Source organism: Luteimonas suaedae (assembly GCF_008312895.1).
Taxonomy (GTDB): Bacteria; Pseudomonadota; Gammaproteobacteria; order Xanthomonadales; family Xanthomonadaceae; genus Luteimonas; species Luteimonas suaedae.
This window is the reverse complement of record NZ_VSSP01000006.1, coordinates 1-56514: the sequence shown is the minus strand read 5'-3', so window position 1 is coordinate 56514 and position 56514 is coordinate 1. Positions and strand designations below refer to the sequence as shown.

Here is a 56514-nt window from a genome sequence, read left to right as displayed (position 1 = left end):
GATCAACCGCTCATCTGTACTATTAGTAATAGTACAGTTGGTGCTCGACTTGTCAAGCGGCGCCGCCCTTTTCGCCGCGGCGGACGGCGCTGCAACGCCGGTGGGACCGCAAGTCCCGTGCTAGAGCTTTGATCTGCTCGCCGATCGCGGGCCTGGGCGCGTCGATTTCGTCGCCCCGGCAGCGCGGCGAGCGCGGGCCAGGAAGCGCAACGTCGCCTGCTCCCATTGCCGCGCGCCGCGTGCGTTCGCGGCGGCCTGCGCGAGCGAGCCGTCCTCCCAGCCGGCGAATACCCGCGGATCGATATAGGCCTTGCGGCACACTGCCGGGGTGTTGCCGAGGACTTCGGCGACCGCCTTGATCACTCGGTTGCGCACTTCGGCAAGCGCGCGTTCGCTGGAGACGTCGCCACGCACCGGTTCGGGCAGCGGCGTGGCGGCGAGTTCGCGGAACGCGTGCAGGGTGCCGCCCCAGGTGCGGATGTCCTTGGCGGTGAAATCGGCGCCGGCCGCGGCGCGCAGGTACTTGTTGACGTCGCCCGAGTCCACCGGCTGCACGCCGCCGTCGTCGTCGCGGTACTGGAACAGCGCCTGCCCCGGCAGCTCCTGGCAGGCGCGTACGAGTTTCACCAGGCGCGCATCGTCGATCTCCAGGTCATGCGCCTGCCCGCCCTTGCCGCGGAACTTCAGCCGGGCGCGGCCGCCGCGCAGGAACGCCACGTGGCGGTCACGCAGCGTGGTCAGGCCATAGGAGCGGTTCTCGCGCACGTAGCTATCGTTGCCCACGCGCGCCAGGGTGTCGAGCATCAGCGACACCACGATCGCCAGCACCTTTTCGCGCGGCAGGCCGGGACGCTTGAGGTCGGTGCGCAGGCGCCGGCGCAGCTTCGGCAATCTCCGCGCGAACGCGACCAGACGCTCGTACTTGCCGGCGTCGCGCACCTGCGCCCAATGCGGATGGTAGCGGTACTGCTTGCGGCGGCGCGCGTCGCGACCGGTCGCCTGCAGGTGGCCACGCGGGCTGGTGCAGATCCACACCTCGGTATAGGCCGGCGGGATCGCCAGCGCGCGGATCCGGGCCAGGGTCTTCGCATCGCGCACCAGGCTGCCGTCCGGCATCCGGTAACAGAAGCCGCGGCCGGCGCGTCGGCGCGAGATGCCGGGCTCGTCGTCGCAGACATAGACCAGGCCCGCGTCGGCGGCGTCGGCTTCAGGGGTTCCGGGCGGTCCGGCTGCGGCGCGGGCGGGCATGCGCCGACGATGCGGCATGACTGCGTCAACGCCGCGCAAACGCGATGTCCCTCGTCGCGGCTACGGTGCGCGCCGCAGCCGGCCGCTGCGTTCGCGATGGCGCTTGCCGGTCTGCAGCAACAACCCCCGCAGCCAGTCGTTGACCCGCCGCGCCGCGCCGCTGCGCCACACCCCGGCCGCGCCGTAGTAGCCGGGGCTGACCTCGACGGCGTCGATACGCTGCCGGCTGGCGAGCAGGCGCATGAACTCGGTGGCCAACCCCATGCGCCGCAGGTGGTCCTGTACCCGCAGCAGGCGCAGGGTGCCACCGGACAGCACGGCGATCGCCACGGTCGTATCGGGGAGACGGTTGCCGGTGCGCGCCAGCAGGTTGCTCCAGCGCAGCCGCAGCAGGTACAGCGCGGTCGGTGGGTACGCACCGGCCAGCAGCGTGGCGGAGGTGAGGATGCCGTGCTCGACATGGTTGATGCGGCCGTCGTCGAGCAGACGGTCGCAGGCCTCGCGCCAGGCGATGCCGGCGCCGGGGGTGACGTCCTCCGCCCGCAGCACCCGCTGGTAGCCGTCGTCGTTGACCAGCGCGGGCAGGTCCAGGCGCTGCTGGCAGAACGTGGCGAAGCGCACGCCGAAGGTGGGCAGCCCCACGGTCCAGGCGATACGAAAGATCGGCGACCAGCTCCAGTGCCGGAACGCGTTGACCCAGCCACGGTTGTCGGGGTGGTCCCAGTCGTGTTCGAAATCGAGATCGTGGTACACCGATTCCATCAGCCGGATCAGCTCCTGGCAGAAGTAGAAGCAGGCACGAAAATCCTTCTGCGCCGGCAGCCGCGTGCGCCGGCCCAGCGGACGCGCGGCATCGCCGCGGTCGCCATCGGGCGCCACCAGATCGGTCCAGGCCGGGTGGAACTGCGCATCCAGCACCGCCAGCGCCGGGTCGTTGCGCAGCTTGGCGAACAGGCGCGACAGCGCCTTGCCGTGCACGGCGAAGCAGTCGGCCAGGCTTGGCAGCGGCGTGACCCAGTGCTGGCGCAGGGCGATCAGCAGCCTGCGCTTGCGGCCGGAGTCATGCAGCCCGAGTTCGGCGTGGCCGGGCGCACCGACCTCGGCACCGATGCGTTCGAGCACCGGCGCCAGGGCGCGCTCGGCGATGTCCTCGCCGAGCCGGCGATAGCTCTCGAACTGCGCCTCGTCGAAGTACTGGTCGCGGGTGGCCTCGTGCGGGAATCGCGCATGCGTGCGCGCGTAGTGCAGGATGTCGGCGGGCTCCTCGCCGGTCAGCGTCGGCTTGAGGTACAGCAGCGTGCCGCGGCTGCCGTCGGCGTAGTGGATGCGGCCGACGGCGCAGCTGCGCGCGGCCGGTTCGTCGGCCTGCGGCTGCAGCCCGCGCACGTCGATGTCGATGCTGGCGCCGAAGTCGACACGACACTTCTGCACCGCGTTGCCGAGATCGGCGAACGTGCGTCCCGGATCGGTGCCGGCGTCGACGCACAGGATGAAACGGCAGCGCCGGCGCACCAGTTCGTAGAGGCCGAGGTTCTCGAAGTGGCCGCCGTCGGACAGGTGCACGAACTTGCCGCCGGCATGGGTGCGGCCGAGCAGTTCCGCCAACAGCCAGCGGCCGAAGAACGGCGTGGCGTCGGCGGGCGGGCGCCGCGGATGGCCGGGATTGGGCAGCCACCAACCCAGGCGGGCGTCGAACAGGGTCAGCAGGAACGTCACCGCCGGCGAACTGTGGAAGCCCATGTTGGGGCTGACCGCGGCACCGGAGATCGCGGTCGCGCTGCCCAGGGTCAGCGCCGAGGCCAGCGCCGGGCGCCCGGCGGTGACGTCCCCGACCGGCGTCGCACCCGGGCGCGAAGCCGGCGGCAGATGCCCGCAGAATCCCGGCGACAGGCAGAAAGAAGCGGCCTTGCGGTCCTGCCAGTCCAGCTGCTTGGCCGCCACCAGGTTCATCGCGGTGCCGATCAACGGATACAGCGGGCGCCCGCCGTGGTGTCGCTGCACTTCCACCAGGTCCGCCAGCACCAGGTCGTCCTGGACGTCGAAGTTGGTGGTGGGCTCGGGGTTGCGCGCCTCGTTGCTGGCGCCGAGATAACAGCGCACCAGGCGGTTGCGATAGAAGGCGTTGAGGCTGAACTCGTTGACGTTGACCGTCCACGCGAACAGCAGCCACACCGCGACCGCGGCGGCGATCACCAGCAGCAGATTGCCGGCATGCGCATCGATGCCGTCCTGCAGCCACAACAGGTGCTCGGCGAGCGTCGCGCCCGGCGCCGCCGACGGCCAGCCGACGAACCGGAGCAGCGCCTGTCCGACCAGGCTGAGCGCCACCAGCAGACCGAAGATGAATACCCACGGCGCGATGCGCGCCACCCGCTCCAGCAGCCACGCCCGCCGCGGCCCGCCGCCACCGCGCCGTCCATGCGCGAACAGCAGGCCGACCCCGGTGGTGGCCAGCCACGCCAGCGCACCGGCCCAGCCCAGGCTCGCCCAGCGCGCGCCGCCGAAGCGCGCCAGCGACGTCATCAGCCAGGGCCCGTACACCGCCAGCGCCAGGGCGAAGCTGACCCCGAGCACCACCGCGGCGGTGATCCTGCCGCCGGCACGTGCCCAGATCTCGCGCTGCAGATCGCTCAGCGCCGGCCCGGCCAGGCCCAGATGGACGATGCCGGTCAGCATCACCGCAACGACCACCAGCGACGGCCCCAGGATCATCGCGTGCCACAGGGTGCCGGCGGTGGCGAACCCGTCGCCCAGGATCCGCTGCGCGGCGACGATCGCGATCCCTGCGAACGCGGCCGCGCCCAGCGTCCCCAGCACGAAGCGCCGCGCGTGCCGCTGCAGCGGCGAAGGCGGTGCGTAGGCATCGGCGGAGAGCCGCGAGTACCAGCGGTCGAATGCCAGCCACAGCATCCAGGCGACGAAGTACAGCAGCGCGGTGGCCACCCCCAGGCGCGCGGCCGGCCGCAGCGGCGCATGCACCGCATCGATGGCGCGTTCCAATGCCCACGGCAGCTGGTCGTACCCGGCCAGTCCGGGCGCGCCGAGCAGTGCGGCACCGGCGGTGGCCACGACCATGGCGACGGCCGCCAGCGCGATCCGCGGCGGCGGCGGCGCGGCCTCGTCCTCCGGCACGCGCGGGCGGCGATTGCCGTACGTGGTCACGTACGCCAGCAGCGCCAGCGCCAGCATGCCCAGCAGCCCGGCAAGCGAGAGCAGCAGCGCCGGGCTGCTGCGGGCCAGTCCGGAGATCACGCCGTACACCGGCAGCGGCAGCAGCGCCAGCGCCAGGATCAGCGCGCACAGCTGCAGCTGGACCAGCAGCACGTTGCGCACATAGGTGCCGACCATGCCCAGGGTGTCGCCGGAGAACGGCGACTTGTGCGGGCTCAGATAGTTGCTGTACTCGCGCAGGTGCAGGATCGGCCGCTGCACATGCGCGGCGGCGCGCACCGCGGCTTGCGGCGATGCGCCCGCTTCGGCGACCGGCGCGCTCAGGCGCGTGCGCAGCACCGCAAACGCCGCGTCGAAACCGCGCCGACGGATCAGTGCCTGCAGGAACGCGCCGACATAGCCGCCGCCGGACACGCTGGACTGGTAGTGGAAGCACTTGAGCAGATCGTGGCGCGCCAGCGCCTGCAACACGCCCAGGCCGAAGGTGGCACTGCGGATGCCGCCGCCCGACAGCGCCAGCCCCCATGGCTCGACCGTATCGGCGACCGCATTCGCATCGACGTCGGCGCCCGCAGGCGTATCGGCGCGGGCGCCGAGAATCGTGGCCAGCTCCGCGGCCTGCACCGCATCGATGTCGACCGGTCCGGCCTGCGCCCGCCGGCGCAGGCGCGCGCGCAACGACGGAAGGACTTGCTGCAACCGCACGGGCTTCTCCTCCGGCAGACATCCGTGGCCACCGCCCGGCACCCGTTTGCGCCGGACGATGTTCGCGGCCGGCGACCGGCCGGCTGCGGCTGGCGTTACCCTGTCCGTGCAGCATAGGGAGACGCACCGGACATGCAACTGCAGCGCATCTACGCCGACTGGAACGCGATCCGCCACGCGACCGGCACCCCATCCAGCCGCCAGCGCCGCGCGTGGCGCGATGCCCTGCGCACGCGGCCGGCGATCGCCTACTGGGGCGACTCCTGGTTCAGCACGCCGCTGTACAAGAACCTGTACTGGAACAGCTTCGCGCGCATCGACGGCATCTCGCTGCGGCTCGGCGGCCCCGGGCTCACCGCCGCGAAAATGTGCACACCAGCACGTTGCCGCGACTACGCCGAGCGCCTGCGTTCGCGCGAGTTCGACCTACTGTGCCTGAGCATCGGCGGCAATGACGGGCTGGGGCCGCGCTTGGCGGCGGTGTTCGCGGGCGCCGGCCGCATGCGCGCCGAGGACGCCTTCGCCGAGGTCCTGGCCGCGCGCCTGTTCGACGGCATCCGCGAGCGCTACGCGATCCTGCTCGAGGCGATGGCGTCGGTCGGCGGCGGGTTCCGCGTCGTCGGCCACGGTTATGCACCGCCGCTGCGAATCGGCGATCCCGGCCGGACCAGCATCAAGAATCTCGGCCTGGCGGCGCCGCTGATCGGCAACGTCGGTCCGTGGCTGTGGCCGACGCTGCGGCCGGTGCTGGCGAGCAAGGCCGAGGTCGCGCGCTTCGCGCGGCTGTTGCTGGTCGACGGCTTTCGCGACCGGGTGCTGGCGCCGAGCAAGGCGGACTTTCCGTCGCTGTTCTCCTACGCCGATTTCTCGCAGATCGCCGACACCGCCGATCCGGCGTTCTGGTACGACGAGATCCACCCGACCGAGGCCGGCTTCGCCACGCTTGCCGTCGGCTACAACGCGATGCTTCGCGCCGCCCTGCCCGCGGCCAAGCGCGCGGCGGTCGCCTGAGCGCCGCTCGGCACGTCAGCCCGCTGTTGCCGCCGGCCTGCGCCAGACCACGCAGCGGTTGTTGGCCGGCATCGCCGCCTCCTCCGCCAACACCAGTCCGATGCCGGCGGCCAGTGCATCGACGGCCTCGAAGTCGCGGATGCCCGCATCCGGGTCGCGCGCCCTGAGCCAGGCGTCGAAGGCACGGTTGCTGTCGCTGTCGTAGCGGCCGCCGCGGTTGAACGGTCCGTAGATCGCGAGCATCGCGTCCGTCTCCAGCACCGCGTCGAGGCCGGCGAACAACGCCTCCACCTCGGGCCAGGCCATGATGTGCAGGGTATTCGCACTGAACGCCGCATCGAACCGCGTGCGCGGCCAGGGGCCGTGCGCGACGTCGAGTTCGCGCGCCGGCGGCGTGTTGGGCAACGCCGCCTCGTGCAGCCACTGCCCGATCCCATGCAGCCGATCGGCGCGATCGCTGCACTGCCACTGCAGCCGCGGCAGCGCGCGTGCAAAGTACACCGCGTGCTGGCCGGTACCGCTGCCGATCTCGAGGACGCGGCGGCGATCGGCGAAATGCCGGCGCAGCACGGCCAGGATCGGCTCGCGATTGCGTTCGCAGGCCGGGGCGTCGGGTTTGGCGGGCATGGCGTCGGAGGGTGACGGTCGGATGCAGCATGCCTCATCGCGGGCCTCGCGTCAGCGGCGCGGCAACCGGTGTTTAACGTCTTCCACACACCTGCGGCTGCAGGCTGTCGCCTCCATTCACCCACCGCTTTGGAGATCCCGATGTCACGTTCCGCCGCTTCGCTGCTACTGATGGTCCTGTCCGTCTCGCTGGCTGCCTGTACGCCGACGTCCACGGACGCTCCGGACGATGTCGTCGCCGACACGCCGCCGGCCGCCGCCGAGCCGGCGCCGGAGGCCCCCGGCGCGCTGGAAGAAGGCTGCGACGCCGACGCGGTGCAGTCGCTGGTCGGGCAGCAAGCCGACGACAGCCTGGTCGAGCAAGCCCGCACCGACGCCGGCGCCGAGATCGCGCGCGTGCTCAAACCCGGGCAGGTGGTGACCATGGAGTACCGCGCCGATCGCCTCAACATCGATGTCGACGAGTCCGGCACGATCACCGCACTGCGTTGCGGCTGAGCACTGAAGATCACACCTGCGCGCGCGCCGGTCAGCAATGGCCGGCGACGCGCACACGGACCATCGTCGTCGGTGAACCGGACAGAACGCGCGCGCGTGCCGACGGCGTGATTGCGATTCTTTAGCATCGCCGTGACGCAATTCATACGCGCCGGCGTGGAGACTGCGAGCATCATTCATCAGGAGATCGCGCATGTTCCGTTTCGCATTGCCCCTGGCCGCCGCGCTGACGTTGTCGCTGGCAGCCTGCACGCCGCCGGAGGAAACACCCCCGATGGACGAACCGGCAGGGCCGACCGAACCTGCGGGTGACGCCGGGTATGCGCCGCCTCCCACCGATGACACCCTGGATCCGACCACCGACCCGATGCAGGATCCGCCACCGGTCGATCCCATGGATCCGAACGCACCGCCGCCCACCAACCCACCGGAAATGATCGACGAAACGTCGCCGGAAGATCCCACCGACGAGCAGATGCCGCCCGAAGATCCGGAGGATGTCCCGCCGACCCAATGATCGCGCCCCGGCGCGACTCTCTCTCCAAGGTCGACGATTCCCGCCCCATCCCCAGGGGCGGGATTTTTATGTCAGCGAGCCGGCACGCGTGCGTGGTGCCAGGCGATGGCCACGCCGACCGGCAGCAGCAGCGCTGCCGGCAGCCAGGGCGCCCCGGGCAGGTGCATCGGCGCATGCGCGCCGCCGAATGCCGCACGTCGATCAGCACACGACGAAGATGAAGGCGAGCGCCGCCTAGGGGCTGCTGACGGGCGGCGTCGCGGAACGTGTCCGCGATGGCGGGGCGGCCTCGGATGGTCGTCCAGCCAACGGTCGCGGGCCATCTGTCGGACATGACGACAACGCCCCGGCATCGGGCGATGCCGGGGCGAATGCGATGTTCTGACTTGTGTGCTCGCTCAGCGGTTGGCGAGCAGCCGGGTGGTGTTCACCGCCAGCTGCTCCACGGCGTTGCCGTAGGCGCCGTGGCCGCCGTTGGCATAGACGTCGTGGCCCTGGGCGAAGGATGCGGTGACGTTCGCGGCGATGTCACGGGCCTGGCTGAACTGCCCCTGCAGCGCACCGTCCAGCGATGCCACCGCGTCGGCGGCGCTGGCGAAGTCGCCGCGGGTGACGGCATCCATCACGCCCTTTGCGGTGCTCTGCACGTCGCTCAGCGAGCGCGCGACCGCGCCGAGATCGCCGATGTCCGGCGTGCGGCCGTTGGTCAGCGCGCCGGCGGCCAACGAGCTCAGCGCCCCCTGCAGCGAAGTGTTGGCACCGGGGATCTGGCCGGCGAACTTGTCGATGGCGAAATTGGCGAACGGCTGCATCGCCGTCGGCAGGTTGTCGGCGACCGCGCTGCGCGCCGCCTCGCTGAGGCTGCCGCCGAGCAGGCCATTGACCACCCCCATCACCGCCCCCGGCAGGCCGCCGGTGATCGCGCCCATGACCGCGGCGCCGATGATGCCTTCGAGGTCCTTCGCGTCGAGGCCGAGCGCATCGGCGATCTGTCCGAGCGCCCCATCGATGCCCATCGCGTCGGTCATCGAACCGAGCGCGGTGCTGACCGCCGCGCTCAGCGAATCGACTGCCTGGCCCAGCGCCTCGGCGGCATTGCCGATCGCGTCGTTGGCCGAAGCGTCGTTGCCGGTGCCGCTTGTACCGTTGCCGTTGCCTCCGCCGCCGACGCCGCCGGCGCCATCGCTTCCATCGCTCATGATGGATCCTCCTGAGAGTGGTTCCGGGCTCGAGACTAGATCGGGCCGCCACGGGTCGAAAGCTGGGGCAGACCCGAGGTCCGCGCACGATGGGCGGATTGCCTCCGTAGGAGCGCGCCATGCGCGCGATGCCGCGGGTATTTCGCCGCCACGGGATTCCGGCCGCCAGCGCGCATTCCGGCTCGCAATGGGCCGCCGATGGCCGAGCTCGGGAACGCCCGCGGCATCGCGCGCATGGCGCGCTCCTACGGCGAGGTCAGCGCCTCGAGGATCCTGCGGCCGGCGCGACCATCGACCGGGCTCAACCCGAGGCGCCGCTGCTCGGCCTGGATCGCGCGCCGGGTATTGCTGCCGATCATGCCGTCGACCTCGCCGATGTCGTGGCCGCGATCGAGGAGCAATTGCTGCAACTGGCGGCGCTGCGCGCGCGACAAGCCGGGATCGTCGGTCGGCCAGGCGGCGGCCAGCCCGGCGCCGCCACGCAGGCGGTCGGCCAGCAGCGCGATCGCCAGCGCGTAGCTTTCGGCGGCGTTGTACGCATAGATCGCGTCGTAGTTGCGGAACACCAGGAACGCGGGACCGTCGCGCCCGGCCGGGATCAGCAGTGCCGCCTGGGTCGACGGCGGCAGCGACGACAGCGCGATCTCGCTGCCGTCGTGATGGCGCACGCCGCGCGCGGTCCAGTCGGACAGCGCCCGCCGCCGGGTACGTCCGGCCAGGGAGGTGTCGAAGTCCGGCGGCAGCCGCACCTCGAAGCCCCAGGGCTGCGCCGTGCGCCAGCCGGCGCGTTTGAGGTAGTTGGCGGTGGAGGCGAGCGCGTCGGGGATGCTGTCGACCAGGTCGCGGCGGCCGTCGCCGTCGAAGTCGACCGCGATCCGCGCGTAGGTGGACGGAATGAACTGGGTATGGCCGAAGGCGCCGGCCCAGGAACCGTTGAGTCCTTCGGCATCGATATCGCCGTCCTGCAGCAGCTTCAGCGTGGCGAAGAACTCGCCACGGAAGAAATCCCGGCGCCGGCCACTGCACGACAGCGTCGACAACGACACCAGCAGCGGCCGCTTGCCGAAGGTCTTGCCGTAATTGCTCTCCACGCCCCAGACCGCGACCACGGTTTCGGGATCCACGCCGTAGGCGCTCGCCACGCGCGCCAGGAGGTCGCGGTGCGTGTCCAGCATCGCGCGCCCGTCGGCGACGCGCTCGTCGTCGACCAGGCCGGCCAGGTAGTCCCAGATCGGGGTGGTGAACTCCGGCTGCGCATCGAGCAGTTCCAGCACCGACGGGTCCGGCTGCAGGCCGGCGGTGTGGCGATCGAAGGTGGCGGCCGACACGCCCTTGGCCGCGGCGGCGGGCTTCAGTCCGGCCAAGCAGCGCTCGAAGGCGGGATCGGCGTGCACGGCGAAGGCCGGCGCGAGCAGCAGCAGGCAGGCGAGGCGTTTCATCGGCATCGGCGCAGGATCGGGAGCGGTCATCATAGGCCGCGCTGGCGGTCAGGGCTGAATGGCCGCGGGTTTGCGCGCCGGTGTGAAACGACGGCAGTCTTCCGCGGGCTCTTCATTGGCGCGGCACCGCCCCGGGCATCAGCCGGCGTCCATCCGGCGCAGCAGGCGCAGCCCATACCAGTCGGCCGCGTCGTTCCAGGCGGCGGCCGGCGCCAGCCCGGCGCGCGCGGCGATCGCCGCGAAGCCGGCATCGGTGTACTTGTGGCTGTATTCGACCTGCATCGCCTCGCCGGCGGCGAAGTCGAACACGTGGCCGTCCACGCGCACGCGCTGCGCGCGACGGCTGACCAGCCAGGTTTCGATGCGGCCGCGCTCGCGCGAATAGTGCGCCCGGTGGCGAAACTGATCGAGATCGAAATCGCTGCCGATCTCGCGGTTGAGCCGTGCCAGCAGGTTGAGGGTGAAGGCGGCGGTGACGCCGGCGGCATCGTTGTAGGCGGCCTCGATCGTCGCCGGATCCTTGTCCAGGTCGATGCCGATCAGCGCCAGCCCGTCCTCGCCGATGGTGTCGCGCATCGCGCGCAGCAGCTGCACCGCCTCGTCCTCGACGAAATTGCCCAGGGTCGAGCCGGGAAAGAACGCCAGCGTGCGTCGCGGCGCCCGCCGTGGTGACGGCAACGCCACCGGATGGGTGAAATCGGCGCAGACCGGCAGCATCTCGATCCGCGGGAAACGCCCTTCCAGCCGCGCCACGCTGTCGAGCAGCGCCGCGCGCGAGATCTCGATCGGGGTGTAGGCGACCGCGTCGTCCAGCCCGGCCAGCAGGGTTTCGGTCTTGCGTCCGCTGCCGCTGCCGTACTCGACCACATGCACGCGCGCGCCGATCGCCGCGGCGATGTCGGGCATGCGCCGCTGCAGCAGCGCCGACTCGGTGCCGGTGAGGTAGTACTCCGGCTGGCGGGTGATCTGCTCGAACAGCATCGAGCCGCGCGCATCGTAGAAGTACTTCGACGGCAGCCGCTTGGGCGTGGCCGAGAGCCCTGCGACGGCGTCGTCGACGATCCGGTCGCGTCCCGGCTGCAGGTCGACCAGCTCGGCATCGGGGGCGGCGCGCATGTCCATCAGGCGTCCCGCGCCAGCCGCAGCCCGGCGAACTGCCAGCGCGCCTGCGGCGGGAAGAAGTTGCGATAGCTGGCGCGCATGTGGTCGCGCGAGGTGGCGCAACTGCCGCCGCGCAGGACCCATTGGCCGCACATGAACTTGCCGTTGTACTCGCCGAGGCTGCCGGGCAGCGCGCGGAAACCCGGATAGGCCGAGTACGCACTCGCGGTCCATTCCCAGACATCGCCGTAGAGTTGCGCGAAGCCCTCGCCCATCGCGTCGGCCGCGTCGCCGGGTGGCGCCTGCGGCTCCAGGTCGCCGTCGTCGACGAAGTGGCCGGCCACCGGGCGCGCCGCGGCCACCAGCTCCCACTCCGCCTCGGTCGGCAGGCGCGCACCGGCCCAGCGCGCATATGCATCGGCCTCGTAGTAGCTCAGATGGCAGGCTGGCGCATGCGGATCGAGTTCGCGCACGCCGCCAAGCGTGAACGCGTGCCGCAGGTCGTCCTGCCAATACAGCGGTCGCTGCCAGCCTTCCGCCTGCACCCGTGCCCAGCCGTCGCTCAGCCACAGGCCCGCCTCGCGATAGCCGCCGTCCTCGATGAAGGCGCGGTATTCGGCATTGCTGACCGGGCGGCTGGCCAGCGCGTGCGCGGGCACCAGTGTGCGATGGCGCGGCGACTCGTTGTCGTAGGCGAAGTCGCCGGCGTCGGGCCAGGCCGGCGCACCGATCGCGGCGATGCACTCGCCGGCCGCGATCCAGCGCAGCGGCGTGTCCGCGCCGCGTCGCTCGGGCAGATCGTCGCGATAGGCCGGCCGCAGCGGGTTGCACCACAGCGCGTGCTTGATGTCCGTCAGCAGCAGCTCCTGGTGCTGCTGTTCGTGTTGCAGGCCGAGCTCCAGCCGCTGCAGCGCTTCGCGGTCCAGACCGCCCTCGGCGAGACGGCGGTCGAGACGCGCGTCGACTTCGGTGCGGTAGTCGCGCACCTGTGCAAGGTCCGGCCGCGACAGCAGCCCGCGCCGCGGCCGCGCATGCATCGGCCCGATGCTCTGGTAGTAGCTGTTGAACAGGTAGTCCCAGTCCGGATGCAGCGGCCGGTAGCCGGGATCCGCGGCGAGCACGAAGCGCTCGAAGAACCAGGTGGTATGGGCGAGGTGCCACTTGGCCGGACTGGCATCGTCCATGCTCTGCACCATCGCGTCTTCCGGCGACAGCGGCGCGGCGAGTTGCGCGCTGCGTGCGCGCACGTGCCGGAAGCGCTGGGCCAGCAACTCCGGCGGAGGCACGGCGGCAGCCGGATCGTGGGGGTCTGCGGCCAGAGATGACATGTCGACAGAATACCGCGATCGTCCGGGCATGTCGGGCGCCCGCTCGCTCCCGCGTTTACGAAGCCGACGGGCTTCGGTGCGGGCGGCACCTCAGCGCCGATAGCCGTTGCCGACCTCGATGAAGCGCAGGAACTCGGCGCGGGTGCGCGCATCCTCGCGGAACGAGCCGAGCATGGTCGAGGTGATCATGCTCACCCCGCGCTTGTGCACGCCGCGCGTAGTCATGCATTCGTGCGCGCCCTCCACCACCACGCCGACGCCCAGCGGCTGCAGCGCGCGCTGGATGCAGCCGGCGATCTGCGCGGTCATCTTCTCCTGCACCTGCAGGCGCTTGGCGTAGGCCTCGACCACGCGCGCCAGCTTGCTGATGCCGACCACCTTGCCGTTCGGCAGGTAGCCGACGTGCACGCGGCCGATGATCGGCGCCATGTGGTGCTCGCAGTGGCTCTCGTACTCGATGTCGCGCAGCACGATCATCTCGTCGTAGCCCTCGACCTCCTTGAAGGTGCGGGCGAGATAGTCGTCCGGGTCCAGGGCATAGCCGCTGAACCATTCACGGTAGGCCTTGGCCACGCGCGCCGGCGTGTCCAGCAGGCCCTCGCGCGCCGGGTCGTCGCCGGCCCAGCGCAGCAGCGTGCGCACCGCATCTTCCGCCTGCGCGCGGCTGACGGCGGGGGATTCGTCGGAGGGATCGGCCATGGGCAACGGTCGGCGAAGAAGAGAAACGCCATGTTACCGCGCGCCTTGACCTTGCAGTCAGCCAGGCGCGGCGGCGCGCAACCGCACCTGACGGCCACTGCGGCGCAACGCGGTGCCCGGGAAGCATTGGCAGGCGCTAGTAGCGGCCCTTCTCGCGTACCGATTTGTCCATTTCGCGCCAGACATGCTCGACTGCGGGCCGTGCCTGGTCCCAGTTCAGCCGCGAATCGCCGCGCACCTTGAGCCAGCGCGCGCCGATCGCGGACTCGACGTCGGCGAACGGCTGGCCGCCATGGCTGCGGAAACTCTCGAGCCCGAGCCGGTACGCCGGCTCGTAGTCACGCCACTCGCAGCCCTCGACGTAGTAGTGGGTGTGGGTGTGGATCTGTTCGAAATGGCCGAGGTCGCCGCGGGAATCGGCCGATTCGGCGGTGCGGTGGCCGAACAGGGCGCCGGCGGCGGTGCCGATCACCACGCCAACCACCAGGCCAGGCGGACCGCCGGCGAGGAATCCGAGGCCACCGCCGGCCGCGCCGCCCAGCAACGCGCTGCCGCCGGCGCCGAGGATGTGCTCCTTCTGCAACAAGCTCATCGCTACCTCCTGGTCACGCGCGGCTGCGCCGCCGTCGTGGGTGCACGCGCTTCCACGGCTCCGAAGAAACACGCCGGCCAGAAGCCAGCCTACGCGTCAACCGGCAGTCGCAGCACCGGCCGCCAGCGCGTCGGCATCCAGCCACGCCGCCATCACCGCCGGGCGCGCCTCGATCCAGCTCAGGCGCGATGCGCCGCGTGCCGCGTTCCAGTCTCGTTCGAGCGCGGCCTCGGCCTGCTCGAAAGCGGCACGATCGTGCGCGGCCCATTGCTGATGGCCGTAGCGATAGGCCGGTGCGTAGTCCGACCATGTTCGGCCGGTCGAGTAATAAGAAGCATCGCGATAGTCACGCCGGTAGCGCGCCATCTCCGGAAAGCTGCCGTCGTCACCGGCACCCGGCACCGATCGCGCGCCGGTGTCGGCCCCGCCGTTGACCGGATCGCTGACTTTGTCCATCACTAATTCCATCGCGTCATCTGCGTGGCGCGGTTGCCTTGGAGATGCGCCGACGCTACGCCGCGGCAGGTCACCGGATGGTGAAAGGATGACGGCACGGCGGACGTCGGGAACACGGTTCACGTCGTTGCCTTGGCGGCTTGCGGCCCGGGCTCCGCTGTCCGCCGCGGTATTTCGCAAACGGCGCGTCCCTGAACAGCGCGCCGCGTTCAGTCGCGACCGGCCGGCCACGCATTCATTTGATCAGGTTCAAGTTCGCGCAGCACCATCGGCGCGGCGGTGATCGGGAGCGGCCGTGGATCGTTCTGCGATGGAACCGGCGCCATCGACGCCGGCTTCCGGATCCGCGAACCCGCTCAGCGCCAGCCGGCATCGCGCGCGGCGCGTTCTCCCTCGGCGTCGAGCGGTTCGCCGTCGAGCCGTACCTCCAGTTCGGCCAGCACGGCGGCCGGAAGCGAAGTGGACGCCTGCCGCAGTTCACCGCCTGGCGCAGTCGCGACTTCGCTCGCCACCGGCACCTGCCAGCCCGCGCCGTCGCGGCAAGCCAGGCCGGCCAGGACACGTTCGCCCTTCAGCGCGAAACTGCGGCAGTAGCTGCCATCGACGGCCCGGAAACTGATCCCGATCTCGACCGGGCCATCCTGCGGCGCGCTGGCCAGATGCGTGTCCAGCGCCGCGGCCAGGTGCGCGCGGGCGCGGAGCGCGCCGTCCGCACCCGCCACCAGTTCGCCGCCGCCCCTGTCGCGCGCATGGAACCACTGCACGACCAGCACGCCCAACAGCAACGACGCCGCCATCGCACTCCATTCCGGCCACGACCATCGCCGCGGCCCGCGCGCCTCGCGGCGGGCGGTCGCGTCGCGGATATCGGCCACGCCGCCGCTCGCATCCTCGCCACGCGCAGCGGCCAGCAAGCGCTCCGGCACCGGCTCCTCGAGCACGCCCGCGAAGCCCGCCGCCAATCGCGCACGCAGCGCGCGATGCCGCTCCAGCCTTGCCCCCAGCGCGGGGTCGGCGGCGATCGACGCCGCCACGCGCGCGGCATCGGCCGGCTCCAGCTCGCCGTCGGCATAGGCCATCAGCATTTCGTCGTCGATCTTCATCACCTGCCCCGGTCGTATCCTTCAAGCATGCCCTGCAAGGCTTCCCGCGCCCGTGCCAGACGACTGGTCACGGTCCCGATCGGCACGTCCAGCACCGCGGCGGCCTCGCGGTAGGCCAGGCCTTCGACCAACACCAGCGCGACCACCTCGCGCTGTTCCGGCGTCAGCCGCGACACCGCCGCCCGCACCGATATCGCCGCCGCCTGGCCGTCGACCGTCGCGGCGCCGACATGCTCGCCCGCCTCCTCCGGCGCGAACACCTGGTGCCGACGCCGGCGCGCACGCAATTCGTCGATCCAGGCGTTGCGGACGATACCGAACACCCACGCTTCCAGTGATTCGCCTGGACGCCATTGCGCCGACCGCACCAAGGCACGCTCGAGCGCGATCTGCACCAGATCGTCGGCATCTCCCGGATCGCCGGCAAGGGCACGCGCGAACCGCCGCAGGCGCGGCAACAACTCGCACAGGCGATCTTGCATGCGATGGGGGGAATCCATGTCTGTCATGCGGATATACGTCCGACGCGGGCGATTTCTTCCATGAACCGCAGTCGGCTTCCTGAACACTTCCTGCGTGGTCGATGGACGGGCGTGATGACGGGGGCGCGGATGCTAGCATCCCCCATACGGGCGCCTGCCGCGAATGGCCGCCCGGCCACACGTCCTGGTACGGGCTCCATGCGCAACCGGCGATCTCCGATCCTGCTCCTGGCCGCGCTGATCGTGGCCACGATCCCTGCGACATCCGCGCAGGTGGCGCCGCCGTCGCTGCCGGGGCAGACCCAGCTGCGCGGTCTGCCATCCGAACGCCTGGGCACGCTGCCGGTGCCCCGGAACGCGATCGACAATGCCGCTGCGAACGCACTGTCCACCGCCCGCCGGCTGGAACTCGAACGCGTCGTGCGCATGCACCGCGACGTGATCGACACCGACCGCTCCGGCGCACCGGTGGTACGCAGCGAAATCGTCGCCATCGATCCGAGCGCGGAAGCCCTGCAGCGCGCACGCGCCTCGGGCTTCACCGTCGCCAGCGAACGCGGCCCCGACGAACTCGGCCTGCGCATCGTGGTGCTGCGCGCACGCGAGGGCATGCGTACCCGCGCCGCGCTGCGCCGGCTGCAGCGCCTCGATCCCGATGGCGAGTACGACTACAACCATCTCTATCTCGGCTCCGCCACGCCGGCTGCGAACGCACCGGCTGCGAGCGCACCGGCTGCGGCCGCTTCCCCGGCCGCGGCCACGGCCGGGAACAGCAGCAACAGCAGCGCCCGGATCGGGCTGATCGACAGCGGCGTCGATGGTGCCCACCCGGCCCTGGCCGGCGTGCAGATTCAATCCTGGGGCTGCGACGGCGAACGCCATCCGGACCGCCACGGCACCGCCGTCGCCTCGCTGCTGGCCGGCGACACCGGTCTCGGATCACCCGCTCCCGCGACGCTGCTCGCGGCCGACATCTACTGCGAGCAACCGACCGGCGGCGCCGCGACCGGTCTGGCCGAGGCCATGGCCTGGCTGGCCCGGGAACGGGCCGGCGTGATCAACATCAGCCTGGTCGGCCCCCACAACCGCCTGCTCGAGCGCGTGGTGCAGGCGATGGCCGGACGCGGCCATGTCCTCGTCGCCGCGGTCGGCAACGACGGCCCCGCAGCGCCGCCGCTGTATCCGGCCGCGTATCCCGAAGTCATCGGCGTGACCGCGGTCGATGAGCGGCTGCGTGCGTTGCCCGAGGCCGGACGTGGACCGCAGGTCGATTTCGCCGCCCCCGGCATGGAGCTGCGCGTGGCGGTGCCGGACGGCGGCTGGGACCTGGCCCGCGGTACCTCGTTCGCCGCGCCGCTCGTCGCTCGCCTGGCCGCGCAGGTGGTGCCCGTGGCCGGCGCCGGTCGCGGCGACGCGGTCCGCATCGCGCTGGCCGCGCAGGCCAGCGACCTCGGCGCACGCGGGCGCGACAACACCTATGGCCATGGCCTGGTCGGTGCCGCGCCTGGTCTCGCCAGCGCCGACCCATCGCGATGAACGGCGGCTGACCCGTCCTGGAAGAAACCCGCACCCCTGGTCGTAGTTCTCCCTGAAAGCCGTGGATGGTCCGCGGCGTCAAGGAGTTCCGACATGACACACCGACAACTGTTGACGACGGCGCTGCTCGCCGCGCTGTTCACCACGCTCGCCACCCTGCCCGCGGCCTTCGCCCAGCAAGCGGGCACCGAGGCCACGGCCGACGCCCACGCGACCGTGCCGACCGAGCAGCTCGCCGAGCGCTACGCCGAGCTGGCCGGCTCGACCGGGGCCGCCGCCGATCTGGTCCGCTCGCTGCGCGAGGGCACCGAGTCCGCCGCGGCGATGGGCTATGGCGAGATCGATCTCACCCTGGCGATGGCCGAGTCGCTGATCGACAACGGCGCAGCGGCCGATGTCGACATCGCCCTCGACCAGGTGCTGGGGCTGCGCGCCGACGGCATGGGCATGGGTGAAATCGCCCAGGAACTGGGCTTCAACCCCGGCGAGCTGGTCAGCGCTTCCCATCGCGCAGACGTGGCCGCAGGCGGCGGCGCCGAAGCCGGCCTGGCGATCGCCGACGAGGCTTCCGGCGGCCTTGCGGGTACCGAGGCTGGCGCCGCCACCGCTGCAGACGCGCGGACGCGCGCCGCGATCGGCGCGGACATCTCCACCGACGTCCGCGCCAATGCACGGGTCGACGCCGGTGCGCGCGGCACCGTTTCGGGGCGCCCGGCGGGCGTCCGCGTGCCGGCGCTGCCCACGCGTCCGCTGCTCCCCGAGCGCCCGCAGCGCGGGAACCGTTGAACCGTCCCTGCGGATGATCTGATCCGGTGGGCGTCATCGGGCGCCCACCACTTCGCATCTGGAGTCGCGCGCATGGCTGCCATGCCTGCGCGAAGGCCTTCTCCGGAACGACCCTCCACAAGGAGAGCGCAATGCCCCGTTCCACCCTTTGCTGCATCGCCCTGCTGTCGCTCGCCGGCCCAGCCGCCGCCGCCGATGTCGGCCTCGGCATTGCCGTCGACTACAGCAGCGGCGACTACGGCAGCGACACCACCACCGACATCCTTTCGATCCCGCTCACCGCGCGCATGGACGCCGGCGACTGGACCCTCAAGGCCAGCCTGCCGTGGCTGCGCGTGAATGGCGACCCGGACGTGCTGCCGACGGTCGGCCTGGTCGACAACCTCAATCCGGCCGGCCGCGGACGCGGCGGCCTGCTCGGGGACCCGGCGGGCGACGGCGAAACCACCTCCGAGCGCGGCAGCGCGTCCGGCATCGGCGACCTCACCCTCGCAGCGACCTACTCGGTGCCGACCGGCAACGCGCTCGGCGTGGACCTGACCGCCAACGCCAAGATCGCCACCGCCGACGAGGACAAGGGCCTGGGCACCGGCGCCGACGACTACGGCGTCGCCGTCGACCTGTACCGCGACCTCGACGGCACGATGCTGTTCGGCGGCGCCGGCTACACCCGGCTCGGCGAGTCGCAGTACATCGAGGTCGACAGCGTGCTCAGCGGCAACATCGGCATCAGCCGGCGCACCGGCAAGGGCCGCATCGGCCTGATGTACGACTATCGGGAAGCGGCGGCGAACGGTTTCGACGACCGCAGCGACGCGATCGGATTTCTGTCCACACCGGCCGGCACCGGCAGCCGGTTGCAGCTCTACCTGAGCAAGGGCTTGTCCGATGGCAGCCCGGACTGGGGCGCCGGCACCCGCTTCATGCATTCGTTCTGACCTCGGCGCCGGGACCGTCCACGACGGCCGCGACCTGGGCGGGTTTCGTCAGCGCTTTCGATCCGCGTCGGCGAGCGCGCGGCAGAAGGCGGCCGTTGCCTCGTCATCCGGAAAACAGCACTCGATGCACAGTTCGTCGAGCGTGACGTCGCGCGGCGTGGCGAATGTCGTCATGGTGGAGAAGAAGCGCAGTTCCGTGTCATCGCGCCGGAACACGCTCGTCAGCAGCAGCGACGGCGCATGGTCGACCTCGCGCCGCCGCCAGCGCACGGGCACGCCAGGATGCGCCAGTACCTCGTCGAGCAGCGCGCGCGCGACCCCGTCCGAGGGTGTCGCCGCGATGCGGCCATGCAGATGCCGCAGCAGGTCACCGGCGATCTCCTCCCAGTTGACCACGCGGGAACGCAGGTCTGCGGGATCGAAGAACTGCCGCAGCATGTTGTCGTGCGCGCTGTCGCGCCCGAGCAGGAAGCGGTTGACGTTCATCGCGGCGCGGTTCGCCATCAGCACGTCCCAGTGCCGGTTGATCACGTAGGCCGGATACGGCTCCTGTTGTTCGAGAATGAAATCGATCGCGCGCTGCACCGGTTCGAGCGCGGGCGTGCCGAGGCCCGACTCGGGATGCATGGGCGCGTAGCCGGCGGCGACCAGTAGCGCGTTGCGTTCACGCAACGGCATGTCGAGCGCGTCTGCGAGCCGTGTGACGGCCTCACGGCTGGCGCGCGACTTGCCGCTTTCTATGCAGCTCAAGTGCCGCGCGGACATGCCGGCTTCCAGCGCGAGATCGAGCTGGCTCAGGTGTCGCGCCGCACGCCATTCGCGCAACAGGATGCCGATGGGCGCGACGACGGCGGCGGCGGCGGTGTTCATGGGCACCGAGTCTAGCCGCGCGTGACGACCGAAACCATGACCTTGGAGGTCATGCTTCCATGATCTGGCGCGTCATTGTCTTGCGGCGGCAAGGCGCCGAAGATCGCCATCGAACAACCACTGCGAAGAGACCAAGCCATGACACAGCCAGACCTCGCCCGGACCTTCCACGCACTGCACGTCGCCGGCCGCCCGCTCGTGCTTTTCAATGCATGGGATGCCGGCTCCGCCCGCGCCATTGCCGCCGGTGGCGCCAAGGCCATCGCCACCGGGAGCTGGTCGGTCGCCGCCGCCAACGGCTTCGGCGACGGCGAGCAGCTACCGCTCGATCTTGCACTCGGCAATCTCGCGCGCATCGTCGCCGCCGTCGAGCTGCCCGTCAGCATCGACCTTGAAAGCGGCTATGGCGCGAGCCCGGACGAGGTCGGCAGGACGGTGGCGCGCGCCATCGATGCCGGCGCCGTCGGCTGCAATCTCGAGGACAGCTTTCCGCACGACGGCAGCCTGCGCGCGATCGAGGAGAGTGCGCAGCGCATCGCGGCCGCGCGCCGGGCGGCCGAAGAACGAGGCGTGGCGTTCTTCATCAACGCGCGGACCGATGTCTATTTCCAGAAGGATGCGGCGAAGCACGAAGCCGCCAACATCGAGATGACGATCGAACGCGCCCAGTCCTACGCGAAAGCGGGCGCAAGTGGGCTGTTCGTGCCCGGTCTCGCCGCGCCCGATTCGATCCGCCGCGTGGTCGAAGCCTCACCGCTGCCCGTCAACATCATGGTGATGGACGACACCCCGTCGCTCGCAGAGCTCTCTGCGCTCGGCGTGGCGCGCGTCAGTCACGGGCCGGGGCCGTACTCCCGCGCCATGGCGCAGCTGACAGAAGCTGCGCGCGCGGCGCTGGAATGAACCAGGCCGAGATCACGGATGACAGCGATGCTGTCCTCCCCGGATGCCTGATCAACGGGCGAACTTGCGTCGGACCGGTCCTGGTCTGACGCGCCGCAAGGCTGCACTGCGCCGCTGCCCATCGCATGCCGGGCACTGCCGCCTGCCCGGGTGCACATCAGTCGACGGGCCTGGAGCGAACCGGCTCCACTCCCACAGCGCCCGATTCCGGGCGCCGCGTATCCGCGCCGCCGTGGAAGACGCCCGCCTCGATCATGATCGACTGCGTGCTGCCCATGGTCCTCGCGGTTTCGACGGCATGCCCTTTTTTCTCGAGCAACGACAGCATGTCGACCGGGAATCCGGGTTCGAACGTCAGCGGCGAATCGCCGGGCCCCTGAAAGACGCGCGGGCGCTGGGTGGCTTCGGCGACGTTGAGGCCATGGTCGATGGTATTGACCAGGAGCTGGGCCATGGCGCCGATGATGTGGGTGCCGCCGGGCGTGCCGGACACCAGCCACGGCTTGTCCTGCCTGAAGACGATGACCGGAGCGATGGTGGAGATAACGCGCTTGCCCGGCGCCGGCGCATTGGCGCCGCCCTGCCCGTTCCAGCTGAAATTGGCCAGCGCATCGTTGAGCAGGAAGCCGGTGCCTTCGGCCATGACGTGGGCGCCGAAGGACGAACCGAGCGTGTAGGTGTTGCTGACGACGTTGCCCGCGACATCGGCCACAGAATAGTGCGTGGTATCGCGGCTTTCGTGCTCGAACGGATCGCCGGGTGCGAGCGTAGCCGCGTCGATACTGCGATCCATCTGGATCAGCTTGGCGCGCGAGGCCGCATAGGCTTTGTCGGCAAGCGCCATTGGCGGCCGGTGCTGCGGATAGCCGCCCATGTATTCGGCGCGGTCGGCGAACATCAGCTTCATCGCCTCGGCCAGGACGTGCAGGTTGGCGACGCTGTTCTGGCCCTGCTGTTGCAATGGAAAGCGTTCGAGCATGTTCATCAGTTCCGCCAGCAGCAGCCCGGCCGACGGCGGTGGCATGTAGGCGATACGATGGCCGCGGTAGTCGCCCCATAACGGCGCCTGCTGGCGGACGCGGTACGCCGCGAGATCCTCGAGCGACAACGTACCGCCATGGGCCCGCACGCCGGCGACCACCCGCCGGCCGATCTCGCCGCGATAGAACGCATCGGCGCCGTGATCGCGCAGTTGCCGCAGCGACCAGGCCAGATCCGGCTGGCGCAGCGTTTCGCCGGGCCGGTACGGAATGCCGCCCGGCTTGTACAGGGCCGAGGCGATGGCCGGGTCGCGGACCATGCCGTCGCGCTGCAAGTCGAGCACGTAGGCCATGTCCTCGCTGACGGTGATCCCAGCTTCGGCCAGGCGGATCGCGGGTTCCAGCAACTGCCGCCAGGGGAGCCGGCCGTAGTCGCGATGCGCCCGGTACAGGCCGGCCGGCGTACCCGGCACGGCCACGGCCAGGTGCGAGTAGCGCTTGCCGCGGTCGACCTTGCCGTCGGGACCGTCGAGCAGGTCGCCGGGCATGCCTTGCGGCGCCTGTCCGTAGTATTCGAGGGCGACGGTTCGGTCCTGTTCGGCCAGGTGGATCAGCATGAAGCCGCCGCCGCCCAGGTTGCCGGCGCGGGGCAGGGTGACCGCCAGCGCGAAGCCGACCGCCACCGCGGCATCGACCGCGTTGCCGCCTTGCCGCAGGATGTCTGCGCCGACCGAGGATGCGGTGCGGTTCTGGCTGGCCACCATGCCATGCCGCGAGACGACCGGGTGGTGGATCGAGTCGTACTCGATGAGGTAGTCGAACGCCGCTGCGGCCGGGCTCGCTTCCCGGGCGTGGGCGCAGGCGGCGCTGCCGACGGTCAGCACGGCTGCCAGCACGAAGCTGCAGAAGCGGCGGCACGACGCGTCGTACCGGATTGTGGTCGTCATCATTTTCTCGATCATCGGACCGTGCGAGCGGACGGTCTTCGGACCAGCCGGGCGGCGCGGGGCTCACAGGAACGATTTGCTGACCTGCAGGTACCAGAACCGCCCGCGGTTGTTGTGCAGCTTGGTCAGGTAACCGAAGGTTTCATCGGCCAGCGGCGGGTCCTTGTCGGCGATGTTGTTGACGCCGATCCGCAGCGAGGTGCCGCGCAGTGGTCCTGAATCGAAGGCGTACTTCAGCGAACTGTTGACGGTGAGCCAGTCGTCGACCGGGTAGTTCAGCGCGGAGGTGTCCACGACGCTTCCCACATAGCCGGCATAGGCGTTCGCTTCCCATGCGCCGTTCCGCCAGGCGATGCTGCCGGATCCGCGAACGCGCGGGTTCTCGTTCTGCCTGATCAGCGAACCGCCGGCGCTGGCGGGCAGTCCGGCGGCCAGAAGCGAGGCCGATTCTGGCGAGGGCGTCTGGTCGAAGCGGTCGAGAACCGCGATATCGAGGGTGAAGCGGAAGTCGCCCAGGCGCGTGTCCCGCAATGCATAGAGGGCGCCGATGTCGACGCCTTCCACCGTGCGCGAATCCAGGTTGAGGAACTGGTTGGCGATGCGCACGGGTTGCCCGTCGGCATCGCGGGTGAGCGCGGGATTGACGCCGCCTTCCTCCAGCCGCCGGACCGCGTCCAGGTTCAGGTGATCCTGCGCCTCGAACACGCCGATGATGCCGTCCTGCCTGATCCGCCACCAGTCGAGGGTCAGGGCCAGGCTGTCGGTCGGGTTCAACACGATGCCGACACTGACCGTCTCGCTGGTTTCCGATTCCAGGTTGCGGTTGCCGCTGCGTACGTCCTCGACGTTGTAGGTGTACGCACCGCAGGCGCTGCGGTCGATCGCGGCGATCGAATCGACACCCTGTCCCTGGGCGCAACCGTAGAGGTCGGTCAGGTTCTCCTGCACGCGGCGGATCTCGGTGGCGTTGACGGTCTCCAGGTTCGGCGCCCTGAAGCCTTCGGAGTAGGCGCCGCGGAACATCAGCCAGTCGTTGAGGCGCCAGGATAGCGCGGCCTTGGGCTTGAGCACGCCCTCTTCGATGTCGGAAAAGCGCTCGTAGCGCGCCGCCAGTTGCAGGTCGATGTTCCGAGCGAAGGACACGGCATCGTCTTCGGAGATCAGCGGGATCTGCAGTTCGGCGAAGGCGGAGTGGACGTTGCGCGAACCCTGCGTATCCGGCGTCGGGCTGCTGCCCATGGCGTCGCTGGTCGCCTCGCCGGCGGGCGTGATGAAATTGATGGTGCCGTCGATATGCGGATCGCGATCGTCGCGGAAGGTCTCGCGCCGCATCTCCACGCCGACGGCCGCGCCAACATCCCGGCCGAACGCCGAGAACGCGTTCGGGCTGGAGAGCTTGAAATCCGCCAGCGCCAGTGTCGCCCTGCTGTCCCGGCTGATGCTGATGCGCAAGGGGTCGACCACAGCGGGCGGATTGAGGGACGCGTCGTGGAGCCCCGGCGCCGCAAGATTGCCGCCGTTGAAGGCGTTGTAGGCAGTGGCTGGGTCGGCGCTGTTCAACGCAGCCTGCAGCGCCGTGTTGCTGACACGGTTGTGTTCGACGTCGACGGTGTTCGCCTCGGAGTACAGGACCGCGCTTTCCCAGTTCCACCAGTCGCCAAGTTCACCGCGCAGCCCGAGCAGGGCGCGATAGGCTTCGGAGTCGACATCGATCCGGCGGCGGCCGACATCGTCCACACGCAGGCCGACGATGGCGATGTCCTGCGCCGGGCCGGTATAGCCGGGGTCGCGGCCCGGCCCGGAACCGAAGGGGTTGTAGGGGTTGGCGGCCGATATCGTCAGCGGCGCGGAGGTCAGGTTGGTGGTGCCGCCGCGGTGCGCGGTCGACTCGGCGGAGTAGTAGAGCAGCTCGCCGAAGGCCTGGACGCCCGATTCGAAATCGTGCTCGACGGTGGAGATCAGGCTGATCCGGTCGGAGCTGGGCGTGAGCGTCCGTTCCGGCGCCTCGTCGGTGCGCAGCACCGGTTCCAGCGCCGACGAGCCGCCGTCGATGCAGACACCATCGGTGCCGGTGCCCAGGTCCGAGCCCGGCAGCGCGCAGGGCTGTACATGGAAAGCGGTGAAGGCCTCGCCGAAGTCGGCGACCGGGGTCGCGACCGAGGCGCGCAGCCAGGGCGCCAGCGACGAGCGGTTGTCGAAGCTGGAGGCATAGGTGTCGGCAACCCGGTCGCTGAGGAAATCGGTGCCGGCGTAGTGGCGGTCGGACGCCGGCATGGCCGAGCGGCTGTAGATCTCGCCGAACAGCGTGGCATGGGTGGCGCCCTGGTTGAACGATTTGCCCAGTTTGAAACCCAGCGACTGCTCGTCCAGCGCGGTACCTTCGGAGAATCCGTAGCGCGTCGTGACCTCGCCGCCGCTGAAGCGGTTGTCGAGCACGTTGTCGAGGATGCCGGCCGTCGCGTCCGAACCGTAGATCGCGCCGGCGCCGTCGCGGAGGATGTCGATGCGCTGCAGCGCCGGCCCCGGCACGGTGTTGAGGTTGACGATCTGTACCGGCACCGAGCCTTCCTGCTGGGTGGTGGGATGGGCGACCATGCGACGGCCGTTGAGCAGCACCAGCGTGTTGCCGGACCCCAGTCCGCGCAGATTGGCCGAGGCGACGTCGCCGCGCGCCTGGTTCGGTCCCTGCGATTCGTTGTTGAAGGCCTGTGCGCCCGAGTGCGGCAGCGCGGCGATCATCTCCCCGGCCGTCGCCACGCCCATCGCGTCCAGCGATTCGCGGCGGACGACGGACACGGGCAGCGTGCCGGATTCGCGGGCGCCGACGATATTGGTGCCGATGACCGAGACGGTTTCCAGAGTGGTCGGGGCGGGCGTGTCGGGAAGCTGCGCACCGGCGGGCGCATCGCCGGTCGTCGCCGGCGTTTCCGGGCGCCGGATGACGATGGTCGACTCGTTGACGAACGCATAATCGAGCGACGTTCCCTGCAGCAGGAATTCCAGCGCTTCGGTCGGCGCGTAGTCGCCGTCGAGTTCCGGCGCCCGCAGGCCGCGCACGGTGTCGCGGGTGAACGAGACCTGCAATCCGCTTTGCATCGCGAACGCGGTCAGGGCCTCGGCCAGGGACGAGGCGGGGATGCGGAAGTGGTGCACGGCAGCCGGCCGGCTGTCTCCCGGCGCCCTGCCTTCCGGTGCCTGCGCCTGCACGAACGGCGGAAGGGCCAGCAGGGCGGCGGTGAGCACCGACCAGGCGAGCAGTTTCGATCCGGTCTTGCTGCGTTTTTCGGTCATGGCGATTCCTGCGAAAGGTGCCCCGCCGTGAGCGGTCACGGCGCAACGGGCCTGCATGAAGGTGTAACGCAGCCGCGCGCGGACCTTCTACCTCGCGTCCGCGCGATCGCCGAAAAGTGGGTGAGTGGGGCGAGGGCCGAAGCGCGCCGCGCCGGCCGCAGGAGGCCGTCGGAACTCAGGGCGCCACGTCTGCGTCCCGCAGGACCAGGTCGCCATCAACGTCTTGGACCCGCACGGGCAGCGTGCTCGCGAGTGCGAGCGCGAACGAGCGCTGGTCGCCCGTGCGGAAGACGCCGTGGATCGTCAAAGCCTCCAGCCGTGCGTCGCCGATGCGCAGCTTGACGGTGCTGTAGCGGTTGAACTCGGCCAGCGCCACGGGCAGCGGTGTGTCACGGAAGATCAACCGGCCCTGCAGCCAGGCGGTCCGCGCTTCCACGTCGGCAGGGCCGATCCGCCACCCGGCTGCCTGGCCGTCCAGTCGCGCGGACTGGCCCGGTTCAAGGACGACCAATGCCGGAGGGGAGGCGTTCCCGCCGGTGCCCCGATGTTCGAGTTGCAGCGATCCCTCGACCAGGACGACTTCGAGTCGGCCGGATGCCGTGTTCATTTGGAAGCGCGTTCCCAGCACGGTGGCCCGTCCCGGCCCGGCGTCGACGACAAATGGTCGCGACGCGTCTGCGGCGACGTCGAAGAATGCATTGCCGTGCGCGATTTCGATGCGACGCGCCTGATCGGTGTACGCGACCGCGATCCGGCTGTCGGTATCCAGGGTGACCACGGAGCCGTCGTCCAGCACCGCGCGGCGGGTTTCCCCGGTGGCTGTCGCGAACGACTGCGGCGGCGCCGGCCGTGGCGGTCGAAGGAACTGGAAACCGGCGACGACCAGCAGCAGGCAGGCGGCCGCGGCGAGCCATTGGTTCCGTCGCGCTATCCGCCGACCCGGCTCTCCGGCAGGCGGAAGCGCTGCTTCGGGCAGGTCGCGGACCTCGGGGCGCCGAACCGCCTGGCCGAGTTGCCGCCAAAGCCGCTCGGCGTTGCGATAGGCGGCAAGATGCGCCCGATCGCGCCGCAGCCAGGCCTCGAATTGGCGCCGTTCGGTTTCGGTCCGGTCGGGGTCCTGCATGCGCAGGAGCCAACGGTCGGCTTCGGCCGCCAGATGCTCGTCCATGTCGTGAAGGGCCATGGTCAATCCAGAACGTTCACGAGGCGGAACCTTCTACCTTGCGCCGGCAATACGCCATGGCGCGGCCGAGGTGCTTGTCGACCATCTGCACGGAAATGCCCAGACGGTCGGCGATGTCCTGGCGCTTGAGGCCGTGCAGACGACTCATCAGGAATACCCGACGGCATTTCGGTGAAAGTTCGCCGATGGCTTCCGCCAGCACGCCCAGTTCTTGGCCGGCGCAGGCGACGTGCTCCGGACCGGCCCCGGTGGCGGGATCGTCGTCGTCCGCGAACGGCACGTGTGCATCCACCCGGTGCGATGCCCGTCGGCGCTGGCGGTCGCAAACCACGCTTTCGGCAATCCGGAACGCCAGCGCTTGGGGCGCTTCCATGTGCTCGCGATCGCGGTATTTCAGCAGCCGGACGTAGGTGTCCTGCAGCGCGTCGTCGGCATCGTGCGCATCCGGGATGCGGCGCCGGAAAAAACGCAGCAGTGCGGCGCCGTACTGCTCGATCCATTTCACGAACGAATCGTCAGGCGCCCGCTTGGCAGCGTTCTCAGGCGCGGGCGCGAATCTTTCCATGCTGGACGACGGGATCAAGGCTGGCCGGAAAGCGGCGCTTGACCGGCGCACCTTAGCCCCTTTCGTGCCTGCTTGCACGACAGTTGCATCGTGATCTGGTGATCCCTGCTGGAAGCCCTGATTGGCCTGCCGCACGTGCCTACAAGATCCCAGGTTTCAGCGGATGATGGAAAAGGCGTTGGGAGGGGCCATGGGCTGGCGATCGCCCGGGCGGGCGGCGCGAGCGCGAGTGCGCCGACGCTTGACTTGCCCCGTCCCTTTTCACCTCCCCTTTCCAGTGCCTCTGGAATGGCCGCGCAAACAGGGGTTATGGTGACTGTCGTCCTGATTCAGAAAATTCACTGCCGTCATGTCGCGACGCCTCGAGCTGCATCCCGACCGGCTGTTCCCACCCGATCCGGCGGTGCGCGACATCGCCCGGCGGCCGCACGGCAAGGTCGCGAGCCCGCCCATCACTCGCCTACAACCTGCCGCTTCGCTCCTGCGAACGGGATATCAACATGCTGACGCGGCGTGAGCTGCTGCTGACGCCGCTCCTCCTCATGGCCTGCCAGCGCCGCAAGACAGGCAGCAGCCAGCGCCCGCTCTTCGCCGCCGAGACGCACCCCGAAAGTTACCCGACGACCAGGGCATTGCACGCCATCGACCGCGTCCTCGCCGAACGCACCGGCGGCGAGATGCGCGTCCGCGTCTATTCCGGCGGCCAGCTCGGCTCCGAAGCGGACACGCTGGAAATCACGATCTTCGGCGGCCTCGATCTCAACCGCGTCAATCTCGCGCCGGTGAACTCGATCGTGCCGGAGACGATGGTGCTGGCGCTGCCGTTCCTGTTCCGCTCTGTCGCGCATTCGCGCGCGGCCTTCGACGGCGCGCCGGGGCGCGCCATCCTCGACGCGATGACGCCGCACGGATTGAAGGGGCTGTGCTACTACGATTCCGGCGCGCGCTCCTTCTACAACACGCGGCGACCGATCCGCACCCCCGACGACATGCGCGGCCTGAAAGTGCGGGTGCAGAACTCGAGCATCTACGTCGCGATGGTGCAGGCGCTCGGCGCCAACCCGACGCCGATCCCCTACACCGAGGTGTTCCAGGCGCTCGTGCAGGGCGTCGTCGACGGCGCGGAGAACAACTGGCCGTCGTACGAAAGCTCGCGCCACTTCGAAGCCGCGCGCCACTACAGCATGACCAACCATGTGCTGGCGCCGGAAGTGCTCGTCGCCTCGATGCACACCTGGAAGAAGCTCGACGACGCGCAGCGGGAGCACCTGCAGGCGGCGGTCGACGGCTCGGTGCCGATCATGCGCGAGCTTTGGGACGCGCGCGTCGAGGAATCGCGCAGGCGCGTGCTGGAGGACGGCATCGAGCTGGTCGAGGACGTCGATCACGACGCCTTCGCAAGCCGCATGCGCCCGGTGTGGGACCGCTTCCTGACGACGCCGCGCCTGCGCGAGCTCGCCGATCGGATCCAGGCGCTGGACGCGCCTGCCCCCGCAGAAGCCCGCCAGGCAAGCGATGCGTCTCGAGTAAACCGGCAATGATCGGCGCTCGCATCAGCCGCTTCATTCGCTGGTTCGCAGGCTTCGGCCTGCTGCTGATGACCGCCGTCATCGGCTGGCAGGTGTTCGCGCGCTACGTGCTGAACGACAGCACGGCGTGGGCGGAATCGGCAGCACAGTTGCTGATGATCTGGTTCGTGATGTTCGCGGCCGCCGCCGGCGTGCGCGAAGGCTTCCACATCCGCATCGGCGTGGTCGCGAACGCGCTGCCGGGGAAATGGAAGACAGCGGTCGACCTCGCCGCGCACGCCGTCGTCGGCCTGTTCGGCGCGTCCATGGCGGCGTGGGGCACCGAACTGGTGCTCGCGACCTGGGAGCACGTGATCCCGGCGCTCGACCTGCCGCGCGGGGTCGCCTATCTTCCGATTCCGCTGGCGGGCCTGCTCATCTTCGGGTTCAGCATCGAACACATCGTCACGGACCTGCGCGGCCGGGAGATCGATCCGACATGGAACTGATCGTGCTCCTGGTCACCCTCGCGGTGCTGCTAATCATCGGTGTCCCGGTCGCGTTCGCGCTCGGTGCCGCGTCGCTGGTCACGTTCTTCCTGCTCGACATCCCGCTGGTCGTCCCGTTCCAGCGCATGGCGGCGGGCATGAACATCTTCGCGCTCATGGCGATTCCATTCTTCATCTTCGCGGGCGACCTGATGCATCGCGCCGGCATCGCGGAGCGGCTCATCAGGGTGGCCGACGCCGCGCTCGGTCGTACGCGCGGCGGGCTGGGGCAGGTGACGGTCGGCTCGTCGATGCTGTTCGGCGCAGTGTCGGGCTCGGCCATCGCGAGCGTGTCGGCGATCGGCTCCGCGCTCGGGCCGGTGATGCGCGAGAAGGGCTACGACGGCGACTACGTGGTCAACGTGTCGGCGACCTCGGCGATCACCGGCCTGCTGATCCCGCCGTCGCACAACATGATCATCTACACCGCGGCGGCGAGCGTCAGCGTCTCGATCGCGGATCTGTTCATCGCGGGCATCGTCCCGGGCGTCCTCGCGGGCTTGCTGCTGATGATCGCGGCGTACATCGTCGCTGTGCGCCGCGGCTATCCGCGCGGCCGGTTTCCCGGGGTACGCGTGTTCCTGATCGCATTCGCCGCGGCCGTCCCGGGGCTGCTTGCGGCGCTGGTCATCGTGCTCGGAATCCTGCTCGGCGTGTTCACGGCGACCGAGTCCTCCGCGATCGCCGTCGTCTACACGATCGTGGTCGCGTTGTTCGTGTACCGCTCACTTAGCTGGGAGCGTTTCGTGCAGGCGACGACCGCGGCCGTCCGGACGACGGCGATGGTGATGATCATCATCGGCACGGCGGCGGCGTTCGGCTGGCTGTTGGCGATCCTGCAGGTGCCCGAGCAGCTCGCGTCGCTGCTGAAGGCCATCAGCGAAGATCCGCTCGTGCTGCTGCTCCTGATCAACCTGACGCTGCTGATCCTCGGCACCTTCATGGACATGGCGCCACTGATCATGATCACGACGCCGATCTTCCTGCCGCTGTCCATCCAGCTCGGCATGGATCCGGTGCAGTTCGGGATCATGCTGATCCTGAATCTCGGGATCGGCCTGGTGACGCCGCCGGTGGGCTCGGTGCTCTTCGTCGGCTGCGCGATCGGCCGGATCCCGATCGAGCGGAGCGTGCGCACGATCTGGCCCTTCTATCTCGCGCTGCTGGTGGCGCTCGGGCTCGTCGCCTACGTGCCGCAAGTGTCGTTGTGGCTGCCGGGGCTCATCAATGGCCAATGAGCGCCAAACGACGCCAGTACTCGAGACAGGCGAACTCCGAACGACGCCGATCCGGGAGTAGAGTGGCGAAGGGTTCCCGAAGCCGGAAGGAATCGCGGGCCAATTTCGAGACACGTTCCAGCCAGGTTGCCCACCCCATGACCCGAATGCCCTTCCTCCAGCTCCACCCGACCGACAACGTCGCCATCGCCACGACCGCCCTCCCGGCCGGCACCCGCCTCTCCGACTTCGCGCTGACGACGGCCGCCGACATCCCGGTTGGCCACAAGTTCGCCACCACGGCCATCGTCAAGGGCCACCCCGTCCTCAAGTACGGCCACTTCATCGGTGCCGCCACGCAGGACATCGCTGCCGGCGACCACGTGCACACCCACAATCTGGCCTTCGCGGAACACGACGCGTCGCCGGTTGCCGCGAGGCGCGCCTGGACTCCGGGCAGCGAGGAACACTTTTTCCAGGGCTACCGCCGCCCCGACGGCCGCGCCGCCACCCGCAACTACGTCGGAGTCATCGCTACCGTCAACTGTTCGGCAACGGTCGTGCGCAAGGTCGCCGAGCGCTTTTCCGGCGATGCGATGGCGTCCTGGCCACAGGTCGACGGCGTGGTGCCGGTCACCCACGCGACCGGCTGCGGCTTGGCGTCGACCGGCCCCGGCATCGAACTCCTGCAACGCACGCTGGGCGGCTTCATCGATCATCCGAACTTCGCGGGCGTGCTGGTGATCGGCCTGGGCTGCGAGGTGAACGATGTCGAGCGCCTGCTGCAATCGCAGAACCTGACGACCGGGCGAAGGCTCCGCACGATGACCATCCAGGACGCCGGCGGCACGATGAAGACCGTGTCGATGGCGGAAGGCATCGTGCGGGAACTGCTGGAGGAGGCGGAGACGGCGCGCCGCGAGCCCATTCCGGCGTCGGAGCTGGTTCTGGGGTTGCAGTGCGGTGGCTCCGACAGCTTCTCCGGCATCACCGCCAACCCGGCGCTCGGATTTGCCGCCGACAAGCTGGTCCGCGCCGGAGGCACCGTCATCCTCGCGGAAACACCGGAGATCTACGGCGCGGAGTCGCTGCTGTTCGAGCGCGCCGAAACCCCGCAGGTCCGCGAGGACCTGCAGCGCCTGCTCGACTGGTGGGAAGACCACACCGCCAGACACGGTGCGAGCCTCGACAACAATCCGTCGCCCGGCAACATCGCGGGCGGCCTCACGACCATCCTGGAAAAATCGCTAGGGGCGGTGGCCAAGTCCGGTTCCTCGCCGTTGCGCGGCGTCTACCGCTACGCCGAACGCATCGACCGGCGCGGCTTCGTGTTCATGGACAGCCCCGGATACGACCCATGCTCGGCCACCGGAGAGATCGCGTCCGGCGCGAACATGATCTGCTTCACGACGGGACGGGGCTCGGTGTTCGGCGCGAAGCCGGTGCCCAGCCTCAAGCTTGCGACCAATTCGGAAATGGCGCGACGGATGGCGGAGGATATCGATTGCGATTGCGGAAGCATCCTGGAGCGTACCGAGACGCCGCAGGAAAGCGGGGCGCGGATATTCGACCTCATCCTCGCGACCGCGAGCGGCAGGAAGAGCGCAAGCGAGGTGAGCGGATTCGGTGATCTCGAATTCGTGCCATGGCAATTGGGCGCCGTGCTATAGGTTACCGGAGCGCACCGATCACCGCTGCCCTGCGAGCGTCCGGCGGAGGGAGTCCACCCATTGCGGGATGAGTTCCAGGAAAAGACCGGTCCATTGCGCAGCCTCGTTCGATGGCCCGTCGAATTCCACGAACCATTCCACGAACGTGCGGTTGCCGTCGACGATCGGCGTCAGCCGCAACGTGCCCTGGTAGCCGATGGCCGCCGGGACATCGATGTCCTCCCCGACCGGAAAGGGAAACCGCTCCATTCCGGCATAGGTGAAGGAGCGGTCCGCGTCGGAATGGGCTTCCAGGCGCTGGCGCAGCCATGTCTCTCCGTAGAGGAAGCGCCGCACGGCGCCGACCTCGTCTCCGCGCTTGCGGTCCTCGATGATGCTCTCGGTGACGCCCTCGATGTAGCGGGGATAGTCGTTGAAATCTCGGACCATTCTCCAGGCCTCGTCGGCCGACTGGTCCAGAACGCCGCTGTAATACGCCTTGTGCTGATATTCCCGAGTCATTGAATTCATGCCGCGCGCTCCCGGTTCGTGAGCTTCCTCTTGCGTTGCACGCCCCAGCGATAGCCCGCGATCGAGCCATCCGCCTTGATCACCCGATGGCAGGGGATGGCGACCGCGAGCACATTGGCTGCGCAGGCAGCGCCGACATCCTGAGCGGTGGCCGCCAATGGCAGAGCCCTGGCGACCTGGCCATAGGTGGTGGTCCGGCCGACCGGAACATCGCGGAGCGCCTGCCAGACGGATTGCTCCAACGCCGAGCCTCGAATATCGAGCGGCAAGTCCAGTCTGCCATGCGGCGCGTCGAGGAAGGTGACGACGGTGGCGACGGTGCCCCTGAGCGCCGTTTCCGCGGCGGCAAGGCGCGCCCGAGGGAAGGCATTGGCCAGGGCGCGGCGCAATGCGTCGCGGTCGTCGTCCAACAGGATTGCGACGACGCCTCTGGTGCTGACTGCGACGAGCACGATGCCCAGCGAACATGTCCCGAATGCGAAGCGGATGTCCTCCATTTGCGGCGCCGAGCGGTCGACGATTGCGTTCATGGCGAATGCACCTTCCTCTCTTGTGAAGGTGCACTCTCGCATTGCGTCGAATGGACCGCACTCCGGTTCTTGCTTTCAAATCCAGGCAGCGCCGGCCCTCTGTTGCATTCAGTCGCGGTCGGCGACCCGCTCGCGCGCCGGCAGGCGCTGCGGCCAACCACCGGCGAGCGCGCGGTACAGCGCCACCGCGCCGGTGACGCTGCGAGTGCGCGCATCGGCCAGCGCGTCCTGTGCCTGCAGCTGGGTGCGCTCGGCGTCGAGCACCTCGAACAGGTCGGCGGCGCCGGCCTCGAAGCGGGTGCGCGCCAGCTGTGCGGCACGGGCGCTGTCCTCCGCCGCACTGGTCAGGTGCGTGTCCTCCTCGCGGGTGCGGGCGTAGCGCACCAGCGCGTTCTCGGTGTCCTCCAGCGCCAGCAGTACGGTCTGCTCGTAGCGCGCCAGTTCGCCGGCGGCCTCGGCATCGGCGGCGGCGATGCGCGCGCGCACCCGGCCGATGTCGAGGAACGACCAGTCGATGCCGAGCGCCACCAGGCGGGTCTCGCTGTCGCGTTCGAACAACGCCGAGCTGTCGATCGCCTGGCTGCCGAGCAGCCCGCCGAGGGTGAAGCGCGGAAACAGATCGGCGGTGGCAACGCCGATGCGTGCGGTGGCCGCATGCAAGCGCTGCTCGGCGGCGGCGATGTCAGGGCGCCGGCGCAGCAGATCGCCGGGAGAGCCGGCGTCCAGCCGCGGCGGCAGCGTTGGCAGCGGCCGTACCGGCTGCAGTTCGGCCACCAGCGCGTCGGGCGTGCGCCCGGTCAGCACCGCCAGCCGGTGCATGCCGGCGGCGACCTCGGCCTGCAGCGCCGGCACCCGCGCCAGCGTGGATTCCAGTTGCGCGCGGGCGCGGGCGGTGTCGAAACCGGTACCGCGCCCCGACTCGAAGCGCACCTCCACCAGGCGCAGGGTCTCGCGCTGGTTGTCGGCGTTGGCCTGGGCGACCCGCAACCGCTCCTGGGCGCCGCGCAGCTCGACGTAGCCGCGCACCACCTCGCCGACGATCGCGACCTGCAGCGCCGCCAGGTCGGCGGCGCTGGCGGCGGCGCCGGCGCGCGCGGCCTCGACGCCGCGGCGCACACGGCCGAACAGGTCCAGCTCCCAGCTCGCCTCGATGCCGGCGCGATAGCGCTCGCCGTCGCGATCGGCACGCGGCACGCCCGGCAGTTCGTCGGCACTGGCACGGCTGTCGGCGGCCTCCGCGAATGCGGTGACGGTCGGGAAGCGGTCGAAGCCGGCGCCGCGCAGCAGCGCGTTGGCGCGGTCGTAGCTGGCCAGCGCGATGCGCAGGTCGTGGTTGGCAACGAGTGCGTCGTCGACCAGCGCATCGAGCTGCGGATCGGCGAAGTCCTGCCAGAACGTCGCATCCGGCGCCGGCAGCGCCGACGGGTCCGAAACCTGGGCCTGCACGAACCCGTCGGCGAGCGGCAGTTCGGGGCGGACATGGTTCGGGCCGACCGCGCAGGCGGCCAGGGCGACGGCGAGCAGCGACGGCAGCATGGCGCGCGCGGTCGCCGGAAGTCGATTGGAAAGTCGGTTACGCATGGGATGGCTCCAGGTTGTCCGGCTGCACGTCCGCGGTCTTGTCCTTGCCGCGTTCCACCAGCTTGCGCAGCGCGACGTAGAACACCGGCGTCAGGAACAGGCCGAAGCCGGTGACGCCGATCATGCCGGCGAACACCGCGGTGCCCAGCGCCTGCCGCACCTCGGCGCCGGCACCGGTGGCCAGCACCAGCGGCACCACCGCTGCGGTGAAGGTGATCGAGGTCATGATGATCGGGCGCAGGCGCAGGCGGCAGGCTTCCAGCGCGGCCTCCACGATGCCCATGCCCTGTATCTCCAGCTCGCGTGCGAACTCCACGATCAGGATCGCGTTCTTGCACGCCAGCGCGATCAGCACCACCAGCCCGACCTGGACGAAGATGTTGTTGTCGCCGCCGGTCATCCACACGCCGAGCATCGCCGAGAGCATGCACATCGGCACGATCAAGATGATCGCCAGCGGCAGGGTCCAGCTCTCATACAGCGCCGCCAGCACCAGGAACACCAGCATCACCGCCAGCGGGAAGATGATCATCGCCGCCTTGCTCTGGTTGGCCTGCTGGAAGCTCAGGTCGGTCCACTCGAAGGTCATGCCGTTGGGCAGCACGCCGGCGCCGAGCTCGGTCAACGCGTCCATCGCCTGCGACGACGACAGCACGCGCGGATCGGACTCACCGGCCAGGTCCGCGGCCGGGTAGCCGTTGTAGCGCAGCACCGGATCGGGACCGAAGGTCTCGCGCACGCTGACCATCGAGCCGATCGGCACCATCTCGCCGCGGTCGTTGCGTGTACGCAGGTTGCCGATGTCCTCGACGTTGTCGCGGAACGACGCATCGGCCTGGGCGATCACCTGCCAGGTCCGGCCGAACTGGTTGAAGTCGTTGACGTAGGCCGAGCCGAGGTAGGTTTGCAGGGTGTCGAACAGGTCGGTCAGCTGCACGCCTTGGGCCTTGGCCTTGACCCGGTCGACCTCGGCATCCAGCTGCGGCACGTTGGCCTGGTAGCTGGTGATCGGGAAGCCCATGCCCGGGGTCTGCGAGATCGCGCCCTGGAAACCGTTCACCGCTTCCTGCAAGGCGCCATAGCCGAGATTGCCGCGGTCCTCGACGAACAGCTGGTAGCCCGAGCCGTTGCCCAGGCCCTGGATCGGCGGCGGCATGAACGAGAACGCGAAGCCTTCCTGTAGCCCGGCGATCTTCTGGCCGAGCTCGGCATTGATCTCCTCGGCGCTGCGCTTGCGATCGCCGAACGGCTTGAGGTTGAGGAACACCACGCCGTAGTTGGGCGTGTTGGTGAACTGCAGCGGGTTCAGGCCGGGGAAGGCGATGGTGTTGATGACGTCCTCGTCCTCCTCCGCGATCGCACTGACCTTGTCCAGTAGCGCATTGGTGCGCGGCAGGGATGCGCCTCCGGGTAGGTTGACGCCTGCGATCAGGTACAGCTTGTCCTGGACCGGAATGAAGCCGGCCGGCACCAGCTGGAACATCAGCCCGGTCGCCAGCAGCAGGCCGGCGTAGATCCCGAACACCGCCCCGCGCCGGCCCAGCGCGCGGATGACGCCGCGTTCGTATTGCTCCGAGCTGCGCTTGAAGAAGCGGTTGAACGGCCGGAACACCCAGCCGAACAGCCGCTCGATCAGGCGCGACAGACGATCCTTCGGCGCGTCGTGCGGCTTGAGCAGCATCGCCGCCAGCGCCGGCGACAGGGTCAGCGAGTTGACGGTGGAGATCACCGTGGAGATGGCGATGGTCACCGCGAACTGGCGGTAGAACTGCCCCGTGACGCCGGTCAGGAACGCCATCGGCACGAACACCGCGCACAGCACCAGGCCGATGGCGATGATCGGGCCGGAGACCTCCTTCATGGCCAGGTGCGCCGCCTGCAGCGGCGTCGCGCCGTCCTCGATGTGGCGCTCGACGTTCTCCACCACCACGATCGCGTCGTCGACCACGATGCCGATCGCCAGCACCAGGCCGAACAAGGTCAGGGTGTTGATCGAATAGCCCAGCAGGTACAGCGCGCCGAAGGTGCCAACCACCGACACCGGCACCGCCAGCAGCGGGATCAGCGAGGCGCGCCAGGTCTGCAGGAACAGGATCACCACCAGCGCCACCAGCAGCACCGCTTCGAGCAGGGTCGTGATCACGGACTTGATCGAGTCGCGCACGAACACGGTGGTGTCGTAGATGGACTCGTACTCGATGCCTTCCGGGAAGCGCTCGGAAAGCTCGTCCATGGTGGCGATGACTTCGTCGCGGATCTGCAGCGCGTTGGCGCCTGGCGCCTCGAACACGCCGATCGCCACCGCGTCCTTGCCGTCGAGCTGCGAACGCAGCGTGTAGTCGCCCGCGCCCAGCTCCAGCCGGGCTACGTCGCGCAGGCGCACGACCTGCCCGTCGGCGCCGCTCTCGATCACGATGTCGCCGAATTCCTCCTCCGTGGTCAGCCGCCCCTGGGCGTTGATCAGGGTGAGGAAGCGGCTGTCGGGCATCGGTTCGGCGCCGAGCTGGCCGGCCGAGACCTGCACGTTCTGTTCGCGCATCGCCCGCAGCACGTCGCCGGCCGTCAGCCCGCGCGAGGCGATCGCGTCCGGGTCGAGCCAGGCGCGCATGGCGTAGTCGCCGCCGCCGAAGATCTGCGCGTCGCCGACGCCGCGGATCCGCGCCAGCGCGTCCTTGACGTGCAGGCGGGCGTAGTTGCGCAGGTACAGCAGGTCGTACTTGCCGTCCGGCGATGTGAGGTGCACCACCATCAGGAAGGTCGGCGACTGCTTCTGCACGGTCACGCCCTGGCGGCGCACGTCCTCGGGCAGGCGCGCCTGCGCCTGGGCGACGCGGTTCTGTACCTTGACCGCGGCGTCGTCCGGATCGGTGCCGGGGCGGAAGGTCACCGTCAGCTGCAGCACGCCGTCGGAACCGGCCACCGACTTGAGGTACATCATGTCCTCGACGCCGTTGATCGCCTCCTCCAGCGGCGTGGCCACGGTCTCGGCGATCACCTTGGGATTGGCGCCCGGGTACACCGTGCGCACCATTACCGACGGCGGCGCGACGTCCGGGTATTCGCTCATCGGCAGGTTCGGGATCGCGATCAGGCCGATCGCGAAGATGATGATCGACAGCACCGCGGCGAAGATCGGGCGGTCGATGAAGAAACGTGAAAAGTCCATGGCGTGTTCCTTGGGCGGCGTGGCGCTGCTGCGCGCGTGCCGCGGTGATGCCTCGGGGTGGCCGATCGGTAAAAAGTGCCCCGTCCCGATCCTCCCCACGGCCCGAGGGGGAGGAGCATTCGCGGCGTGGCCGCGTGCGGGGAAGGATCGGGCGGGACGTGGGCCGGCGCGGACGGGGAGGCGCGTCCGGCCCGGAACTCGAAACTCAGGTCATGGCGCTTCGGCGCTGGCGACCTGCGGCGGCGGTGCCGACTCGCCCATCTCGATCGGCACGGGTGCCACCGGCATGCCGGGGAAGAACACCTTCTGCACGCCGTGCACGATCACCCGGTCCTCGGCGGTCAGGCCGTCCTGCACCACGCGCAGGCCGTCGGCGCTGCGGCCGAGCACGATGTCGCGACGCTCGGCCTGGTCGTTTTCGCCCAGCACATAGACGTACTTGCGGTCCTGGTCGGTGAGCACCGCGCGCTCGTCGATCAGCAGCGCCTCGGAGGCGGTGGCCCCCTCCAGCTGCACGCGCGCGTGCAGGCCCGGGGTGAACACGCGCTCCGGATTGGCGACCACGGCACGGGCACGGATGGTGCCGGTGTTCGGATCGACCTGGTTGTCGGTGAAGTCGACGACGCCGCTGTGCGGGTAGCCCTGCTCGTTGGCCAGGCCGACGCGCACCGCGTTGTCGGCGGCGGCGCGCCGGCCGTCGCGGGTCAGCGCCTGGTAGCGCAGGAAGCTCTGCTCGTCGGCCTCGAAGTACACGTGCACCGGGTCGAGCGACACCACCGTGGCCAGCAGCGTGGCGTCGGCCTGGGCCAGATTGCCGGCGGTGATCAGCGCGCGCCCGGCGCGGCCGTCGATCGGCGAACGCACTTCGGTGAACTGCAGGTCCAGCTGCGCAGTGGTGACCGCGGCCTCGGCGGCGCGCACCTCGGCGTCGCCCTGCGCGGTGGCCGCGCGCCGGGCCTCGAACTCCTCGCGCGAGATCGCGCTGGCCTCGAGCAACTCCTCCGCGCGTACGTCCTGGCTGCGCGCCAGCTGCGCCTGGCTCTTGGCGCGCGCCAGCTGTGCCTGCGCCCGGGCGAGCGCGGCGCGGTACGGGCGCTGGTCGATCACGAACAGCAGATCGCCCTTCTTCACCTCATCGCCTTCCTGGAAGGCGACGCGTTCGATGTAGCCACTGACGCGTGGCCGCAGTTCGACCGTGCCGACGGCGACCACGCGTCCGGTGAAATCGTCCCACTGCGCGACCGGGCGCGACAGCACCTGGGCGACGCTGACTTCGGGCGGCGGCATGTCCTCACCCGGTGCGGCCTGGCTGCTGCAGGCGGCGAGCACGGCGGCGGCGAGTACGCCGAGCAGCGGCGCCGCGATGCGGCGGCGCAGGCGATCGATCCTGGAGTCAAGAATGTTCATCGTGGCGGTGTCCTGGATGGGGGAAAGAACGAAAGGTGTCGAGCAGGTCGCGCGCGTCCTGCAGGTCGCGGGCCGGCACGTCGGGTGCCGCCCGCAATGCGGCGTCGGCGGCGCGCACGCCCGGTGGGGAGGAGCGCATCGGCAAGGAGGATGCAACCTCGACCTTGCTCGAGGTCAAGGCGGCGGTGGCGGCGTAGTCGACGATCGCGGGCATGCCGCCGCGCGCCGGCGCGTCGCGCTCCAGCAGCGCCAGCGCGCGACGGCCGACTGCGGCCGCCTGCGGCCATTCGGCGCAGGCGTGGACGTCGCTGTCGGCGCCGCGCAGTGGCGCGTCGACCGACAGCAGTTGCACCCGGATGCCTTCGCGGCGGGCTTCCTCGTGCAGCACCCGCGCCAGCATTCGCAGCGCCGCGGCGGCGATCGAGCGATGGCCATAGCCGGCCCAGGGATAACCGCCGCCGGGCCCGCCGACCAGCAGGTAACGGGTGTGCTGGCTGGCCGGCAGCAGCGGGAACAGATGGCGTGCGGCGACCAGGTGCGGCAGCAGGTCCTGGTCGAGGGTGTTGCGCAGCACTTCCGCCGGCTGGTCCAGCAGGCGCCCACTGGCGCCCTCGCCACCGATCGTGGCGATGACCGCCTGCAGGTGGCGGCCGCCGTCGCGCACCGCCTCGGCGAGCGCGGCGGCGTCGCCGTCGCTGCGCAGCGGCGCGGCCAGCATGTCCAGGTCGGCCTGCGGATATTGCTGCCGCAGCGCCTGCAGCGCGGCTGCGTCCTCGGCCACCGCGAGCACCGCGCGGCCGGCGGCGACCGCAGCCTCGACCACGCCGCGCCCGGCACAGCCGGTCGCGCCCAGCACCAGCAGCAGCGGTGTCCGGCTCATTGTCCCCGCTCCGGGATTATTTCTCCCAGGATCGACACCAATTGCCGACCCGCGAAGCCCCGGGCGTGGTAACCGGGCGCCCCGGCGCGGGCACGGCCGAGCCCCCCGGAACGAGATCCGGCGGAACCGCCAAGCACTTGATCGCGCAGGCGAAAAAGGCGGAACCCCGGTATCACTGCGAAGCCCGGCGAGGGATCCTGGCGGCGCGGCTCGGAAGCGGTGTGGAACTGCATGGCGCGGCTCTTTCGAAAACGTGCCGCTACGATAAAGATCGCCCCTGCACTTGATTAGCCCCTGAATGAGGGAATAATTGTCCCTGTGCCGGTCCAATGAGGGACCGGAACCTCTCCCCCTCTTTCCCCCATTCGGAGCCGACCAAGATGGCCCGCGACCTCAACGACACCATCATCTTCGTCAAGGTGGTGGAACAGGGCAGCTTCATCGCCGCGGCGCGCACCCTGCGCCTGCCCAAGACTACCGTCAGCCGCAAGGTGCAGGAACTGGAAACGCGCCTGGGCGCGCAGCTGCTACATCGTACGACCCGCAAACTCGGGCTCACCGAGGCCGGCAACATCTACTACGAGCACTGCCAGAAGATCGCCCGCGACCTGGCCGAGGCCGAGAGCGCGGTGACCCAGCTGCAGGGCGGGCCGCGCGGCTGGCTGCGGTTGACTACGCCGTATTCGCTCGGGATCGAACGGATCGCACCGCTGCTCGGCGAATTCCACGCGCGCCATCCCGAGGTGCGGGTGGAGATGCTGCTGAGCAACGAGCCGCTGGACCTGATCGACCGCGAGATCGACGTCGCCCTGCGCGTGGGCACCCTGCCCGACTCCAATCTGGTGGCGCGCCGGCTGGCGGTGCTCCGCACCCAGGTCTACGCCAGCCCAAGCTACATCGAGCGCCACGGCGAGCCGCTGCATCCCGACGACCTGCTGCACCACCGCACCCTCGGCATGCAGAAGATGCATCGCAACGGCCATTATTTCTGGCCGCTGAGCGACGGCCAGCAGAGTATCGAATACCGCATCGATCCAGTGCTGGTGGCCAATGATCCGGCCGGCCTGCGCGGCGCCCTGCTCTGCGGCGAAGGCCTGATGCTGGCCGCCGACATCAGCATCAAGGCCTACGCCGAACAGGGCTACCTGCGCCGGGTGCTCGCCGGCTGGACCGGCCCCGAGTTCGAACTCAACGCGGTGTTTCCGCGTGGCCAGGTGACCTCGCCCAAGGTTCGCGCGTTCGTCGACTTCCTGGTCGAACGGCTGAGCTTCGACGCCGACTACATGCAGATCCTGTGCCCCGACGCACGCGCGCGCTGCATGCAGGCGGAGCAGGCCTCCGCGGCCGCGATCTCGGCCCAGATCGGCAAGAGCGGCGGCAAGGCCCCGCCCCCCTCCGATGCCGGGGCCGAGGAGGAGGACCAGGAGAAAGTGTTGGCCTGAGGCTCCGGCCTACAGGAACCTTCCACGCATCGGCCAGGTGATCCGTAGGAGCGCGCCATGCGCGCGATGCCGCGGGTGGCGGCCGGAGCCAGTGGATGCCACGATTCCGGATCGACAGGCGCGCCGGTCACCGGAATTTCCGGACGGCGCCATGCTCGCGGCATCGCGCGCATGGCGCGCTCCTACGAACGAAGCATTCGTCCCCGACGCTATGCTACCTGGACATCTGCTCGTTCCGACGACCCGCCATGGTTCGCCGCGGCCGGGCAACGATCGCAACATGACATCCTGCACGGGCCTTCGCCCCGCCCGCGGGGCAGAATGGCGCCCATCCAACCCGAGGAGAAGATTCCATGCGAAGCGCGTTCGCCTGCAGCGCCCTGGCGCTTGCACTGGCCCTGGCGGCCTGTTCGCCGCAACCGGCCGATACCACCGCCGCCACCGGCGCCGGCACCACGCAGCAGGCCGAGAGCGAGTCCGCGCGCCTCAACGCCTGGTTCGAGACCCAATACGAGGAACTGCTGCAGTTCAGCCCGATGCGGTTGACCTTCCTCGGCCGCAAGGACCTGTACGACCAGCTGGACGACGTCTCCGAGGAGGCCGCACGCAAGCAGCTGGCCTGGCTGGAGGCTTCGGTGCAGCAGATGGAATCCAACTTCGACTACGACCAGCTCGACGATGACGCCAAGCTGTCGTGGGACCTGTGGAAGTACCAGTACGACAGCGCCCGCGACGGCGAGCCGTTCTTCCTCGACGGTTATGCATTCGACCAGATGAACGGCATGAACAGCTTCCTGCCGACGTTCCTGATCAACTTCCACAAGGTCGAGAACGAACAGGACTACCTCGCCTACATCGCGCGCCTAGAGGCGCTGCCACGGCTGTTCGACCAGCTGATCGAGCGCGGACGCGCGGCCGCGGCACAAGACATCCGCCCACCGAAGTTCGCCCTCGAGGGCGTGATCGAGCAGTCGCGCAAGGTCGTGGCCGGCGCGCCCTTCGATGAACACGGGGACGGCGAAGACAGCGCCCTGTGGGCCGACCTGCAGGCCAAGGCCGATGCGCTGGTCGAGAGCGAGGCCATCACCGCCGAGCGCGCGGACGCACTCAAGCAGCAGGCGCGCACGGTACTGGTGGAACAGATACAGCCCGCCTACGGGCGCGTGATCGCCTGGAGCGAGGAGACGCTGCCCGACGCGCTGGAGAACCCGACAGGCGTGGGCACCACCCATCGCAACGGCGCGGACTACTACGCCTACCAGCTGCGCGAGAACACCACCACCGACATGAGCGCCGACGAGATCCACCAGCTCGGCCTGGACGAGGTGGCACGCATCCGTGGCGAAATGGAGGCGCTCAAGGAGCGGGTCGAGTTCGACGGCGACCTGCAGGCCTTCTTCAAGTTCATCCATACCGATCCACGCTTCAAGTTCCCGAATACCGACGAGGGCCGGCAGGCCTATATCGACCAGGCCACCGCCGCCATCGACAACATCAAGCAGCACCTGCCCGACTATTTCGGTCTGCTGCCGAAGGCGGAACTGGTGGTCAAGCGCGTCGAGCCGTTCCGCGAGCAGGACGGCGCTGCGCAGCACTACTTCCCCGGCACCCCGGACGGCTCGCGTCCCGGCATCTACTACGCGCACCTGTCGGACATGAATGCCATGCCGAAGCCGGAGCTGGAGGTGATCGCCTACCACGAGGGCCTGCCCGGCCACCATATGCAGATCTCGATCGCGCAAGAGCTCGAGGGCGTGCCCACCTTCCGTACGCAGTACTCCAGCACCGCCTACGCCGAAGGCTGGGGCCTGTACTCGGAATGGCTGGCCAAGGAGATGCCGGGCACCTACCAGGACCCGTACTCCGAATACGGCCGCCTGACCTCGGAGATGTGGCGCGCGATCCGCCTGGTGGTGGACACCGGCATGCACGCCAAGGGCTGGACCGAGCAGCAGGCGGTGGACTACTTCAGCGCGAACAGCTCGATCCCGTCGGCCGCGGTTCGCTCCGAGGTGCGGCGCTACCTGATCATGCCGGGCCAGGCCACCGCGTATAAGGTCGGCATGATCAAGATCCAGGAACTGCGCCGGAAGGCCGAAGCCGAACTCGGTGACCGCTTCGACATCGGCGGCTTCCACGACACCGTCCTCGGCGGCGGCGCCATGCCGCTGGACCTGCTGGAGCGGCGCGTGGACCAGTGGATCGCGGAGAAGAAGGCGGGCTGAGCGCGACCTTCAACCCCGACGCACGGCCGGCATGCGGCCGGCCGTGCGGACGCGGGCGAGTCAAAGCTCGTGCGCGAGGCCGATCCGGCTCAATCCGCTCGTGCTGGCGAGGCAAGACCGTCGGACCCGACGAACCGGACGAGTTCGCGCTGCCCCCGCGACGTCACCCTGAGCGCACGCGAGTTCCGTGCCCGCCGGAACCAGCCCTGCTCCAGGAAGCGCGTCAACAGCACCGCGCCGAGTACGCCGGCCAGATGGTGGCGCCGCTCGCTCCAGTCGAGACACGACCGGCACATCACGCGGCGCGAACCAGGCCGCGCATCAAGGTCGATCCCCGCCTCGTGCAGAAAGCCGGCACCGACGGCAGTGAGCTGCAGGCCGGCTTCCCCTGTCGACAAAAATCCACGGCGCATGAAGCTGTCATGGATGCGGACACCCCATTCGCCTGCCAGGTGGTCGTAGCACACGCGCGCCTGCCTGAGGCCCGGATCACGAGGACCCGTGTGCACCCCCGGGGCATCCGTGCGATAGGCCACGCCCATCAGTCCTTCCAGCAAGCTTGCCACGTCCTCGCCCGCAAGCCGGAAATAGCGATGCCGCCCCTGCTTCTCCATACAGACCAGGCGAGCATCGGCCAGCGCGGAGAGATGTGCGCTGGCCGTCGGCCGCGCAATGCCGGCGACGTCGGCCAGTTCGGTCGCCGTCAGGGCGCGTCCGGCCATGAGCGCCATCAGGATGTCGATGCGTGCGCGCTCCCCGATCAGCGCGGCGATGCGGTTGAGGCTGGCTGCGGTGTCCATGCGGTGATCCTGCGACGCGCCCGTCGGCAATGCTTCGGTCCCGGGCGAAGCATAGGCCGCCTGCGGACCGTATGGTCGTCGATGCCACCTCACCGGAGCCGAACGATGCGAATCGCCTGCCTGATCCGCTACCGGATCGATCCGTTCCAGCGCGAGGCGTTCCAGGCCTACGCCGAGCGCTGGGGCCGTGTGATCCCGCGTTGCGGAGGCGAGCTGATCGGCTACTTCCTGCCGCACGAGGGCAGCAACGACATCGCCTGGGGGCTGGTCGCCTTCGATACCCTCGCCGGCTACGAGGCCTACCGCGCCCGGCTCAAGGCCGATCCGGAAGGTCGCGAGAACTTCGACTTCGCCCGAGACCGACGCTTCATCCTTCGCGAGGAGCGCAGCTGGTTGGAAATCGTCGACGGCACGTTCCATCGTTCCGCCACGACGGGAACCACGCCATGATCGCGGTCCTCTTCGAGCTCGAGCTGCGCCCGGACCGGCAGCCGGCCTACCTGGATGCGGCCGAACGCCTGCGACCGCTGCTCGATGACATCGACGGTTTTCTCTCGATCGAGCGCTTTCAGAGTCTTGCCCGCCCCGACAAGCTGCTGTCGCTGTCGTATTGGCGCGACGAGGAGGCCGTCCGCGCGTGGCGCAACCTCGAATCGCATCGCCGGATCCAGGACATGGGCCGGCGATCGATCTTCACCGACTACCGCCTTCGCGTGGCGCACGTGCTGCGCGACTACGGCATGCACGACCGCACGCAGGCACCGGAGGATTCGCGCCTCGCGCATGGCGGCTGATGCGCCGGCAGCGGCCCGCGATCGCGATCGCCAGCCACGCGGTGCGATGCGCCCTCGCGCCTGGATCAATCCAGCGCAGCCAGCACCTCGGCGACGAAGCCGGCGATGTCGAAGCGGTGGCCGGCCGGGTCCTCGCCACGGCGCACGATCACCACCTTGCGTGCCGGCACCACCACCACGTACTGGCCGCGGTTGCCGAACGCGGCGAAGGTGTCGGGCGGAACGCCCGGCGAGCGTTGCAGCAGCCAGAGCGTCGCGCCATAGCCGAACTCGCCGTCGGGCTGCGGGCCGGACGGTGCGGTCGCATCCCGCACCCAGCCCTCCGGCAGCAGGCGGCGGCCGCCGAACACGCCGTCGTCCTGGTAGAGCAGGCCGAAGCGGGCGAGGTCGCGCGCGGTCGACCACACCTGGCTCGACAGCACGAAGCCGCCCTGCCAGTCGGTCTCGGCATGGGTGCGGGTCATGCCCAGCGGCCAGAACAGGTCCGTGTACGGGCGCGCCAGTGCGCGCGCATCGTCGCCGGTCGCAGCGCGCAAGGCATGGATGGCGAGCACGATGTCGTTGTTCGCATAGCGGAAAACAGTGCCTGGCGGCGCTTGCAGCGGCCAGCCGGCAGCGGCTTCGGCCACGGTGGCACCGCCGAAGTACAACGCATCGGTCCGGTTGCCGGCGGTATCGCTATACAGGCCGCTGGCCATCCGCAGCAGCTGGTCGGCGGTGATGGCCGCGCGCGGATCGCCGGCTCGCTGCCACTCCGGCACCGGCGCCGGTTGTGCCGGATCCAGCAGCCCCTGCGCCGCGGCCACGCCGACCAGCGCACCCGCCAGGCTCTTGGCGACCGACCAGGTGCGCTGCGCCACGTGCGGACCGAAGCCGTCGCGGTAGCGCTCGGCGACGATCTTTCCATCCTGCAGCACCACCACGCCGGTGGTGGCATGCCCTTCGCCGAAACGCGTCGGATCGAACGCCGCGGCAACGGCCCGCTCCAGCGCCCGCGCATCGCCGGCCACGGTTGCAGTGGCATCGCGCTCACCCAGAGGCCATGGCCGCGCGTCCAGGTCGGGCGCCGGGGTATCGAAGCGCGGCAACCGCGTCGCCGCGCCGGCATCGGCCCCGATCGGCAGCTGCGCGCACCCCAGGTTCGGGCGCCAGGCCGCAATCCGCGGCGGCAGCTGCGGATCGAACGGCACCGAGACCGTGCGTTGCTGCGGATCGATCCGGGCGGGCAGCGCCTGTACCAGCGCGTCGTACTCCGGATAGATCCCGCGCAACTCGAACGCCTCCACCTGCGCCTGGCTGCGCCCCGCGCTGAAGTGCGCGCTGCAGAGCGTCAGCGCCTTGTAGCCGGCTGCGATCGCGCGCGCATGCGCGTCCTCGGCAGGAACGGGTTGCGCAAGCGCGGGGGCGATGGCGAGCAGCAGGGCGGGCAGCAGGAATAGGCGCATCGGGCGTCCGGGACAGGCGAGCAGGCCTGCAGTGTATGGCGGACGATCCGGGATTGGCGCAGGAGGCCCGCCTCCGACCCTTCGCCTATCGCGTCTTGGCGAACCCCATCCCCTCGAACGAAAGGCCCTTGATCCTTTCGCCCTCGGCTTCGAAGCCAAGGACCTCGCCGGAATTCGGCGCGAACTCCACGCGAACATGGTCCCTGAGTTCATAACCGGTGGCCGTTGCCGCCAGCCGCCCAGTGAAATGTCGTCCTTACGGCGTCTAACGCCGCCACCATGCACGTGCGGCGACCACCACGACCGTGCCGAGCGCGACCCACGACACCGCATCCCACACGCCGTCGCCGAGCAGTCCGCTGACCAGGCCGATGCTGCTGACCAGCGCCAGCAGCGCCGGCACCGCGAAGATGCGGCGGGTCTCGATACCGGTCATCGCGGCCGACCACCCGCCAGCAGGCCGGCGCGCTGCGCGGCTTCGAGTTCGCGGACCCGCGACTCCGTCGATCCGCGCCGGACCCACAGCACCAGTCCGCTGACCAGCACCACGATCGTGATCAGGTCGAGCAGCGCCCAGACGATCTTCAGTGGCAGACCGCCGTAGTCGCCGAAGTGCAGCGGCTGCGAGACCAGCAACGCGGTGATGTAGCCCGGCCGCGCCGGCATGCCGGCAAAGCTGCCGTTCGCGGCATCCACCAGCACCGCCGAGTACAGGCGGCTGGTGAGCGGCGTGTCGCCGACCAGGAAGACGCCCAGGTGCCGGTCGCCGCTGTACCCGGTGCCCGGAAAGCTGACGAACGCCGGCTTCATGTCCGGCGCCTTCGACCGCGCCAGCGACACGGCCGCGGCGAGCGAGGTCAGGTCTGCCGGCGATGCAGGGCCGTTGCCGGCATCGGCATCGGCCAGCTGCGCCAGCGCATCGGCCTGCCACATCTGCGACAGCGGCGTGGCCAGGGTGTTGATCGCACCGGTCAGGCCGACCACCAGCGCCCACGCCAGGGTGACGATGCCGAGCACGTTGTGCAGGTCCAGCCAGGCGAGCCGGCGGCCGCGGCCGGTGCGGATCGTGCCGAACGGCAGCTTGCGCATAAACGGCGCGTACAGCACCACGCCGGAGACGATCGCGGTCGCGAACAGCAGCGTCATCGCACCCAGGAACAGCGTGCCAGGCAGCCCGGCGAACAGGTCGGTATGCAGGCGGTAGATCAGCCACATCACCCCTTCGTTGAACTGCGGTGCCGGCACCACCTCGCCGGTGTAGGCGTGCATCACCACGGTATGCATGCTTGCCGGCGGCGTGTCCGGCGTGGGGCCGGTGTTGACGTAGACCAGCGGGTCGTCCGGATACCAGCCGAAGAACAACGGCAACTCGCCCGGGTAGCGGTCGAGCGCGGTTTGCAGCAGTACGTCGATGTCCATCGGCCGCGCACCCTCGGCCGGAGCGTCGACCTCGGGTTCGGCGCCGGTCAGGTGCCCGATCTCGTGGCCGAAGATCAGCGGCAGGCCGGTCAGGCACAGCAACAGCAGGAACACCGTGCACACCAGGCTCGTCCACTTGTGGACCAGGAACCAGGCCTTGAGCGTGCGCCGCTGCATGCTCAGAACCGGTACGCGACGGTGCCCACGACGTAGCGCCCGTTGCCAGTGAAGCAGTCGCCGAACACGCGGCAGGGGGCGTAGTAGGTCTTGTCGGCCAGGTTGGTGGCGTTGAGCATGAGCGACCACGCGCCGGTCTCGTAGCCGACCATCGCATCGGCCAGCGTGTACGAGGGCGTGCGCAGGCTGCCGGCCGCGCCGTGCGACAGCGAATCGCCGACGTGGCGGACGCCCAGGCCTGCGCGGACGCGCCCGCTGTCGCCGACATCGAAGCCCCGCATCGCCCAGACCGACGCCAGCTCGCGCGGCACGTCGGCCAGGCGCTTGTCGAGTTCCGGCGCGAAGCCGCTCTCGGTGACGCGGGCGTCGTTGTAGGTGTAGTTGGCGTTGACCGACACGCCGCCGACCACGAACGCGGCCTCCAGTTCCACGCCCTCGGCCTCGACCTTGCCGGTCTGCACCACGTTGACCACGTTTTCCGGATCGTTGGTGGCGCGGTTGGTCTCGTCGAGGCGATACAGGTTGGCGGTGACCAGCAGATCGCTGCGCGGCGACCACTTCACGCCGGCCTCGTACTGGCGGCCGCGCACGGGCTTGAAGGCGACGCCGTAGAAGTCGGCGCCCGGCACCGGCAGGAACGATTCGGCGTAGCTCACGTACGGCGACCAACCAGGTGCGACTTCACCGATCACGCCCACGCGCCAGGTGGTGGCGTAGTCGACCTGGGTGCCGGCGTCCTGGGTCTCGGAGCGGGCCCGGTCACGGCGCGCGCCCAGCAGGATCGAGACCCGGTCCGCCCAGCGCATCTGGTCCTGTACGTAGACGCCGAGCTGGGTGTTGCGCTGGTCCGGCAGGCGCACGTATTCGGGGCCGACCACGCCGGTGGAGACCGGATCGTAGATGTCGATCGGCGTCACCGTGCCCGAGCCGGACAGCGACGACTCGCGGAAGTCGCTCCAGTCCACGCCGGCGAGCATCCGGTGGCGGACAGATCCGGTGTCGAACGCCGTCTCGATGCTGTTGTCGGTGTTGAACACGCGGATGTCGGGCTTGACTGCGTACGCAAAGCGGCCGACCACGCGGTCGTCGGCGTCCAGGAACGGATCTTCCGGGTTGGTGTACACGTCCGGATAGATTTCCTGGAACGTAGTCTCGATGTCGGCATAGCGGCTGCTGCTGCGCAGCTTCACGCGGTCGCTGAACGCGTGCTCGACCAGCACCGTCAGCGCGTCCTGGCGGGCGTCGAGCCGGTCGTAGTCGGGGTCGCCGAGGAACGTCGACGGGTCCAGCCGACGCCCGGGCGGGGCCCGCAGCGTCGCGGCCACGGGCAGGAACTGCTGGCTCGAGCCGCTCCGGTCGCGCTGGTGCAGGCCGAGCAGCGTAACGGTCGTCTCCTCGCCCGGACGGAACGCGACGGACGGCGCGACCAGCACGCGGTCATCGCGCATCACGTCGGTCTGCATGCCGCTGTCGCGTGCCACGCCGACCAGGCGGCCCGCCACGCGCTCCCCGTCGTCGAGCGTGCCGGTGACGTCGAACATCAGCTGGCGCCGGTCATGGCTGCCGGCCTGCAGCGCGACCTCGCCGGTCAGTGGCATGAACTGCGGCCGCTTGCTCATCGCGTTGATCACGCCGCCGCTGCCACCCGCGCCGTAGAGCACCGACGACGGCCCGCGCAGCACTTCCACGCGATCGAAGGTGTAAACGTCGGGACGCGGGATCGGATCGTAGTTGTAGATCTGGCGCAGGCCGTCGAGGTACTGGGCAGAGGTCATGCCGCGTACCGCCGAGCCGTCGCCGCGAGTGTCGAGGCCATAGGGCTCGGCGATCACGCCGGCCGTGTAGCGCAGCGTCTCCTGCAGGTTGAGGGCGCCGCGCGCCGCGATCTGCGCGTCGGTGACCACGCTGACCGCCTGGGGCGTGCGGGTCACGTCGGTGTCGGTCTTGGTGGCGACCGTGGCGCGCTGGCCGGTGACGTGGATCGCGTCGAGATCCGTGGCGGCGCCGGACTGGGCGGCCACCGGCGCACTGGCGGCGGCAAGCAGCGCGAGCGCGAGCCGGGTCGAACGAAGGACGGAACGAGGGGTCATCGTGGGGCCGGGGGAGTGCAGGAGACGCGGAAGGGCGAAAGTGTGTACGCTCGGCAATCGGAATGCAAACGATTCGCATTACCGAACGGCAACGATATTCCCCTCCGCATCGTTTGCCTTCCCTGGTCCCGGGCGCGAGATCAGCTCGATGTTCGGATGCGCAGCGGCGGTCTCCAGTACGACGTCCGACAACACCACCGTCACGCTCGGGCGCCGTTATCCGCCCCTCGGACATGTCGCAGGTGGTTGACTGTCCGTTACCCGCCCGCAGCACTCCGCCCCACTTGTCTTCCCCCTTTGAAAAAGGGGGACCGAGGGGGATTTGCTTCCGTCAGGAAGCAACCACCTACTCCGCCGCCGCAGGCGCGCTGAAGCCCTTGCTGTAGATCCCGGACCGGTCGAAGCAGCAGGCACGGCGTTTCCCGGACGCGAGCATGTCGCAGGCAGTGTGGATCCGTCGCTCGCGCGTCTCCGCCTTCTTGCCCGAGGTCACCCAGTGGATCCAGTCCCTGCGCGCCACCGGGGTCAGATCCGACCACTGGGCCCGCGCGTCCGGATCCGCTGCGAGCGCCTTGCGCAGATCGGCCGGCACGCGGGGCTCGGGCTCCTTCGCTACCGGCGCGATCTCGAGCCTGACGGTATCACCCACGGCCGCGCCGGCAGCTTCCCGCAGGGCCCGACCCACCTTGAGCCAATGACTGCCCTGGCCATCCGGTTCGAGGGTGGCCTGGAAGGGGGTGCCGTCGAAAGTGCCGTCGACGGTCGTCATGCTCCGCGTCGGCAGCTTCGCGCTCGCGCTCTTGGGCAGCACGAGAAAGCTCCAGGCAGCGCCCTTCGGGCTCGCCGGGCGCAACAACTTCGCCTCGAACCGGATCATCCCGGTGTTCTTGCTCATGGCGGGACGATAGCACCGGCATATTCCGGCGTCATCGGCATTGACGTGGTCGCCCCTGACGCCACTTCGCCAGGCCACATCATCCGTGGAAGCGCGGCAGCAGCGAGCTAGGCCGTGCGGCGAAGCGGCGGCGTCTTCAATGCATTGCGAGCGCCAACCGGGCGGACAGGCCTTGGCTGATGCCCGCGCATCAAACGTGCGACCTAAAGGGAGCCGGCGGCAACCGCCAGCAGACACGCGAGGCCGACCAGAGATGAGGTGAGACGCTGCCAGGTCCTTGCGGATCGATTCGTAGCAAGGATGTAGGCCGAAGCAAGAACAAGCGCCACCAGGGCAACCAGCGCTGCGACGAGGGTCCACGAGGCAATCTGCCAAGTGCGTGGGTCGGCCGGAAATGCGACGAGTGCGGCAACAGCAGCGACAGAAATTCCGATCGTAATCAGTATGAGCGAGCTTGTGGAAGTGAACTTGCGCAATGCCGCCATCGGTGCCTCACACCTCTTCATTGTCTCGTAGCCTACACACCGAGAACGTCGTCATTCCGGCGTTCGCTTAAGCGCCTGCAGCACGAATTCGCAGCGCTCATCAACCGCCTTCCTGGGCCCTCCACCAAATTGTATCCGCAACCAATGTACCAATCCCGGAGCGCGTGATGGACCGATACGGCCTCATCGGAATCCTGATCACGTTCGGTGTCGGTGCAATAGATCTCCCGCCATGGCGGAAGGATGAATGCCGTGGGGTAGTAGGGATACTGCGCAAGCAGTTCGCTTTTGTCCCTGGGATGAAGCTGATCCAGCTGGGCAAGCATACTCATCGAATCAAGAACACACCGATCGAAGAAAGTAGGGACATCGTCAGCAGGCGCGCAATCGTACTGCTGGACATCTCTATCCAGGACCGTCCGGGCAAACTCGGCTGGCGGAGGCCTGGGGCTAAGGCCTCTAGCCTTGCGCCCCGCGATGACCTCACGAGCGACCTCCGATACCACTGGATAACCGCGACCGCGCAAACCCTCCAGAAGAGCCGTCTTCCCGGCACCTGGTCCTCCGGTGACTGCGATTCGGATCGGAGCTGTCTTTTGGTTCATTGGTGTGGCAGTGCGACAGTTGACGTCTAACGCGACGCTCGAGCGGCGCCGCTGGCAAGGCGGAACCAAAGTTGCATCGCTGACCGGCGTCCGCTCGAAGCGCTTGTTGGACCCGTGCTGAAGGTCATACGGTCAGCTCGACTCGATTTCCTTCCGGATCCAGGATGACACTTTCATAGTAGCCGTCACCAGTGCGGCGCGGCTCGCCGATGATAGTCACGCCTCTTGCCTTGAGTCGTTCCGTCAGTTCGCGCACCGCACTCTCCGATCCGAGTGAAACTGCGAAATGAGTAAGGCCCATGCGCTCGGTCCCAGCCGAAAGACGTGTCGGCGACAGCCGACGCGTGGTCATCACCTCGATTCTCGCACCAGAATCGAAGCTAAGAAAGCGAGATTCGAATCCCTTCGCTGGGTTGGCATAGCGCGGCCCGACCTGCGCACCTAACGCATCTGCATAGAACGCGCAGACACCATCGAGGTCATCAACCCAGAGTGCAATGTGCTCGATTCGCGCCATATCAAGCCCAATATCTGAACCAAGACGAGCCGCGAAGCGGCTTCGGCATAGAGGAATCATCAGGCGTCGCCAGACGCCCGCTCCCATGACGCCACTGGCCCCGGCCGCCGACGAAATAGCGGGTGGCACACAGGCATGACCAGGTCACCCCAACGCGCAAGTACGGCTGGACTGCGCGTTGCCAGCTTGCGTTGCAGATGGCCCCACTCATGCGCCAGCTGGCCAGAACTGACCGGAACAAGTTGAACCACGCGGACCGGCCCGAGCTTGGATCGATCGAATGCATAGCCACGACCAGTGGCCTCTGCATGGACGGCTGCCAGGTACGAATTGATCGCCAGGCGCGGATGGACATGGGCCTTGAAGCGTTCCAACTGAGGATGGTGAGTATAGCCGCGCGTCTCGCCGCGAAGGACGGCTTTGGCCAACAGCGCCTCGCGCCACAGCGCAACCAGCCCTTGCGGGTCGAGGTACTTCGGGTGCAGCGACCATAAACGCATACGATGACGCCTAACGCCTGAATCAAGCCACGCCGCGAAGCGGCATCGGCATGAACGAACTGTCAAGCCTCGGCTTCACCTACGATGACCTGCCCAATGCTCAACTCGTTTCCGCTCGGGTCGGCTATTCGGAAATCGCGCATGCCGTATGGGCGATCATCGATAGCAACAACCACCGTGACGCCCGCATCCAAAAGCGCGGCGTAGTACGCGTCTATACCAGACACGCCGAGGTAGACATGTCCTGCACCTGCAGGCTTGGCTCCTGCACGTTGCGTTAGGGTGATTTCAAAGCCGTCGCGGCAAACAGCAGCGATATCAGGCGGCTCGCCCCATGACCACGCCAGATCAAACCCAAGCGCATGCCGATAGAAGTCTATCGATCGCGCTAGATCAGTTACCGAGAGAATTGGAGAGACTGACTCGATCTTCATGGGTTCCGCGTCCCATCTGCGAGGTCTAACGCCTGAGTTGAGCCGTGCCGCGAAGCGGCATCGGCTTGGATGAATTTCTAGGCATCACTTGCCTCACGTTGGCTCGTTAATCTCAACGATCGCGTAACGCTCACGGCCGCCTCTAGCTACTCTGCATGCGACGGGCACATCATTTCCGTTGGCCCGTAGCTTGCCCTCCACAAGGAGGACATTGCCCCTGTCGTAGTAGCGACCCGTCCACTGGTAGGTTGTGACGCCCTTTCCAACGAAGTGGGCACGGGCTTCAGACTCACACCATGGCATAAGCTCACTGGCTTGCGAGAACTCAAGTTCATGATGATGCGCTTGTGCCGCAAGTTGGAACGAGCACGCAAACACTGCTGTTGCTAGAACCAGTCGCATGAGAACCTCCATGTGATGCCTAACGCCTGAGTTATGCCGACCCACGAAGCGGATTCGGCGTGAATGAATTGTTAGGTGCCGCTGACGTTGCCACAGTCAGTCCCAACGAGTGGCGTTTTTGGGGAATCCGGGACGTTGTACACGCACGACACAAAACCGTTGGCCGGTAGGAGCTTGCATCACAACCCAGCGTTCTAAGCGGTCAACGACTTTTGCGCCAAGAGCCTCTAAGCGTGCAACCTCAGCAGAGACGTTGTCAGTCTCAATGTCGATGTGGACGCGGCTCTCATGCTTGACGCGCTGGATTTGGACAATTGGCTCGTCTGGAGGCGTCTCGAGCATGCGGTAGTTTCCGCGAGTACCGGGGTGATCAGGGTCTATGGGCCGACCAAGCGCTTCAGCCCAGAACTGAGCAGCTTGGTCAACGTCGGATGCGCAATCAATCAAAAGGGCGCAAAGGCGGGACTGATGCATTAGATCCTCTCAAATTGCGGCGTTATTCGGTGCGGCACCTAACGCCTGAATTAAACCGCGCCGCGAAGCGGCGGGGGACTTTCTACGCACAAAGTGGACACCTGCGGGTTAGGCGCCATTCTCGGACGCACTGACCGGAACAAGCAGGTTTGCATCACGGGCAATTTTCCACTTCCCGGCATCTTTCCGCAGAATTGTAAGAGTATGACCGGAGCGCACCACGGGTTCCTTGCCAAGCTGAGTAGCGGCAACTCTAAGCTTTGTGAGGGTGTAAGCCCAATGACCTAGGACCTTGATCTCTAGGATTTCACTCTCGCCATCGAACTCTAGCGATGCATTGGACTGCGCCTCCGATGCCTCGGCGAAGGCCGACTTGCCGAAAGGCTCTTGTCCGGAGACGAGGAACACCACATCGTCAGTCATTAGCCCGAGCACGGTTTCGGAGTCACCGGCCTTTGTCGCCGTCATCCAAGTGTCCACGAGGTTTCGGATTTCTTTCTCGTCGTTCACGATGTGCTCTCTGTGGCGCCTAACGCCTGAATTAAGCCGACCCGCGAAGCGGTTGGGACTTCCTACGCAAAAGTGGACACCTACGGGTTAGGTGCATTGCTCGTACTC

50 protein-coding genes are annotated in these 56514 nt (G+C 68.9%); 15 read left to right on the top strand and 35 right to left on the bottom strand.

Going from position 1 to position 56514, the window contains the following annotated elements:
* Positions 1–120 precede the first annotated feature (120 nt).
* Together FXO19_RS10770 and FXO19_RS10765 are read right to left on the bottom strand one after the other, a co-directional pair.
* Positions 121–1248: a DNA topoisomerase IB gene (locus FXO19_RS10770; protein ID WP_255516384.1), complete on the bottom strand. Its 1128-nt coding sequence runs from the start codon at positions 1246–1248 to the stop codon at positions 121–123.
* A gap of 60 nt (positions 1249–1308) precedes the next feature.
* Positions 1309–5124 carry a patatin-like phospholipase domain-containing protein gene (locus tag FXO19_RS10765; protein ID WP_149195098.1) on the bottom strand — a complete coding sequence of 1272 codons (3816 nt, stop codon included), beginning with the start codon at positions 5122–5124 and terminating at the stop codon, positions 1309–1311.
* Positions 5125–5256: 132 nt separating this feature from the next.
* On the opposite strand from FXO19_RS10765, the gene FXO19_RS10760 reads away from it, so the two are divergent.
* Positions 5257–6135 carry a hypothetical protein gene (locus FXO19_RS10760; protein WP_149195097.1) on the top strand — a complete coding sequence of 293 codons (879 nt, stop codon included), beginning with the start codon at positions 5257–5259 and terminating at the stop codon, positions 6133–6135.
* Between the two features lie 15 nt (positions 6136–6150).
* Here the strand turns inward: FXO19_RS10760 and FXO19_RS10755 are convergent, their stop codons facing one another.
* Positions 6151–6762 carry a DUF938 domain-containing protein gene (locus tag FXO19_RS10755; RefSeq protein ID WP_149195096.1) on the bottom strand — a complete coding sequence of 204 codons (612 nt, stop codon included), beginning with the start codon at positions 6760–6762 and terminating at the stop codon, positions 6151–6153.
* Between the two features lie 141 nt (positions 6763–6903).
* On the opposite strand from FXO19_RS10755, the gene FXO19_RS10750 reads away from it, so the two are divergent.
* Both FXO19_RS10750 and FXO19_RS10745 read left to right on the top strand, forming a co-directional pair.
* Complete coding sequence (locus FXO19_RS10750) at positions 6904–7260, top strand: I78 family peptidase inhibitor (RefSeq protein WP_255516383.1); 357 nt, start codon at positions 6904–6906, stop codon at positions 7258–7260.
* A 193-nt stretch (positions 7261–7453) separates the two neighbouring features.
* A complete protein-coding gene (locus FXO19_RS10745; protein ID WP_149195095.1) occupies positions 7454–7777 on the top strand; it encodes a hypothetical protein in 324 nt (107 codons plus the stop codon).
* A 398-nt stretch (positions 7778–8175) separates the two neighbouring features.
* Here the strand turns inward: FXO19_RS10745 and FXO19_RS10740 are convergent, their stop codons facing one another.
* The 9 genes from FXO19_RS10740 to FXO19_RS10700 all read right to left on the bottom strand — a co-directional run bounded on the left by FXO19_RS10740 (position 8176) and on the right by FXO19_RS10700 (position 16176).
* Positions 8176–8976 (bottom strand): hypothetical protein, encoded by an 801-nt coding sequence (locus FXO19_RS10740; RefSeq protein ID WP_149195094.1) that lies wholly within the window; start codon positions 8974–8976, stop codon positions 8176–8178.
* Positions 8977–9221: 245 nt separating this feature from the next.
* Positions 9222–10421 (bottom strand): lytic murein transglycosylase, encoded by a 1200-nt coding sequence (locus FXO19_RS10735; RefSeq protein WP_484496922.1) that lies wholly within the window; start codon positions 10419–10421, stop codon positions 9222–9224.
* A 132-nt stretch (positions 10422–10553) separates the two neighbouring features.
* The gene (gene egtD, locus FXO19_RS10730; RefSeq protein WP_425481465.1) at positions 10554–11537 is read right to left on the bottom strand and encodes an L-histidine N(alpha)-methyltransferase; all 984 of its coding nucleotides are present in this window, start codon (positions 11535–11537) and stop codon (positions 10554–10556) included.
* Positions 11537–12844 carry an ergothioneine biosynthesis protein EgtB gene (egtB, locus tag FXO19_RS10725; protein WP_149195092.1) on the bottom strand — a complete coding sequence of 436 codons (1308 nt, stop codon included), beginning with the start codon at positions 12842–12844 and terminating at the stop codon, positions 11537–11539. Before egtB ends, egtD begins: the two co-directional genes overlap by 1 nt.
* Positions 12845–12934: 90 nt before the next feature.
* Positions 12935–13543 (bottom strand): GTP cyclohydrolase I FolE, encoded by a 609-nt coding sequence (gene folE, locus FXO19_RS10720; RefSeq protein WP_149195091.1) that lies wholly within the window; start codon positions 13541–13543, stop codon positions 12935–12937.
* A 136-nt stretch (positions 13544–13679) separates the two neighbouring features.
* Entirely contained in the window at positions 13680–14135 is a 456-nt protein-coding gene (locus tag FXO19_RS10715) for a hypothetical protein (RefSeq protein WP_149195090.1), read from the bottom strand.
* Positions 14136–14231: 96 nt separating this feature from the next.
* A complete protein-coding gene (locus FXO19_RS10710; protein WP_149195089.1) occupies positions 14232–14591 on the bottom strand; it encodes a hypothetical protein in 360 nt (119 codons plus the stop codon).
* A gap of 356 nt (positions 14592–14947) precedes the next feature.
* Positions 14948–15694, bottom strand: a complete 747-nt coding sequence (locus tag FXO19_RS10705; RefSeq protein WP_149195088.1) for an anti-sigma factor family protein — start codon at positions 15692–15694, stop codon at positions 14948–14950.
* Entirely contained in the window at positions 15694–16176 is a 483-nt protein-coding gene (locus FXO19_RS10700) for an RNA polymerase sigma factor (protein WP_255516382.1), read from the bottom strand. The genes FXO19_RS10705 and FXO19_RS10700 overlap by 1 nt, the downstream gene beginning before the upstream one ends.
* A 198-nt stretch (positions 16177–16374) precedes the next feature.
* On the opposite strand from FXO19_RS10700, the gene FXO19_RS10695 reads away from it, so the two are divergent.
* The 3 genes from FXO19_RS10695 (at position 16375) to FXO19_RS10685 (ending at position 19436) form a co-directional block, all read left to right on the top strand.
* Positions 16375–17712: a S8 family serine peptidase gene (locus tag FXO19_RS10695; RefSeq protein ID WP_149195086.1), complete on the top strand. Its 1338-nt coding sequence runs from the start codon at positions 16375–16377 to the stop codon at positions 17710–17712.
* 93 nt (positions 17713–17805) lie between these two features.
* Positions 17806–18498, top strand: coding sequence for a hypothetical protein (locus tag FXO19_RS10690; RefSeq protein ID WP_149195085.1), 693 nt, complete (start codon positions 17806–17808; stop codon positions 18496–18498).
* 131 nt (positions 18499–18629) lie between these two features.
* Positions 18630–19436, top strand: a complete 807-nt coding sequence (locus tag FXO19_RS10685; protein ID WP_149195084.1) for a transporter — start codon at positions 18630–18632, stop codon at positions 19434–19436.
* Between the two features lie 48 nt (positions 19437–19484).
* Here the strand turns inward: FXO19_RS10685 and FXO19_RS10680 are convergent, their stop codons facing one another.
* Complete coding sequence (locus FXO19_RS10680) at positions 19485–20306, bottom strand: helix-turn-helix domain-containing protein (RefSeq protein ID WP_149195083.1); 822 nt, start codon at positions 20304–20306, stop codon at positions 19485–19487.
* A 75-nt stretch (positions 20307–20381) separates the two neighbouring features.
* Here FXO19_RS10680 and FXO19_RS10675 point away from each other — a divergent pair, with 75 nt between their 5' ends.
* Positions 20382–21209 (top strand): isocitrate lyase/PEP mutase family protein, encoded by an 828-nt coding sequence (locus FXO19_RS10675; protein WP_255516381.1) that lies wholly within the window; start codon positions 20382–20384, stop codon positions 21207–21209.
* 157 nt (positions 21210–21366) lie between these two features.
* Here the strand turns inward: FXO19_RS10675 and ggt are convergent, their stop codons facing one another.
* From ggt to FXO19_RS10655, 4 genes are all read right to left on the bottom strand, one after another.
* Positions 21367–23136 (bottom strand): gamma-glutamyltransferase, encoded by a 1770-nt coding sequence (gene ggt, locus FXO19_RS10670; protein ID WP_223115484.1) that lies wholly within the window; start codon positions 23134–23136, stop codon positions 21367–21369.
* Positions 23137–23199: 63 nt separating this feature from the next.
* Positions 23200–26427: a TonB-dependent receptor gene (locus FXO19_RS10665; RefSeq protein ID WP_187775733.1), complete on the bottom strand. Its 3228-nt coding sequence runs from the start codon at positions 26425–26427 to the stop codon at positions 23200–23202.
* 175 nt (positions 26428–26602) lie between these two features.
* Positions 26603–27610: a FecR family protein gene (locus FXO19_RS10660; RefSeq protein ID WP_149195080.1), complete on the bottom strand. Its 1008-nt coding sequence runs from the start codon at positions 27608–27610 to the stop codon at positions 26603–26605.
* Positions 27611–27626: 16 nt separating this feature from the next.
* Positions 27627–28310, bottom strand: a complete 684-nt coding sequence (locus FXO19_RS10655; RefSeq protein ID WP_149195079.1) for an RNA polymerase sigma factor — start codon at positions 28308–28310, stop codon at positions 27627–27629.
* A 365-nt stretch (positions 28311–28675) separates the two neighbouring features.
* Between FXO19_RS10655 and FXO19_RS10650 the strand changes: the two genes are divergently transcribed.
* The 4 genes from FXO19_RS10650 (at position 28676) to FXO19_RS10635 (ending at position 33118) form a co-directional block, all read left to right on the top strand.
* Positions 28676–29716, top strand: coding sequence for a TRAP transporter substrate-binding protein (locus FXO19_RS10650; RefSeq protein ID WP_223115483.1), 1041 nt, complete (start codon positions 28676–28678; stop codon positions 29714–29716).
* Complete coding sequence (locus FXO19_RS10645; RefSeq protein ID WP_149195078.1) at positions 29713–30192, top strand: TRAP transporter small permease; 480 nt, start codon at positions 29713–29715, stop codon at positions 30190–30192. Before FXO19_RS10650 ends, FXO19_RS10645 begins: the two co-directional genes overlap by 4 nt.
* Positions 30183–31469 carry a TRAP transporter large permease gene (locus tag FXO19_RS10640; RefSeq protein ID WP_149195077.1) on the top strand — a complete coding sequence of 429 codons (1287 nt, stop codon included), beginning with the start codon at positions 30183–30185 and terminating at the stop codon, positions 31467–31469. Before FXO19_RS10645 ends, FXO19_RS10640 begins: the two co-directional genes overlap by 10 nt.
* Positions 31470–31606: 137 nt before the next feature.
* Positions 31607–33118: a UxaA family hydrolase gene (locus FXO19_RS10635; RefSeq protein WP_149195076.1), complete on the top strand. Its 1512-nt coding sequence runs from the start codon at positions 31607–31609 to the stop codon at positions 33116–33118.
* 18 nt (positions 33119–33136) lie between these two features.
* Here the strand turns inward: FXO19_RS10635 and FXO19_RS10630 are convergent, their stop codons facing one another.
* The 6 genes from FXO19_RS10630 to FXO19_RS10605 form a co-directional block, all read right to left on the bottom strand.
* The gene (locus FXO19_RS10630; protein WP_223115482.1) at positions 33137–33628 is read right to left on the bottom strand and encodes an SRPBCC family protein; all 492 of its coding nucleotides are present in this window, start codon (positions 33626–33628) and stop codon (positions 33137–33139) included.
* Positions 33625–34158, bottom strand: a complete 534-nt coding sequence (locus FXO19_RS10625) for a methylated-DNA--[protein]-cysteine S-methyltransferase (protein WP_223115481.1) — start codon at positions 34156–34158, stop codon at positions 33625–33627. Before FXO19_RS10625 ends, FXO19_RS10630 begins: the two co-directional genes overlap by 4 nt.
* 108 nt (positions 34159–34266) lie before the next feature.
* Complete coding sequence (locus FXO19_RS10620) at positions 34267–35739, bottom strand: efflux transporter outer membrane subunit (protein ID WP_223115480.1); 1473 nt, start codon at positions 35737–35739, stop codon at positions 34267–34269.
* A complete protein-coding gene (locus FXO19_RS10615; protein ID WP_149195074.1) occupies positions 35732–38905 on the bottom strand; it encodes an efflux RND transporter permease subunit in 3174 nt (1057 codons plus the stop codon). The genes FXO19_RS10620 and FXO19_RS10615 overlap by 8 nt, the downstream gene beginning before the upstream one ends.
* 210 nt (positions 38906–39115) lie before the next feature.
* Positions 39116–40312: an efflux RND transporter periplasmic adaptor subunit gene (locus tag FXO19_RS10610; RefSeq protein WP_149195073.1), complete on the bottom strand. Its 1197-nt coding sequence runs from the start codon at positions 40310–40312 to the stop codon at positions 39116–39118.
* Positions 40299–41192, bottom strand: coding sequence for an SDR family NAD(P)-dependent oxidoreductase (locus FXO19_RS10605; protein ID WP_149195072.1), 894 nt, complete (start codon positions 41190–41192; stop codon positions 40299–40301). Before FXO19_RS10605 ends, FXO19_RS10610 begins: the two co-directional genes overlap by 14 nt.
* Positions 41193–41572: 380 nt before the next feature.
* Between FXO19_RS10605 and FXO19_RS10600 the strand changes: the two genes are divergently transcribed.
* Positions 41573–42634 (top strand): LysR family transcriptional regulator, encoded by a 1062-nt coding sequence (locus tag FXO19_RS10600; protein ID WP_149195071.1) that lies wholly within the window; start codon positions 41573–41575, stop codon positions 42632–42634.
* 353 nt (positions 42635–42987) lie between these two features.
* Complete coding sequence (locus FXO19_RS10595; RefSeq protein ID WP_149195070.1) at positions 42988–44859, top strand: DUF885 domain-containing protein; 1872 nt, start codon at positions 42988–42990, stop codon at positions 44857–44859.
* An 89-nt stretch (positions 44860–44948) separates the two neighbouring features.
* Here FXO19_RS10595 and FXO19_RS10590 read toward each other — a convergent pair whose 3' ends face one another.
* On the bottom strand, positions 44949–45659 hold the full coding sequence (locus FXO19_RS10590) for an ArsR/SmtB family transcription factor (RefSeq protein ID WP_149195069.1): 711 nt from the start codon (positions 45657–45659) through the stop codon (positions 44949–44951).
* Positions 45660–45764: 105 nt separating this feature from the next.
* Between FXO19_RS10590 and FXO19_RS10585 the strand changes: the two genes are divergently transcribed.
* Together FXO19_RS10585 and FXO19_RS10580 are read left to right on the top strand one after the other, a co-directional pair.
* Positions 45765–46109: an NIPSNAP family protein gene (locus FXO19_RS10585; protein WP_149195068.1), complete on the top strand. Its 345-nt coding sequence runs from the start codon at positions 45765–45767 to the stop codon at positions 46107–46109.
* Positions 46106–46453 carry an antibiotic biosynthesis monooxygenase family protein gene (locus FXO19_RS10580; RefSeq protein ID WP_149195067.1) on the top strand — a complete coding sequence of 116 codons (348 nt, stop codon included), beginning with the start codon at positions 46106–46108 and terminating at the stop codon, positions 46451–46453. The genes FXO19_RS10585 and FXO19_RS10580 overlap by 4 nt, the downstream gene beginning before the upstream one ends.
* Before the next feature lie 65 nt (positions 46454–46518).
* Here the strand turns inward: FXO19_RS10580 and FXO19_RS10575 are convergent, their stop codons facing one another.
* The 11 genes from FXO19_RS10575 to FXO19_RS10530 all read right to left on the bottom strand — a co-directional run bounded on the left by FXO19_RS10575 (position 46519) and on the right by FXO19_RS10530 (position 56406).
* Entirely contained in the window at positions 46519–47898 is a 1380-nt protein-coding gene (locus FXO19_RS10575) for a serine hydrolase domain-containing protein (RefSeq protein WP_149195066.1), read from the bottom strand.
* A gap of 265 nt (positions 47899–48163) precedes the next feature.
* On the bottom strand, positions 48164–48334 hold the full coding sequence (locus tag FXO19_RS19255; RefSeq protein ID WP_187775732.1) for a hypothetical protein: 171 nt from the start codon (positions 48332–48334) through the stop codon (positions 48164–48166).
* Positions 48331–49494: a PepSY-associated TM helix domain-containing protein gene (locus tag FXO19_RS10570; RefSeq protein WP_149195065.1), complete on the bottom strand. Its 1164-nt coding sequence runs from the start codon at positions 49492–49494 to the stop codon at positions 48331–48333. Before FXO19_RS10570 ends, FXO19_RS19255 begins: the two co-directional genes overlap by 4 nt.
* 2 nt (positions 49495–49496) lie before the next feature.
* Positions 49497–51584, bottom strand: coding sequence for a TonB-dependent siderophore receptor (locus FXO19_RS10565; protein WP_149195064.1), 2088 nt, complete (start codon positions 51582–51584; stop codon positions 49497–49499).
* A gap of 346 nt (positions 51585–51930) precedes the next feature.
* Entirely contained in the window at positions 51931–52479 is a 549-nt protein-coding gene (locus FXO19_RS10560) for a YdeI/OmpD-associated family protein (RefSeq protein ID WP_149195063.1), read from the bottom strand.
* Between the two features lie 517 nt (positions 52480–52996).
* The gene (locus FXO19_RS19825) at positions 52997–53569 is read right to left on the bottom strand and encodes an AAA family ATPase (RefSeq protein WP_149195062.1); all 573 of its coding nucleotides are present in this window, start codon (positions 53567–53569) and stop codon (positions 52997–52999) included.
* A gap of 124 nt (positions 53570–53693) precedes the next feature.
* Complete coding sequence (locus FXO19_RS10550) at positions 53694–54146, bottom strand: VOC family protein (RefSeq protein ID WP_223115479.1); 453 nt, start codon at positions 54144–54146, stop codon at positions 53694–53696.
* A complete protein-coding gene (locus tag FXO19_RS10545) occupies positions 54146–54586 on the bottom strand; it encodes a pyrimidine dimer DNA glycosylase/endonuclease V (protein WP_149195061.1) in 441 nt (146 codons plus the stop codon). The genes FXO19_RS10550 and FXO19_RS10545 overlap by 1 nt, the downstream gene beginning before the upstream one ends.
* A gap of 62 nt (positions 54587–54648) precedes the next feature.
* Entirely contained in the window at positions 54649–55020 is a 372-nt protein-coding gene (locus FXO19_RS10540) for a VOC family protein (RefSeq protein WP_149195060.1), read from the bottom strand.
* Between the two features lie 498 nt (positions 55021–55518).
* On the bottom strand, positions 55519–55896 hold the full coding sequence (locus tag FXO19_RS10535) for a VOC family protein (RefSeq protein WP_149195059.1): 378 nt from the start codon (positions 55894–55896) through the stop codon (positions 55519–55521).
* A gap of 108 nt (positions 55897–56004) precedes the next feature.
* The gene (locus FXO19_RS10530) at positions 56005–56406 is read right to left on the bottom strand and encodes a YybH family protein (RefSeq protein ID WP_223115478.1); all 402 of its coding nucleotides are present in this window, start codon (positions 56404–56406) and stop codon (positions 56005–56007) included.
* Between the last annotated feature and the right edge of the window lie 108 nt (positions 56407–56514).

Bases quoted from the DNA above. Each gene is read 5' to 3' on its own strand.
- FXO19_RS10770 (WP_255516384.1), bottom strand. From the start codon at position 1,248: ATGCCCGCCCGCGCCGCAGCCGGACCGCCCGGAACCCCTGAAGCCGAC.
- FXO19_RS10760 (WP_149195097.1), top strand. From the start codon at position 5,257: ATGCAACTGCAGCGCATCTACGCCGACTGGAACGCGATCCGCCACGCG.
- FXO19_RS10755 (WP_149195096.1), bottom strand. From the start codon at position 6,762: ATGCCCGCCAAACCCGACGCCCCGGCCTGCGAACGCAATCGCGAGCCG.
- FXO19_RS10750 (WP_255516383.1), top strand. From the start codon at position 6,904: ATGTCACGTTCCGCCGCTTCGCTGCTACTGATGGTCCTGTCCGTCTCG.
- FXO19_RS10745 (WP_149195095.1), top strand. From the start codon at position 7,454: ATGTTCCGTTTCGCATTGCCCCTGGCCGCCGCGCTGACGTTGTCGCTG.
- FXO19_RS10740 (WP_149195094.1), bottom strand. From the start codon at position 8,976: ATGAGCGATGGAAGCGATGGCGCCGGCGGCGTCGGCGGCGGAGGCAAC.
- FXO19_RS10735 (WP_484496922.1), bottom strand. From the start codon at position 10,421: ATGCCGATGAAACGCCTCGCCTGCCTGCTGCTGCTCGCGCCGGCCTTC.
- egtD (WP_425481465.1), bottom strand. From the start codon at position 11,537: ATGGACATGCGCGCCGCCCCCGATGCCGAGCTGGTCGACCTGCAGCCG.
- egtB (WP_149195092.1), bottom strand. From the start codon at position 12,844: ATGTCATCTCTGGCCGCAGACCCCCACGATCCGGCTGCCGCCGTGCCT.
- folE (WP_149195091.1), bottom strand. From the start codon at position 13,543: ATGGCCGATCCCTCCGACGAATCCCCCGCCGTCAGCCGCGCGCAGGCG.
- FXO19_RS10715 (WP_149195090.1), bottom strand. From the start codon at position 14,135: ATGAGCTTGTTGCAGAAGGAGCACATCCTCGGCGCCGGCGGCAGCGCG.
- FXO19_RS10710 (WP_149195089.1), bottom strand. From the start codon at position 14,591: ATGGACAAAGTCAGCGATCCGGTCAACGGCGGGGCCGACACCGGCGCG.
- FXO19_RS10705 (WP_149195088.1), bottom strand. From the start codon at position 15,694: ATGAAGATCGACGACGAAATGCTGATGGCCTATGCCGACGGCGAGCTG.
- FXO19_RS10700 (WP_255516382.1), bottom strand. From the start codon at position 16,176: ATGCAAGATCGCCTGTGCGAGTTGTTGCCGCGCCTGCGGCGGTTCGCG.
- FXO19_RS10695 (WP_149195086.1), top strand. From the start codon at position 16,375: ATGCGCAACCGGCGATCTCCGATCCTGCTCCTGGCCGCGCTGATCGTG.
- FXO19_RS10690 (WP_149195085.1), top strand. From the start codon at position 17,806: ATGACACACCGACAACTGTTGACGACGGCGCTGCTCGCCGCGCTGTTC.
- FXO19_RS10685 (WP_149195084.1), top strand. From the start codon at position 18,630: ATGCCCCGTTCCACCCTTTGCTGCATCGCCCTGCTGTCGCTCGCCGGC.
- FXO19_RS10680 (WP_149195083.1), bottom strand. From the start codon at position 20,306: ATGAACACCGCCGCCGCCGCCGTCGTCGCGCCCATCGGCATCCTGTTG.
- ggt (WP_223115484.1), bottom strand. From the start codon at position 23,136: ATGACGACCACAATCCGGTACGACGCGTCGTGCCGCCGCTTCTGCAGC.
- FXO19_RS10665 (WP_187775733.1), bottom strand. From the start codon at position 26,427: ATGACCGAAAAACGCAGCAAGACCGGATCGAAACTGCTCGCCTGGTCG.
- FXO19_RS10660 (WP_149195080.1), bottom strand. From the start codon at position 27,610: ATGGCCCTTCACGACATGGACGAGCATCTGGCGGCCGAAGCCGACCGT.
- FXO19_RS10650 (WP_223115483.1), top strand. From the start codon at position 28,676: ATGCTGACGCGGCGTGAGCTGCTGCTGACGCCGCTCCTCCTCATGGCC.
- FXO19_RS10645 (WP_149195078.1), top strand. From the start codon at position 29,713: ATGATCGGCGCTCGCATCAGCCGCTTCATTCGCTGGTTCGCAGGCTTC.
- FXO19_RS10640 (WP_149195077.1), top strand. From the start codon at position 30,183: ATGGAACTGATCGTGCTCCTGGTCACCCTCGCGGTGCTGCTAATCATC.
- FXO19_RS10635 (WP_149195076.1), top strand. From the start codon at position 31,607: ATGACCCGAATGCCCTTCCTCCAGCTCCACCCGACCGACAACGTCGCC.
- FXO19_RS10630 (WP_223115482.1), bottom strand. From the start codon at position 33,628: ATGAATTCAATGACTCGGGAATATCAGCACAAGGCGTATTACAGCGGC.
- FXO19_RS10625 (WP_223115481.1), bottom strand. From the start codon at position 34,158: ATGAACGCAATCGTCGACCGCTCGGCGCCGCAAATGGAGGACATCCGC.
- FXO19_RS10620 (WP_223115480.1), bottom strand. From the start codon at position 35,739: ATGCGTAACCGACTTTCCAATCGACTTCCGGCGACCGCGCGCGCCATG.
- FXO19_RS10615 (WP_149195074.1), bottom strand. From the start codon at position 38,905: ATGGACTTTTCACGTTTCTTCATCGACCGCCCGATCTTCGCCGCGGTG.
- FXO19_RS10610 (WP_149195073.1), bottom strand. From the start codon at position 40,312: ATGAACATTCTTGACTCCAGGATCGATCGCCTGCGCCGCCGCATCGCG.
- FXO19_RS10605 (WP_149195072.1), bottom strand. From the start codon at position 41,192: ATGAGCCGGACACCGCTGCTGCTGGTGCTGGGCGCGACCGGCTGTGCC.
- FXO19_RS10600 (WP_149195071.1), top strand. From the start codon at position 41,573: ATGGCCCGCGACCTCAACGACACCATCATCTTCGTCAAGGTGGTGGAA.
- FXO19_RS10595 (WP_149195070.1), top strand. From the start codon at position 42,988: ATGCGAAGCGCGTTCGCCTGCAGCGCCCTGGCGCTTGCACTGGCCCTG.
- FXO19_RS10590 (WP_149195069.1), bottom strand. From the start codon at position 45,659: ATGGACACCGCAGCCAGCCTCAACCGCATCGCCGCGCTGATCGGGGAG.
- FXO19_RS10585 (WP_149195068.1), top strand. From the start codon at position 45,765: ATGCGAATCGCCTGCCTGATCCGCTACCGGATCGATCCGTTCCAGCGC.
- FXO19_RS10580 (WP_149195067.1), top strand. From the start codon at position 46,106: ATGATCGCGGTCCTCTTCGAGCTCGAGCTGCGCCCGGACCGGCAGCCG.
- FXO19_RS10575 (WP_149195066.1), bottom strand. From the start codon at position 47,898: ATGCGCCTATTCCTGCTGCCCGCCCTGCTGCTCGCCATCGCCCCCGCG.
- FXO19_RS19255 (WP_187775732.1), bottom strand. From the start codon at position 48,334: ATGACCGGTATCGAGACCCGCCGCATCTTCGCGGTGCCGGCGCTGCTG.
- FXO19_RS10570 (WP_149195065.1), bottom strand. From the start codon at position 49,494: ATGCAGCGGCGCACGCTCAAGGCCTGGTTCCTGGTCCACAAGTGGACG.
- FXO19_RS10565 (WP_149195064.1), bottom strand. From the start codon at position 51,584: ATGACCCCTCGTTCCGTCCTTCGTTCGACCCGGCTCGCGCTCGCGCTG.
- FXO19_RS10560 (WP_149195063.1), bottom strand. From the start codon at position 52,479: ATGAGCAAGAACACCGGGATGATCCGGTTCGAGGCGAAGTTGTTGCGC.
- FXO19_RS19825 (WP_149195062.1), bottom strand. From the start codon at position 53,569: ATGAACCAAAAGACAGCTCCGATCCGAATCGCAGTCACCGGAGGACCA.
- FXO19_RS10550 (WP_223115479.1), bottom strand. From the start codon at position 54,146: ATGATTCCTCTATGCCGAAGCCGCTTCGCGGCTCGTCTTGGTTCAGAT.
- FXO19_RS10545 (WP_149195061.1), bottom strand. From the start codon at position 54,586: ATGCGTTTATGGTCGCTGCACCCGAAGTACCTCGACCCGCAAGGGCTG.
- FXO19_RS10540 (WP_149195060.1), bottom strand. From the start codon at position 55,020: ATGAAGATCGAGTCAGTCTCTCCAATTCTCTCGGTAACTGATCTAGCG.
- FXO19_RS10535 (WP_149195059.1), bottom strand. From the start codon at position 55,896: ATGCATCAGTCCCGCCTTTGCGCCCTTTTGATTGATTGCGCATCCGAC.